Origin of the sequence: Bifidobacterium crudilactis (assembly GCF_000738005.1) — a bacterium.
Classification (GTDB): Bacteria; Actinomycetota; Actinomycetes; order Actinomycetales; family Bifidobacteriaceae; genus Bombiscardovia; species Bombiscardovia crudilactis.
In genome coordinates this window covers 634,388-692,058 of the sequence record NZ_JHAL01000002.1, presented here as the reverse complement: position 1 = coordinate 692,058, position 57,671 = coordinate 634,388, and the positions used below count along the sequence as shown (strand labels likewise).

Below are 57,671 nucleotides of genomic sequence, written 5' to 3'. Positions count from 1 at the left end.
ATTCGCCTGACCGATAACAGCACCAAAACGAAGTGGATACCAGACAGAGTAGGAGCCGGTTTTCAACGCTCCCACAATCTCAATACGTTTTTCATCGGTATCGATTCCTGTCGAGCCTAAAATATCCAACGTCTGTCCGGCATAGACGGCATTCAACAGGTCCGTCCATATTCGTCGTATCGCATCAGAAGAGGTAAAAGCTAACGACAAGGATGAGGCCAAGGTAATATCTCCAGCCAAAATGGCTACATTGTCACCAAAAAGGTTTGCTGCCTCTGACTGCCCTGGAATGTTAGCCATCGAATCCCTGGCCCATGCGTTTATGCTGGGGAAACCGCGTCTGGTGTCCGCTCTATCCATAACATCGTCATGGATCAGGGCGGAGGTGTGAAATAGCTCCAAAGCACTTGTCACCTGCACCAGTTCTCGATAGCAAGAATCAGAAACCGATCCTCGACTTGCAATATACGACCAGATACAAAGCTTGGGACGAAACATTTTCCCTGTTCCAGCCATTTTTCGCGCCTGTTTTACAATATCAGCAGCATCGAATGGCATGCTGCTGATACCCTCAGTGACCGTTCTCCATGAGTTTTCAATATCGAGGAACACCTTTTCAAGAGTTTCTCGGACATCAGTGATTAGCCGCTCAACGACAACACCTGAATCGAACCCTCCGCTCGTCATCGTGCCACCCGCCCCTCAAACAGGAAATATGTATTACTACATACTAAACGATATTCATTTTCTGCCGAGATCGAATACAGGTATGCAATCCCCTACAGGCAAAGGAGGCACCTCGCTGAACCTGCGTACACGATTTCCTACATTCCACGAGCACACGGCTCTCATATATCTCGCGGATTCGTGCGAGCTGCCTCATATTCAGCTTCAAGGGATGACCATCCTTGCGTCCCTTGAGGCTGTTCACTTGCAGTCTCAGGTCGGTGCGATCCCGGACCAGATCACCTTCGAACGATGCCGTCACGCGGAACACATCCCAGACCCGCACCACAGGGCCGGTGATGTCCATGTTCTCCGTCAGACTTTTACAACTTTCGCCATGTTCCGGGGTACTGCCCTGGAACAGCCGATGGACATATACACCTAGATGTTGGCGAGGATCGGACTTGCATCGGTGGATGCACTCGCTGACCGCGCGCCGGACGACCTCGCTCGCCTTGGCCCGCTCATCTCGAGCATACTCATCAAACTCGCAGTTCAACTCGCGCAGCAAACGCACTTAACATCGCGGGTTGCTGCCGTCTCCGGTCGGCCGAGGTGCCCGAACGAGGGACGTCCATCATCCGCAGCGTTTCCTCCGCCGCCCTGTCAGCCTCGTCTGCGCCGAACGTGATACCGGAATCGACAGGTCCAGCTGACTCCACCCATTCGGTCAGCTCTCTCAAATCCTGCTTCGCGAGCTTGTGCGTCGTTCCTCTCCTTCCACGAGCCTTCCGGACTTGTACCTTGACTGGATGCACCGGCACTATGCAGAACCAGGATGCTCGGATATGGTGTGGTATCACAATATTGCGTCCAGACAGATGTCTTGGTTGCCTGGTCACCACAAGATTGAAGATACTGCACGTTGATCAATTCACGGGTTTCCGTATACGTCTGAACGCGAAAACATCCGGAATCATCGCGCATTGGAATTGTATAGAAAACGGTCGTGTTCTAGCGGTTCTGATGATTCGGCAATGATGATCCACAAGCTTCCCCGTAGTGCATGCCGGCTATCGTCTCTTGGTACCATTTCATAACGGAACTGATATCTGCAATCAAGCATTCAGCTGTACCAAGAATCCACGCGACAAGAACACGTGCAGCGCGCCTATAGCGCGCTGCTGCACTATCTCATGGAGCTAAAAACGGTTCTCCAGAGAATAATCCGACCGGAAACATTTCCCCGGATATACGGAACATTCGTATTTCCCTTTCACCTGGACAGATTTCCTCAGAACTCACAAACTCAGCTTCGGTGTTGTCCTCAACCATACGCAAATGAGATTTACATTATGTCTGATGGGGCAGAATCAAGTGACAAAGGACCAGCACTGGGTGCTATTCCATACTAGCCGATGGGCTAGAGGTCGTCAACAGGTTCGTCCATACGCGATGATGACGGCATCTTTGCCGGAAACCATTGACTGCAATCACAGAAGACCCACGGCAACAACGACACCCAGCAATACCAAGACCCCCTCATCTCGCATCGAATGCGAACTGACGACAATCTCAGTTAAAAGCGAGTCATTTGTGGAGACCGACGGCTAACGATTGCGGTTGAGATGCTGGTTGAGATCGTCGACTTTTCTGCGGGCCATGAGCATGTTAATCGCACCGATGATGGCGAACAAGACGGTAAATATGATAGCGAATCCTAGAAAGTTGAGCGGGTTCAGTGGGAACCAGCCCGCCACGCTCGCCAGTGGTGTGAAGAGCAGCAGGGTCACCACGTAGTACACACCCATCTTTTGCCAGATGCCCCATGTCTCATGGTTGTAAACCAGTTCGGCCGTCAGACTGAACATGACGCCGATGGCGCTCCAGATACATGCGGACAACACCACCGCGGGGAACTGTCCGAACCTTGCGACAAAACCCGGGGTGGAAGGTATCCATTGTGCCGCACCGTTGAGTGCAGAGAACACCACGGAGATCCAAAACCCTATAAACTGGCCTATCACCGCTCCAGTGCAGATGCTGGCGACTATTCTATTAAATGAGATTCTCATGATGATATCAACCTTTCTCTGAGGGCGTTCATGTATGTTCCGGTGACTTTGACGCTTGTCTCGTCGCGTAGCGTCGCACTGACGACACCATTGGCATGCAGATCGAACCGTCGGAGAAACCGCAAGTTGACTATGGCGCTATTGGATACTCTCTGAAACAAGTGTTCGGGCAGGTTCCGATCCAACATCTTCAACGTCTCCCTGACGACCAGATCGTGTCCGCCGAATCTGGCGAACACCTGCTTGTCGCTGGAACGGAACAACGCGATATCAGCAACCTTGAGAATAACCGCGCCATCGGGCGAACGGGCCTGAATCATGTCACGAGTATCCAAAAGGGAGATCCTCTGCAGCAATGCATTGATGCCGGCATCACGCTGCCGCGCATAAACCACAACCCGCGGGGCATCTGCAGTAGAATCCTGGCTGTAATCAATCTCCATCAATGTCTCCCTCCATTCGGAACAACCATAACCAGCACGAAACCGAATACGGAAACCCTCAGCGATGAAACACCCAAAATCGTGGATACAATACCCAATACGGCAGAAACACCACCAAGCAAACAAACCAACTACGCCGTCGCCCACCTCAATGATTGAGATTCGCATTCACGTTCCCCGCCCCGCTCAGGCGGGGTTTTTCTTTTTGCCCTGCAATTTATGGTTCATATATGGTTCATGTGCGTCTTTTTTCATTGTTTTCGTGACATGAGAAAAGCCCCGCAACCGTTGTGGCTGTAGGGCTTTCATGTGGCTCCTGCGACTGGGCTTGAACCAGTGACCGTCCGATTAACAGTCGGATGCTCTGCCAACTGAGCTACGCAGGAATGTCGTGTGTAGCATGCGCTGCACACAAGAAGTAGATATTACCGTCACTTTTCCAACAATGCAAATTGGCATGTTGCCCGTGTCACGCACACCTCAACAAGCCAAGTCCTGACTAAGCCTTTGGCTCGTCACCGCGGTACCGGGCCATCATCTGAGACTGCAATTGCTGGGCGCTTGGCGGTGTCCAGCTCAATGCGTCAGCACCGGCTGCCACAGTGGCCGCGATGCTTTCATCGGAGGAACCTCCCGAAGCCAGGATCGGCACTTCCGGATGATGCGTTCTGATGCTGGCGACCACTTCCGCCGTTCTGGCCCCGGCAGCGACATTGATGATTGCCGCCCCTGCCAGAATCTTCTCCTCGGTGATTTCGTCATCCGCCGTGACGGTCGCCACAACGGGGATATCGACGGAATTCATTGCGGCCTCTATGGTCTCTGCGGGCGCAGGGGCGTTGATGACGACACCTGCGGCTCCTTGCATCTCGGCCACCATGGCCAATTCGACCACGCGTGTCCCCGTGGTGGTTCCTCCCCCGACACCTACGAACAGGGGCTGCTGTGCCACCGTCAGCAAGGCCTTGGTGATCACCGGTTCACCGGTGAATGGGTAGACCGCCAGAATCGCGTCCGCATTGGTATTGCGTATCACGGCAGCATCCGTGGTGTATGCGAAGGTGCGTATCGTGTGCCCCTTGACCGTGATGCCTCCTGCCGAGGCCGTGGATTCTGGCACTCGGGCTATCGGCGACGTGAGACGACCTTCTATCCTTGCCGTACCGGGTGCGTTACGACTGACCGATGGCGTCGTGCTGTGCTGTTCGATAGCAACGGCTTCACTCGAGGAAAACATTGAAATCGATGGTCTTGCGCTCATTGGACTTCTTCCTGTCGATTGGCGCGGCGGAATTCCCTCATGGCTTCCCTCATCATTTTGCGCCGCTCAATAAAGTCATCCTTAGGATGCTTTCGTTCGATGTTGTCGATAATCCTGTTGAGGTATCCACTGAACTGTGCAAGCTCCTCATCGCTCAGGCAGTCAAAGATGTCAGCATCGTGCTGCATGCTGTCGTGCAGCTGGCTTGCCGCCTGCTTGCCCTTATCGGTGATCTGCACCATCGTCACACGTTTATCCTCCTGCGACGGCTGCCTGGATACGTATCCTTTCGCTTCAAGCTTGGAGAGCAGCTGCCCGAGCGCCTGTCTGCTCAGACCCAGAATGGTCGCCAAATCCCGCTGGCTCACCGTGGAACTCAGTGTGAGGGTCAGCAGGACCCTGCCCTGACCTCTCATGGCGGAATCACCTGCTCCTATCATCGAAGCCCGCACCGATGCAGAATCGCCTTGCGCTCGTTCCCCGCTCTCAGAGGAACGCCCCCCGCGTCTTACCGAACGCATCGCAGGGCGACCGTGCCCTTCTCCGTATATACCGAGTCCGTCGATACGGGCGACCCTGGTTCGATTCCGTATCATCATCATGCTCAGTTCACGGAGCTGATTCAATACCTGTGGTCTTACGTCGTCAGCCATGATTGTCCTTTCATGCCGATTAATAGTCAAGTACTTTACAAATTCGACAGTAAGGGCCGCTTCACTATTTGTCAAGCACTTTACAATCCGCTCTGCTGCGTTTCTCTGTAACACGTGCCGCGAAGAACGAACGCGTCGCCCCAATCGGTCAATCGCAGCGCCGCATAAGACTCGTCTACGCCGAACGTGTTCGCGCAGCATCCGACCGTCCGAGGTTATCGTTTCAGAGTTCTGCCCCCCGAATCGAAGGCTCCCCGCCTTCACCAGCGACTACCCCACCGGCAACGCCGGCATCGGTGCCTTCAGCGACAGTAGCGCACCTGCGCTCTTTGAAGAGTTCGAAGAGATCCGCGTCTCTGTCCTTGAGCTCATGCTCGTACATTGAAATCTTGTAGCGGACCAGATCAAGATTGCTCTGGTAATGAGCCATCTTCTCTATCAGATGCCGCTCATGCTTCTTCATGATCAGCAGCAGTTCCTGTTGGGAGCCTTCCACTTTCTGCCTGCGGAACTTGACGTATCTGGCCAAATCCGCGATAGGCATATCGGTGCTACGCATGTGGTGGATGAATTTCAGCCAGTTGACATCCTCCTGGTCAAAGTAGCGTCTGCCGTTCTCATGCCGTTTCGCCACGATGAGACCCTCCTGTTCGTAGTATCTCAGCGTCGATGCCGTCATATCCGCGGCCTTTGCAGCCTGCCCGATCGCATATTCCATCGAGTCCTCCACCCATTTGACTTAAAGCTCACTCGAAGATTTAGTATACGAGCAGAACCCGTTCGATAGACCATGTGAAGGATTGCGACGATGACAGAACACCATGAAGATTCACACACGACAACGCTTGACCCACGGTTTTTTGATGGAACAGGAACACTGACTCCGCAAGAATCGGCACCTGGACTCTCGGTGGGTACGGTGCACTTCGATGCAGCCTGTCGCAACCATTGGCATACACACCCTGTTGCACAGATTCTGGTGGTGACCCGAGGGCTAGGCCTCTATCAGGAACAAGGCGAAGCCGCAAGACTGCTACAGCCCGGTGACATCGTCACTACCGGCAAAGATGTGAATCATTGGCATGGCGCCTGCGCGAACCACTCCATGGAGCATGTCGCGGTCACACTGAAGGATGCTGAGGGCAACGCGGTAACCTGGGGCCGGTCCGTGAGCGATGAAGAATACGAAGCGGCAAACGCCACGGCAGCCGAACACTTCACGGCCAGCCCAACGACGAACGCCCATGCAATGGACAACAAGGTAACTGAGGGTCATGACCGGCTGGGCACCTTCGCACCCGAATTCGCTCATCTCAATGACGACATCCTCTTCGGCGAGGTCTGGTCCAGGCAGGAACAGCTCAGTGCCCGGGACAGAAGTCTCGTAACCGTAATCAGCCTGATGTCCAGTGGGATGCTCGACAGTTCTCTGCGCTTTCACCTGCAAACCGCCAGGAACAATGGCATCACGCGTCAGGAAATCACGGAAGCCGTAACGCACGTCGCATTTTATGTCGGCTGGCCGAAGGCCTGGTCAGTATTGACCATGGCGAAGGAAATCTGGGACTGAGCCGCCGCCGAAGCGACAATGCCGACGCCACCTCCCTGTCGGGACAACACAACCAGTGCTTCAACCTTACGATCTCTTTCAGCGGAGGATTGGGCAGCATCTCATTCGCCGAGTATCACCAAACCCGGCGAATGAGTCGTCATCCTGCGCGCCGGGCGCGAAGCGTCGGGCACGACCGACGGCGCTCGATACCACGACTCATGACTGATAGACGGGGAATTGCCTGTTGGCATCCGAGTACTGCTGCTTGGTGATATTGCGCAGCTGCATCATGTCCTCATCGCCGATGACAAAATCCACATCGGCATTCTGCCGCATGTGTTCGGTGCTTGAGGCCTTTGGCAATGGCAACAGACCCAGTTGCAGCAGATATCTGACCGCCAGCTGCGTCACGGACACCTGGTTGCGTTCCGCAATTCGCTGCACTTCACCATTGTGCAGCATATCCCCATGTCCGAAGGGTGAGTATGCCTCGACAAGGATATTGTGCTGTCTTGCGTAATCCATCAGTTCGAACGGGGTGTTCCCGATGTGGGCAAGCACCTGGTCGACGGCGGGAAGAGTTTCCGAGTTGTCGATGATGTTCCGCAAGTCGACCTGCTCGAAATTCGAGACGCCTATCGCACGGATCTTTCCCGCCTTATGAGCCTCTTCCAAGGCCTTCCAGGCTTCAAGGTTTCCTGCGAAGTAGTGCTCATCCTCGCCGAACTTGGCCCAAGGCTTGGGCGAATGAATAATCATCAGGTCGATATACCCGAGATTCAGCGTCCTCAAGGAATCATCGATGGCCTGCTTGGCACCTTCGTAATCCTTGTATTCGGCACGAAGTTTTGTGGTTACAAACACCTCCTTGCGGTCGAGGCCGGACGAGCGTACGCCTTCCCCGACACCTGCCTCGTTGCCGTATGCCTCTGCGGTGTCGATATGGCGATACCCCACCTCAATGGCTTCCCGGACGGCTTGCGCAGCCTTGTCGTCGTCTTCGATCATCCAGGTTCCAAAACCGATTTTCGGAATCTCCACGCCGTTCGCCAAAGTGAAATGCTCTTGCAATATACCTGTCATCATCGTCCCTCCATCACTGGCTTCATGGTTCATCTGCACACCATGCAACCGCCACCATAAGTCAGCGGTTGGTCTGTCAAGCACGAGTGTAGGTCTTAAAGTCCACTTGAGGTCAAGCTCTCAAATGCGCTCAGCGTAAGACCGTCCTTCACTATCGGAGTTCACACCAAGGGAGCACGATGTCAGCTGGCACCCAGAACGACGCCAATGGCCAGAACGATGGCGCCGCCCAAGGTGACCACCATCAGCGAATTCTTCATGGGGACGTGCAGGAATCGATAGCGGACCCAGGCTATTGCGACCAGCTCAATCGCCACCACGATGAACGCGGCGATTAACGACCAGTGCAGACTCGGGATAAGGAACGGCAGCGTATGGAAGGTACCGCCGATGGTCGTGGCCGCACCGGTAATCGCACCACGAACGATGGCGGACCCCCGGCCTGTTTTCTTGCCGTTGTCCGAAAGCGCTTCCGACCAGCCCATGCTGACCCCCGCGCCCAGTGCCGTGGCCATACCGACAATGAAGGCCGCATGAGGGCCGGAAAAGATGGCAGCCGCGAAAACGGGTGCGAGAGTGCTGACCGTTCCATCAATGAGCCCGACCAGCCCCGGCTGCACATATCTGAGCACGAAGGCATCGTGTTCCGAACCTTCATGCATTGATGTCGTCGTATTGCCAGGCAACGCCACGCTTGAATCGCTTTCAATCTCCATATTTCAGCCTCTTTCATACCTTGTCATTTGCTTATTTTAATTGGTTTCAAATTAGATGCAAATTTAAAGTACGAATCCCTTGAAATACTTTACGCAGCTAGTACACTCGGAGATATGAATACCGCAACACCTCAGTCCAAAGCCTTGGACTTGGACGAGCTGTTGCATGAGCACGGCCTGCGCAACACGCCGCAGCGTCAGCTCATCTACCGAATCGTTTCCTCCTCCGCGCAACATCTCAGTGCCGTACATGTCCAGCATCAATTGGAAACGCTGATGCCGGGGATTTCTTTGCCGACCGTGTACGCAACCCTCGAACTGTTCGCCGATCTGGGAATCGTGCGCAAAATGGCGATGATAGACGGCGTGATGCTCTACGACACCGGACAGCAGCGTCCACATGCCCATATGGTGTGTCGAAATTGCGGCCGCATCTTCGACCTGGACATACCTCCGGTCAACAGTGACGACGTCACTGCGGCAATGAACCAGGGCTTTCGTGTCGACTCGGGCGATCTGGTCCTGCACGGGCTCTGCAGCGACTGCCGGGCCAAGGCCAATTCATAGCGGATTCCGAAATTCGGAGTCAGGCTCCATTGGCATGAATACGGCACACTTAACCACGCGCCAGTCAAGCCCCTCGGGTGTCGCCTTCTCCTCGGAGCATCACGGTGTTTCCGATAATCCATATCACCTTGCATGTGTCACGTCTTCGTGTATATGATAACTATTATCGTTATCTATTTGTAGAAAGACTCATTCATAGCAGATATTCAGCACATGACAACGCCACATCACCCATATACAGTGATGCGAACTTTGTACATTATCAAAATTTTTCTTGGTTTCACAGTCTTGTTTTTCTCTTTCAGGGAATTTAGCATCCAATAGGAAGCTGCGGCGACGTCAGAAGCCACATCTCACGGCACAGTAATAGTTGTCCGACAGCTCAAATCGCACATTTAGTCACATATAGAAAGCACTCTTATGACCTCACGGCAATCCACTGTTTCACGCCCGAAACTCGGCACCAGAGACCTGGTGAACATCGGCGTGTACACCACCATCTATTATGTTGTCACCTTCCTCGGTGGAATGGCGGGCATCGTCAGCCCAATCGGCATGTTCGTCGGATTCGCACTGAGCGCCATCGTCGGAGGCACGGTCATCATGCTCTTCCTGGCCAAAACGCCGGTTATGGGAGCCATGACCGTGCTGGTTCTGATCGTCGGCGTGCTGATGCTGGCCACCGGACACTTCTGGGGTTGCATCCCCATCTGCGCGGCTCTCGGATTGGTGGCGGACCTCATCGTGAAAGCGGGCGGCTACCACTCGAGGGGACACAACATCGTTGCGTACGGCGTGTTTCAGCTCTGGCTCATCGGACCGTTCGTCCCGCTGTTCATGAACACCAAGGCGTATTACGAAGACATGCGTGGCAGCATGGGTGCGCAATATGCAAGCCAGATGTCCCAGATATTCACTCCCGCGGTCGTGGCCGTTTTCATCGTCATATTGTGCTTCGTGGGACTCTTCGGAGCATGGATCGGGACCAAACTCATCGACCGTCATTTCGCCAAAGCCGGTCTGGTATCTTGAGCTGCGAAACAGTCGCGTCCGCACCTGCGGCAGCGAGACTTCACGACTCGGCACATAGGGATGTGACGGCAGTGGACCCACGCACCAAAATCGTGGTTCTGGTCCTGATTAACTTCCTGGTACTTGGAAGCGGCCCCTTCGTCATCACCCTGACGGCGGCAGGAATAGTCGCGATGCTCTATCTGAGTGTGGCGAATTGGCGGGGCGCGATGAAATTCACGGTATTCGTGGGCGTCTGTTCCGCAGCTTTCCTGGTATTGCCCGGGATTGTAGGCGGCCCCATCGGTGCGGTGTTCGCGGTCACCGGTTACTGGCTTGCCCGTTTCGGGGTCTCATGCGGCTATGCCGCGTATTTCATCTCCACCACCGGTCCGGCCCAGATTTCCGCAGCTCTGGTCGCCTTGCGTTTTCCCAAGGTCGTGGTGGTGCCGCTGGTCGTGGTCATGAGGTTCATTCCGACCGTGGCACAGGAGTTGCATGCAATCAGCGAAGCGATGGTGTTGCGCGGAATCTACCCGGGTCCCATCGGCGCTCTGATGCATCCCATCCGGAGTGCAGAATTCATCATCGTGCCGCTGCTCGCGGCATCCTCGCGCATCGCCGATGACCTGAGCGCATCCGCGATGCTCCGCGGACTGGGTACTCACCGGCATCCGACATCCATCGAACGACTGAGATTCCACTTCGGCGACGCCTTGATACTCGCGTGCATCGTCGCCCTGACCGCTTTCAGCCTCTTCGGGAAGGGCCTTGCTCTATGACGTCATCCTCAGCACCGACACCGGTCGCCGCAATCGACCATGTGAGTTTCTGGTATGGCGCCGATCCCGCTCAGCGCTCCGTGTATTACTCCTCTGCTACGCGGGAGGCTGCATCACCAGAATCAGCTCACGCCTTGCACGAGGGCTCTTCGTCGCCCAGGAGCGACGCTCCGACCCTGAACGACATCACGCTGGACATCACACCCGGCACCGTGACCCTGCTGTGCGGGGCGAGCGGTTCGGGAAAGACCAGTGCACTTCAGCTGCTCAACGGTCTGGTACCGCATTTCCATCATGGGACCATCACCGGTGCCGTACGCGTGTCCGATCTCGATATCGGCTCGGCAGACATCGGTGCCTGTGGAGAAGTAAGCGCAACCGTCTTTCAGAACCCGAAGACACAGTTCTTCACGAGCGCGGTCCGCAGCGAGCTCGCCTTCCGGATGGAGAACCACGGTGTGCCGCAGGAGGCAATGAACGCATCAGTGAAGAGCACTGCCGAGGAATGCGGCATCGGGTATCTGATGGAACGGCAGCTCAAGCAGATGTCTGGCGGGGAACTTCAGAAAGTCGCTTGCGCCCAGGCCATCAGTGCGCACACGCCACTGCTCCTCTTCGATGAACCGACATCCAACCTTTCCGTCGAAGCGATAGAGGACTTCACCGCGATGCTCACCCGTCTCAAACATCAGGGACGGACCATCGTCATCGCCGAACATCGACTGTACTTCCTGCGAGGACTGATAGACCAGGCTGTTCTGCTCGACGGAGGTCGCATAGTGAAGCGCATGAGCGGCCAATCCTTCTTCTCGCAAAGTGACGACGAAAGGCGCAAAGCGGGGCTTCGCACGCTGCTCAGACCCTCGTTGAAAGCCCGCACCACGCAGCAGGGTGCAGGCTCGTCCATATCCACAACGGCACGCGAGAGCACGGGATTGAGGCTGGAACATGTTCACTTCTCGTACGACAGCAAACCCATCCTCGATATCGACCATGCTGAGTTTCCGAAAGGCAGCATCTCGGCACTCGTGGGCGCCAACGGCGCGGGGAAAAGCACACTTGCTCGTCTTATCTGCGGACTCCTGAAAGAAGACAAACACTCCTCGATCACTTTCGACGGAAAGGCGGTTTCTCCGAAACAGCGGACGTCTATCAGCTACATCGTCATGCAGGACGTTCATCGACAGCTCTTCGCCGATTCCGTCAATGCGGAAGTAACGCTGGGATTGAAGGACGCCGACCGAACCTGCAGCGATACCACCCGGGTGCTCAAGGAACTCGACCTGGATGCGTACGCATCCAGACACCCACTGTCACTTTCCGGCGGGCAGAAGCAACGCCTCGTCATCGCCTCGGCAATCGTGTGTGACAAAAGGGTCTATGTCTTCGACGAACCGACTTCCGGCGTTGACTACCGCCATCTGACGGCCATATCCGAACGGCTGCGAGCCCTGGCATCGCAGGGCGCTGTGGTGATCGTCATTACCCACGACATCGAATTACTGGAGAGCTGCGCCGACCGCATCGTGCGCCTGCATTCCCTGAGGGAAGACGGAATTGCCGGAGGTGACGGCGAACCGCAGCTGAGCACCGAAACCGTTGCTCGGTCGCACTGCGACCAATGACTCCGAGCATGCAAACTCTCAGCTAACGACAACACCGAATGAACAAGATTGAAGGTCATACAGTGACAACATCACACACCAGCGAAGCCACGATGCCAGGTGGTGAGCAGCAGCGGACACCACCGGCATCCGCAATACAAGACACGTCGAAGACGAATGACGGCGTCGAACCGTCCAGCGACAAAGAGAAGAGCAGGGCATCGAAACTCGCCCTTTCGCAGATAACCGAATCCATCAAAGGATGGCTTCTTCTTGGACGCGTTCTCTCGGGAATATCCGCCATTCTGGCCATTGCACCCTATATCGCGCTGGTGAATCTCGGCGATATTTTCCTCGGCGCCTGGACTGCCGGCACGGCCATCGATGAGAGCAGCTCGATGATGTGGCTCGGCATCCTGCTCGGCACATTCACGGGTCGATTGGTGCTGTATTTCATCGCCTTGAGCATCACCCACTTCGCGGACGCACGCATGGGTCTGGAAATACGCTCGAAACTCGTCGCCGCACTGGGACGGGCGCCTTTGTCGCATTTCACTTCGACCACCAGCGGGCAAATCAGAAAAGCCATTCAGGACGATACCCATACCGTGCACGGCCTCGTCGCCCACGCCCCCGTCGAATCGACTTCGGCGCTGGTCATGCCGGCGGCATTGTTCATCTACGCAATGGTGATCGACTGGCGTCTGGGGCTGCTGTCCGTCGCCACGATACCGGTGTATCTGCTGCTGCAAATGATCATGATGCGCGGCATGGGCGAGAAGACTGCGGAGATGGATACCAAACTCTCCAAAGTATCCTCCACGATGGTTGAGTTCGTCAGCGGCATCAGCGTGGTGAAGGCCTTCGGGCAGGTTGGCAGGGCACATAGGAATTTCGCACGCGCATCCGACGACTTCTCCGACTTCTATGTCGGTTGGTGCGCTCCCCTGCTGAAGGGTTCCGCCGTGTCGATGGCATTCATCGCAGCACCCGTGATGCTGCTGATCAACCTTGCCGGCGGATTCCTCATGGTGCAGCAGCAGTGGGTCACTCCGGCCCAGGTGCTGGCCTGTTCGCTCATCGCTCTGGTGCTTCCTGCGGCCATCGAGGTGGCCGGGAATATGTCCTGGTCGTATCAGGTCGCAGGGGCAGCGGCACTGCGCATCAATACCGTGTTGGACACTCCGATCATGGCACAGAGCACAGCCCCGAAAACACCATCGGGTTATGACATCCACATAGACCATGTCCGCTATACCTACGGCAGCATAGTGGCCTTGGATGATGTCATTCTCGATATTCCCGAAGGCACGACGACGGCGCTGATCGGCCCGTCAGGTTCAGGAAAATCCACGCTGGCCACATTGGTCGCGCGATTCGCGGACCCTCAGCAGGGATTCGTCAGCATAGGAGGCGTGGACCTCAGGGAGCTCTCATACGAGCGCTTGTACTCCACCGTGTCCTTCGTGCTGCAGGACGCGCAATTGCTGCGCATGTCGGTACGCGACAACATCGCACTCTCCCGGCCTGATGCAAGCCTGGAGGATATTCGCAAGGCTGCGAAAGCAGCAACCATCGACGATGAAATCATGGCGTTGCCGAAGGGATACGACACGATCGTCAATCAGGATGTAGCGCTTTCGGGAGGTCAGGAGCACCGCATCGCCATAGCCAGGGCGTTGATCGTCGATGCCCCTATTCTGATTCTCGATGAGGCCACGGCCTCCGTCGACCCCGAATCCGAAGCGGAGATCCAAGAGGCGCTGAACAATCTGGTGCGGGACCGCACGGTCATCGTCATCGCCCACAAACCCACGTCAATCGTCGGCGCCGATCAGATCGTGGTGCTGGAACGCGGACGCATCATCGCATGCGGGACGCATGAGGAACTGAAAGACGAAGCGCATTATGCGGCTTTATGGAGCAACGCGCAGATCGACGACGGCGACATCATCGCGGTGAACACGGCCGCGACAGAACAAGGAGCGAAGCGATGAGCAGAACATCATCACGACACGGCGGCAACTCGCTGATATCACGGTACCGTGTGCTGATATCCGAACACGGACAATCGAGTTTCACCTCGGACATCGCTCTGAGCGCGGCCTCAGGCATCGTGACGGGACTGTCACTGTTGGTGCTGCTTCCGGCATCGACCACGCTCTCCGGCGAAACAAGCTCATTCGGACTCGGATTCTGGGGCTGGATGATCGTACTCGCCATACTTGGCATCGCGAGCGCAGTCATCGAATATTCAGGGGCCATCGCCTCGTATGAGTCCGCTCTCGACATCATCCGCAACCTGTTGCGTCGTGTCGGCGACAAACTGGCGCAGCTGCCGATCGGCTGGTTCCACGAGTCCTCTGCGGGTAACCTGTCGAGATTCGCTTCACAGGACGTCATGACCTTGGGCCAGAGCGTCGCGCATCTGCTGGGAAAGCTCATCCAGAACGCCTGCTGTGTGGGCGTGGTCATCATCGGCGTATTGGTCTGGGATTGGAGACTGGGACTGATGCTGACGCTTAGCGTTCCGGTGATGCTTCTTGCATTGCGTGTCTCGCAGTATTGCATCACCCGGGGCAAGCACATCACCGATCCCGTGGAACAGGAAATCAGTGATCGCATCGTCGAATTCGCACACTGCCAGGGTGCGTTGAGGGCTTGCGGACGAAGCACATCCTTCACCGAGCTTGATGAGGCGAGCGCGCAAAGCACCAAAGCGCAGAAAACCTCACTGTGGTGGGGCACGCTGGCGAATATGATCCACGGAACCATCGGTCAGTTGATTGTGGTGCTGATGGTGGTGTTGTCCGCACGTTTCGCCATCGGCGGCTCGCTGAATCCGATTGCCGCGATAGCGTTCATCGGATTATCGCTGAGATTCATGCAGACGCTTGAGGAGCTCGGCGGCAAACTGCTCGGCGTTGAGGACAACCGCGTCATGCTGGACCATCTTGATGACATCTTCGATGCTCCCACGCTGACGGAACCCTCTAATCCGGCGACCTTGAACGACAGCGGTGCCGTATCCTTGCGGGATGTCGGCTTCTCCTATGTTCCCGGGCATCCCGTTCTGCAGAACATCAGCTTCGATGTGCGACCGGGTCAGCTTGTCGCCCTGGTCGGTCCTTCGGGAAGCGGAAAGTCCACGATCGAGAAGCTCATCGCCCGTTTCTATGACGTCAGCACCGGCGACATCTCGGTGGGTGGCGTCGACGTCAAGGACCAGCCGGTCGAACAGCTGATGAGACAGTTGTCCATCGTCTTTCAGGATGTGTATCTCTTCGACGACACCTTGGCTGCGAATATCCGCGTGGGACGGCCTGATGCCAGCGACGCCGAGATTCACGAGGCGGGCGAGCTCGCCGGCGTATCCGAAATCGTGGACCGTCTGCCCGACGGGTGGAACAGTATGGTCGGTGAAGGCGGTCATGCACTCTCCGGTGGCGAACGCCAGCGCGTATCCATCGCCAGAGCCCTGCTCAAGCAGGCACCCATCGTCTTGCTCGATGAGGCCACCAGTGCGCTGGATGCGGAAAACGAGAGACACATCATGGATTGCGTCGACCGGTTGAGGCAATCGTCCTCCCTGTTGGTGATAGCGCATAAGCTCAATACCATCCGCTCGGCCGATCTCATCATCGTGCTGGATGCGAATGGCCGTGTGGTCCAACGCGGCACGCATGAGGAGCTCATCGGCGAACCGGGTCAATATGCTTCCTTCTATGCGGCACGACATCGGGCAAGCCAGTGGCGCATCGCCTGATTCGGCCTGACCACGTTCATCGAGAACGGTAAGGAGTACCGTCTTCCAGCTGGGCCGCCATGCACGGTTGATCGTGCGCGGCGGCCCAGCTGTATTTTCGGGGCGCCTCCTCTATGTCTGGAGCAATTACACTGAAGGCAGGCAGTGGGCAGGGCATTCTGGATTACCGATTGACGACACCATAACGAGGTGAATACCATGGCTGACATCGACCTTGCGCTCGTTGCGGAGCAACAGCAGCTCGAAACCTTCATCAGACTGTACAAGGTACCCGGTCTAGATATTGAGGTCATGGTGAATCACCGGTGGAATATGCAGGATATGCTCGCCCATATCCTCGCCTGGCACGAAAGCTTCGCGCACAATCTGCATGTGCTTGCGGAAGGCAAGCCCGCGGAACCTCCCTGGGGCACCTTGCGCGATGTGAACCGTGAGGGCGTGCTTGCGTTACGTGGGGTAGGAATCCCGCGGATGCTTCGTCGCCTGCGCAAAGCGCAGAGAATCATAGAGCTTCACATCCACCATGATTCGATCACTCTGATTCCCTACCGCAGACTCGGCACGAGCTATACCCGCCAGCAGCATCTCGACGTGGTTCGCGGGCACATCAACCAGCATTTCTGGGAGCTTCTGGATGTATATGTGGCCGCCAAAGGCTGAGACGGCTCACCTCTAACGCAACTGTGCATCGAGGCACGCAAGGCACGTTGAGTTATCGTCTTCTTGTGCTTCTTTGCACACTTTCAAGCGCGAAAAGCACGTATGCGGCGTCAGACATGCCCCGAGAACGATATTCCGGTACGACGGCACATGGTGGGGCGGAACGCATACGAAGGAGATTCTGCCTCACCATAGCATCGCCATGCTGTTGATACCCCCATTCAGCGCACTCGGGCCGCAAACTGAGGGAATGCCTTCATCCCTGCGTATTCGACGCTGTCCCCGAGCTGTTCTTCGATGCGCAGCAGTTGGTTGTATTTGGCAACCCGCTCCCCTCGTGCAGGCGCACCGGACTTGAGCTGCATCGCGTTCGTGGCTACGGCCAGGTCCGAAATCGTCGAATCAGGGGTCTCGCCTGAACGATGAGACACCATGGTGGTCAGGCCGTTGCGGTCGGCGAGTCTGATGGCATCCATCGTTTCCGTCACGGTGCCTATCTGGTTGAGCTTGATCAGTGTCGAATTGGCCGTGTGCTCCGCAATGGCGCGGGTGATGAACTTCGGGTTGGTAACGAAAATATCGTCGCCCATGATCTGCACCTTGTCACCAATCGCGGCTGTCAGCGACTTGAAATCATCCCAGGCGTTCTCGTCTAAGGGGTCCTCGATGGAAGCAATGGGATACTTGCTCAACAAACTCTCATAGAAATTCGTCATATCCTTCGTACTGGCCTGAGCACCGTCGAAGTTATAGACACCTTTCTCCTCATCGAAGAATTCCGAAGCTGCCGCGTCGAAGCAGATGGCGATTTGCTTTCCTGGCTCGTATCCAGCCCTTTCGATGGCTTCAACGAGCAGGTCGAAGGATTCGGCATTGGATTGACGATTCGGAGCGAATCCGCCCTCATCGCCAAGCCCTGTTTCCAGTCCGCGCACAATCAGCACCTGCTTCAAGGCATGGGCGAGCGTCACCATCCTGAGTACCGATGACGGCACGCATTTCCATGACCTCGCCTGGAATGTCACACCCGGCAAAGACCAGACACCAGACTGATGTCACCTCAGGCAGACGGTTGCCGTCACTCCTCGGACGGAACCGTGGATACCGTCTGTGCATGGCGTCGTATGTCCAGAGAAGCTTTGGAAAGATACGGGTTGTCGGCGATGACGAACCTGCGCAAACGCTCCTTTGCCTTGCTGATACCGATACGGGGTGTGCGAAGGATGCGTTCACCGGCATGCAGCGGAGCGTATCTCAGCATCAACGGAGGCTGCGCCAGATCGTGGCCGTATAAGCGCATATCCACGCCGAGAGCCTGACAGAGTTTGGCAGGTCCGTTCGTCAGTTCCACCGTATGTCGGTCACGTCGTGAACGCATCACGTCAATGCCTTCCAGCGGTTCGACCGCTCTCAACAGCACACCGGCGCCGAATCCTGCAGCGCCCGCAGTGATGTTGCAACAGTGATACATGCCATGCGATATATAGACATATGCGCAGCCGGCGGGGCCGAACAAGGCACGGTTGCGCTGACTGATGCCATGGAAGGCGTGACTGGCTGGGTCATTCTGATCGTATGCTTCGGTCTCAACGATTCGCGCACTCGCCTTGCATCCATCGACTTCGCTGAACAGCACACATCCCAGTAGACCCTGAGCGGCCTCGTCCGCAGACCGTTGCAGAAACACACAATCATTGTTGCTCATATCATGGCTCCATATCAATCGATTCGAGTTTCACTCATCCTTGGATATCGTCTCACGGATGTCATCAGGATGACTCACGCACAGGTCCCTCGTGTGGAGGCAATACGCATATGGATGATGAATCTGAACCGTTCGTCCTGAACAACATCCAGCCATTCAATATGAGACGCTACACACGACTGTTCTGTACGACCGATCAGCATCCGGTCATAGCGCACACGGTGCAAACGAACAGCTCGTATTCATACCGGCTATAACAGACCCCTATATCCGCTCGATTTCAGCGATTACCCGGAAAACCGGGGTGTTTGAACCGATTCAAACCCATGTCGATACCTACACCCGCCACAGCCGTCTCGTTCCCTGTTATCTTCGTGTCAAACATCACACAAACACCATGTCGTGTCAGATGCCACAGACACCACAGACGCGTTCAGCTCGGGCGCCACGACGTAAGTGCAAGACCGCGCGTAACAAGCCAGAAGGAGAATCCCATGTCAGATTGGAACAGCCGCCCGCGATTCGAAGCCGTGCTCAACGGCGAGGTGCCGGATCGGCCTCCCGTCGCCGCCTGGGGCCACTTCTTCGACGTGGAAACCAACCCCGCACTGCTTGCCGATGCAACGGTCCGCTTCACACTCGGATACGACTGGGACTGGGTGAAAATCAATCCACGCAACACCTATTATCTTGAGGCTTTCGGGAGCGCCTTCGATTATGACGACTATCACGGCTCCCAGCCTTACCAGACCCGAGGAGTCATCAACACCGTAGGCGACCTGCGGCTGGTCGACCACGAGCGTGCCATCGGAGCCAAGGCCATACTCGACCAAATCGAAGTCCTGCAGCGAGTGAGAACATCACTGCCCGAACTGCCGGTCGCACAGACGGTGTTCTCCCCTCTGACAATTCTGCTCGGTCTGGCCGGTCTGCCACGCAGCGTCGGCAAGACGATACCCGGTTCCACCACACAGGTCAGCCTCAAAGATCTCATCAGCGAGAACCCGGAAGGCACCCATCATGCGTTGAATGAGATAACCCTGGTGCTGGAGGACTACATAGCCCGTATAGCGAAGGCCGGTGCTGATGCAGTGTATTACGCACTGACCGGCACGGCGAATCCGGTCATCAGCGGCGATGCCGTGTTCACCGAATTCTCGACGCCATATGACAAGCGCATCATCGCGGCCATAAGCGACAACGGACTGCCGACCTTGCTGCATACCTGCGGTCCGCACGCATTCCCCGATGTCATCTCCAGCTACCCCGTGAATGCCATCAGCTGGGACCATTTCGACTCCGGCAACCCGGGTATCGGGACGCCGTCCACCATCCCCACCCTTGCCGGAGTGAACAGGGCAGACATCACCAAACGTGATGTGGATGCCGTAACGGACCAGGCTCGCAGGGCCCTCAAGGTCTATCGGGGAAAGCCCTTCCTTCTGGCACCGACATGCAGCACACTCACAGGGCTGCGCAACCCCGCGTTGTCCGCACTGCGATACGCGGTGGAGGAATAGCGCGGCGCTCGTCGCAACTCCACAGACTGTACGCTCAAGCACAGATGAGTAGTCGGAAAGCAGTCATCATCCCGAACGACGACCAGGGTTAATACTGCGGCAGCCACTCGAAGGGGCGGTTCTGTGGTCTTTGTTAGGCAAGACATCGAACGTCCTCGGAAATTGAGTCGATCAACATTGATATCAGGACTACACTCGCTCAAATTGTGAGTGAGATTGCTTCGTGCAGGCTTTCAGATAAATACCACAACGAACTTCATTATTCCACGAAATACCGTGAACGGAACTGCCGGGAACAGGTCAAATCCGCAGAAGAGCGAGGATGACTTGGCAAATTCTATGTTTTCGGACAATATCGGACGCAATCCGACGACCGGTATTCGGTCGTGTTTCCTCATACATCGGACTCCACGGTCCTTTGAGTGATTCGCGCGGTTCCGCGAGTCTCTTGTGGGTGAACCACTATAGGTTGGGAGCACCCACCACCAATGAGTGGCGGAATGATGATGTGTTCTGCGAGAAGTCGAACAGCGGGTTCAGCTCCTGTTCGACCACCGGTCGCAGCAATGCACTGTGGTGTTTCCTCATTCAGCAACTCATGGAGGTCCAGCCATGATGCAACTGTCCGCAGCACTATTCTGAAATCCATGGCAGCCGCTCCGATCATTAACGGGAAGATTCCTTTGTCCTTTCTGTCGAATCCTAGATGGCTGGAAAACCCACGCGCCAAGATCGTTAGACGCATCATCTATGGAGTGCTATCGCGTGCCTTGATGACCTCACACGTAGACCCTGACAATCCCCTCAAACTCCGCCCAGGTAAAGCCAATGGGTTCTTCCTCCTGAATCACTGATAACCGGTCATTACGAATGTGTATATCAACTGCGGCAAGTGCCGGGATTCGCCGCCATATGCTGTCAGCAACGGGTGGTTGGGACATCACGGTCCTTCATCATCGAAGCGGAATCGAGGTCGGAATATGTGCGTCATCGTCACAGCAGAGGCAGGCAGCATACCTACCATCAGCCAACTCGTCGCCATGAGCGCGGTGAACGCCGATGGTGCGGGCATCGCATGGTTCGACGGCACCGAACTGCATCGCTTCCGAAACCGATTCAACGGCAGGACCTTCGATCTGATCGTCGACCACTACGACTACTTCAGATCAGTGCCCTTCCTGCTGCATTTCAGAAGAGCGACGAATGGCGGCAAACGTGAGTGCAACACCCATCCTTTCCGTTACGAGAAGGATGGCGAACGCGGATACATCGCTCACAACGGCGTGGCCCTCGACTACACGCATGGCAGATACGCCAGTGACAGCCGCAACATCATCAGCGCCTGGCAAGACGGCGAAGCGGACCTGAGCGACGGCACACAAGGCAAATTCGCCTCCATCAGCGACTCGGGCGTCATCAGATGGCAGTCGGAGCACGAAGATGTCGCCGGGGCCGCGGGGTCCATCATGGTGAGCAACCACAGGTGGGCCGATGCCAGTGATCTGATCCTCCGCAAGGCGGCATGATCGGACATTCCGACGACAGTTCGTCGTCTGTGCAGGGATGATGCCGAACATTGCATAGCATCTGAGCGGAAAACGTTGGAATGCCGATAGTTCTTTGGATGTAAACATCCGTGGCTTCGATAATCCCCCACACACAGCGTTGGCTTCACCATGCATCCTTATACAAAGACTCATTTGCATAGATATGTTTGCAATGATAGCTTTGCATTTATGGATGAACATGACTTTTCGTCGAAGATAGACTCGATTACTCCCTCCCCAGCCCAGCTCAGGGCTCTGACGCACCCGATACGTCTGCGGCTGCTTGGCCTGCTCCGCATCGATGGGCCTCAGACCGCCAGCGATCTGGCACGCAGAACAGGGTTGAATACCGGTTCCACCAGCTACCATCTGCGGATGCTGGCCAAGAACGGATTCATCGAAAAGGACCAGGACCGCTCTAAGGGAAGAAAACTGTTCTGGAAATCATCGAACACCGCCACCGTGACCAACACCCCGCACCAAGACGACCCTGAAGCCCAGACCAAGATGGACGCGATGTACGGATTCCAGCAGATGGTCGCCGCGGAATATTCTCGTCAGATGCTCGCTGCTACCTCGCAGTGGCAGACGCTCGCCCCTGAATGGCAGGACGCCTCCACTCTGAGCGATTTCCCGATCCGCGTCACCGCTCAGGAAGCGAAGGGAATCGTTCACAGAATCGCGTCGATACTGCTCGAGGAGTTGCATAAGCACCCCTTGCAGAATGCTGGCGAAAGCCCGGAGACCAAGCCGGACGACGACACGCAGGCCTTCACCATACAGCTGCTGGCCTTCCCTCTGCATGCGGCGCTAAGCGGCGATCTGCAGGACGACGAATATGACGAGGGGGAATAATGACGGTAAGCACAAGTGCATCAAGCACTCCGGTGACGCCGACATCACCATCGACATCGACATCACCATCGACATCGCCAATGCATGCGCGCCTCGTGGTAGCGGCGTGGCTGTTCTCCGACATCGCATCGCTCTTCGGCAGTGCGCTGAGCGGACTGGCGGTGCCCTGGATGGTGCTGAATCTGACGCATAACACCGCCGCGACAGGTATCGTCAGTGCCGTGCAGCTGGGTACGCTTGTCGCGGCCAATCTGGTATCCGGTCCATTGATCGATAAACTCGGCCCCACCCGCATATCGATCAGCTGCGACATCGCCAGTGCGTGCTGCATCGCCCTGATACCTCTGCTCTGGTTTCTGCATCTGTTTTCGATTCCGGCGCTGATCGTCATCGTCGCCGTAGTCGGCGCACTGCGCGGCCCTGCCAACAGTTCCAAAAGCGTGCTCTCCCCCAGTGTGGCGCAATTCTCCAAGCAACCGATGGAACGCATCACCGGACTGTCAGGCACTACGGAGCGAATGGCCAGCACCATCGGTTCGGCAGCCGGAGGCGTCATCATCGGTGTCGTCGGAGGCCCATACGCCTTGGTATTCACCTCATTGGGATTGATTATCGGCGCCATCCTCACCGCAACCATCGTACGACCCGCGCTGCTTCCCATCATCAGGGCTTCGCAGACGCAGACCGCTGCAAGCGCCGATACGGGGTCCGGGCAAAGCGCACTCTCCACCGACGGCACACGCCAGCCAGACGGTCAGACCGGCGCGGCATCTGCACATTCCAGGGCGAAAGGCGATGTCAAATCAGCAGTATCCCGGTATGGCAAGGATCTGGCAGCGGGATGGAAGTCCCTGATGGCATTGCCGATGGTATTCGGACTGACGCTGATTCCCGCTATCACGAATATGATCGACATCGCCTGGACCGACGTGCTCACCCCCGCATGGGTGTTGTCGCAGCATCTGGGATCCCAGACTTTGGGGATGCTCTTCGCCTCGCTCACCTTCCCGGCAATGATCAGCAGCATGATAGCCACTGTGCTCGCCTCCAGACTCCCCAGATTCCCCGTATTCATCATCGGATACCTGCTCGTCGGCGCCCCCAGGTACCTGGCGATGGCGTTCAACGCCCCCACATCCATCGTGGTGGCGACACTCATCATCGGCGGCATCGGGTCGGGCTTCCTCAACCCGATACTGAGTGCGACCATCTATGAACGCATTCCCGGCAATTCACGAGGGAAGATCATCTCCCTGACCAGTGCCATCTCCTGGGGATTGATGCCGATAGGCTCGTTGCTGGGCGGATTCATGTCGCATATACTCGGTCTCAACATCACCTTGGGCATATTGGGAATCGCCTACCTCATCATCACGATGCTGCCTCTGTTCGTGCCCGCACTGCGACATTTCGAACGCATCACGCCGGAAGCAAGCCAACAACACGATATTGCTGCTCAGTGAGACAATAAACTGTCGCCGGACTTCCTTTGTGTAGGGATTACCAGGGTGATAGCAAGTATCTAAACAATTACACCGAAACACATCGCTGGAATTGCAAGCTTCGTGGCATATAGGCAAAGTGCTTGTACTTCGCAATCACTACACAGCCGAACGGTATTGCGCTGAGCGCTCTCAGGGCATAACAATCTGGGTCAGGGGCATTGCGGAATCAATCGGAAAGTCCGCTGATGAAGGCCGGATACCAGCGTTCAGCAGATTCGAACCGAGCATCGCCACCATTGCACCGTTATCCGTGCACAAGGCGATTTTCGGAATGCGCACCTGCACCCCGTCGCGCTCACCGAACTCCTGCAATTTGGCCCTCAGCTGCGAGTTGGCGGAGAAGCCCCCTCCGACGATCAGCGTGTTTGAGCCGAATTGGGCGCAACCTGCCATCGCCTTCCCTGCAAGTACCTCGGCGACGGAATCGGCGAGTGAGGCGCAGACATCGTCGACCGGAATCTCGTGCCCGAGCGCTTCCTGCCCTTCAATCCACCGTGCCACTGCGGTTTTCACGCCCGAGAAGCTGAAATCGTAGGGATGCTTCGCCGCGGATTTGCCCTGGGTCAGCCCTTTCGGCACCTTGATCGCGTTCGGATCGCCCGTGCGCGCATGCCTGTCGATATGAGGCCCCCCGGGATAGGGAAAACCCAACAGTCTGGCTATCTTGTCGAAGCACTCCCCGGCAGCGTCGTCCAGCGTCGTGCCGACGACGTCAACGTGGCGTGCCACATCGCGCACATGCAGCAGGGAGGTGTGCCCTCCGGAGACGATCAATGCCAGGGTGTCTTCCGGGAACGCACCGAATTGCAGCTGGGTGACAGCGATATGACCTATGACATGGTTGATGCCATAGATGGGTTTACGGGCCGCCCAAGCCAAGGATTTCGCACCGGACACACCGACCGCCAGGCAGCCTGCCAGACCCGGACCTGCGGAAACCGCGATGGCATCGACCTGGCTGAGATCGAGGTTCGCGTCCGCAAGGGCTTTGGACACGACGGGAACGAATGATTCGGCGTGCGCACGGGAGGCGATTTCGGGAATCACACCACCGTATCGGGCATGTTCGAGCATCGAGGAGGCGACGACATTCGAGACGAGCTCCCCGTCGCGAATCACTGCCGCAGCGGTCTCGTCGCATGTGGATTCGATGCCGAGCACGGTGCCACCATGCGTCAGGACCTCACCTTGTTGAAGCCCCGCTTCGCGTTCACCACTCATCTGTTTCCTTCCAGCCCTGTATCCATACTGTCGTTCTGCCTCTTCGCCTGCATCTCTGATGGCTGCCCTTCCTGTGGCTGCACCGAACCTGCCTGCGAGAGCGCAGACCAACGTTCGATATCCAACGCCATCGTATAGGCATCGATGCCTTCCGGCTGATAGTAGCGCTTTCTCAGTCCGATACGCTCAAATCCGAAAGCCTCGTACAGGGCGAGTGCCGCCATGTTGTCGACACGAACTTCCAGCAGCATCCTGTGCGCACCCTGCAGTGCGGCTTCCTTCAGGAGATAGCGCAGCAAAGAGGTGGCCAAGCCTTGCTGCTGGTGTTGTCGGCCCACTCCGATGGTCATGAGTTCCGCATCGTCGCCGTCATACCAGTAGCCCGCATAGGCTCTGAGCGTGCCGTCGTCATCGACGTCCACGGCATAGGTCCGCGCCGGTGCGTTGATTTCCTGCCGCACCAGTGCCTGGCTCCATGCTCCTGCACCGAACAACTCATGTTCGAGTGTCGCTATTGATGCGATATCTTTCTCGCTCAAGGCACGAATCATTGCGCCTGACCTCCGTGCGAGCTCCGGTCCCCCGAGCTGCCGCTCGCCTTGTCGGGTGTTCCGGTGTTCAATACCGCCTTCAGCGGTTTGGGAACCGACACATCGGGTCTGCGCAGATACAGTGGTTCGGCGCCTGCGGCTTCTCCGTTTTGGGCATGGGCAACGGCCGTCTCGGCGAATATGGCGATGCCTTCGGGATTATGGTCCAGCACGGACTCATCGATGACCGATGACAGGGCATAGCCGCCACCGTTTTCCTGAGCTGGTCGAAGCTTACGGTCCCAGACCTCCCGATAACGGCCCGCACCATGCCCTGCGACGTCCAACAGCAGGCCAGTTGACGTGTCGGCCAGTGCCGACAGGCAACGGTCCACTTTTTCGGCGATGACCTCGGGATAGTCGATATCCATGGGCAGCAGCTGTTCATCGTCCATGTACAACGCGTAGTACAACTGTTTTCTGCGAGCATCGTTGACAGCCAGCGTGACATGCTTCATCGTCGCGTCTTCGGCGTCATGCCGCTGTTCTGAAGTGTTATGGATGCGCTGCATCCAGCGGTGCTGCACTTCCAGGATATCCTGGCCGAGCAACTCGGCTCCGTTGGCGAAGGCCAGCGCTTTGGCAGCCACGATTCCTGCACGAAGTCCCGTGAAGGGTGCAGGACCTATTCCTACGACTATGCGGGATATCTGTTCGGGTGCCAGACGCGCGACCTCGACCGCCTTGGCGATGTTGGGTTGCAGTTTTTCAACGTGCGAGCGCGAGTCGCTTTCGATAATCGCAGGATGCCCCACCACGCCTACGGTGGAACCGAAGGAGGTGTCTATGACCAAGGTCGCTGAGGCGTTGTCGTTTCCGCCGTCGCCCAGGTCTGTGGCGTGCTCTGTTGGCTGATCGCTCATACATCCGTCTTTTCCGCGCCTTCGATGGTCAGACGCCTGACTCGTGTTACCCAACCAGAGCCTACTCCTGTGATGGACACCGTGCGGACTCCATCGCTGCTCAGCTCATCGTCAGTCTGCGCAGAGTTGTCGCCTCGACCAACGCTCAGTGCCTCGGGCCGGTCAATGGCAATCACCAGTCTCGTGGATGCCAGTGCGACGGCCATCTGCTCTCCCCATTCCATGAGCACGACGCTATCCTCGCTCGGGTCCTCCAGCTCCTCGTCCAGACCCAGCGATTCCAATTCGTCGAGGAGTCGCGAGTTCACATCCTCGCCCGGCAGGTATGCGGTGCTGCCCAGCCTGTAGGCGTCCACGTGAATGAGCTTTGCCGCTGTTCCGTCGTGGAATCGCCCGTTCAGCTGACGGGCGATGGTAAAGGTCGGAGAGACGATAGGAGCCGTGATGCCCAGTCCGCTGCCCAAGCCCTGGGCGAAGGTGGTTTTCCCTGCGCCCAACGGCCCTGACAGCAGTATCACGTCGCCTCCATGCACGATATGCGCGACACGTCGTCCGATTCCCCGCATGTCTTCCGCGGTCTCGGCATCGAGATTCACCGTGAAATCGGGTTCGTCGACATCACTGCCGTGTTCATCCGCACTGAAATCAGTCATAATCGCATCCTCCACACTGCAAGCCTATTCGTTTACCGGGGCAAACGGCCTTTCGCTCCGATAAGTTCAATGGCGCATTCCAACGCATACACGGGGTCGCCTCCGTTGCTTTTGCTGCTCTCGTCCGCCTGTGCCAGAGCCTCGATGCAACGGCCCAATCCCGCTGAGGTCCATCCCGACAATTGTCTGCTTGCCGCCTTGATCTGCCATGGGCTGGCTTTGGCCTCGGCCGGTGAGATGGTTCCCGATCTGATGGCTGAGGCTTTCGCCAGCATGCGTAATTTCAAGGCCAGCGCCCCGATGAGCGCGATCGGCACAATCCCTTGTTCCACTGCCGATCTCATGGCGATGATCGCGTCGGCGGTTCTGCCTTCGACCGCCTTGTCCGCCACAAAGAACCCTGTGACCTGGGGGTCTGCGGTCAGATAGGTGTTTGCCGTGTCCACGGAAATGGGGTCCTCGTCGAAATCGAAGCACAGCTGATTGCACATTGCCGCCAGCTGTCCGGTGTCGTCCCCCAGCACATTGACGAGCTGCTGCGCGGCCATGGGCTCTATTCGCCGATGCTGGCGTTCCATCATGCCGTACACGAAATTGATTTTGGCGTCAAACTTCTTCAGGTCGGGAATGTTCTGTCTATCGGCGCCCGCCTTGCTCAGCAGGTCAAGTAGATGTTTGCCTCGTTGCCCGCCTTCATGCTGGGCGATGACGACGCTTGCCGCGTCCTGGACGCCGCCGCCCTGCTTGCAGTAGCGCACGAGGGCCTCTCCCAGTTTGTCGTCGGCTCGCTCGAGATTGCCGAGCATGAGGATCGTGCTGTCGCTGAGAAGCGATGGTCCGACAGCCTCATCGAAGGCGTAGGCGTCGCATTCGCCTGCATCGAGTTCCACCAGTTCCGCATCCGGTCGTTCACGGCATGCGGCCGCACGCAGATCATGCACCCGTTGCGTGTTGAGAAATGCGTCCCCTCCGACCACGATGGTCAAGGATGCGGTGACCGCCCGCCCGCCACTTGTCTGCGTCTTGCTTGCCTGTGCCCTCGCCATAGCTTCCAATCTCGCGTCAATACTGGACAATACCGCTGAGGATGAAGCTGCGGCACCAAGGTCATACATCGAACATTTCGCGGCTTTCACGTACCCAGAAGGCCACAGCGCTTCGGATGCTCCGGTGATAGGCAAAGGAACCGTCGCTCTGCTCTTCGCCGGTACAGGCACATGCCTTGGCATACAGACGATGCACTGAGACGACAAGCGCCAGCAGCAGACACTCGACGACCACCATCAACACGACGCCACGCACCCCCGCCAGCCATGCGACCGTTGAGAATTCAGTACCGCCCAGCCATCTGGCGCAGTCATACATCAGCGATGTACCCACCGAGGAAAGCCAGGCGCACGCGTAGGCCAGCTCGGGCAGCAGCCAGGCAGACCCCAAAGCAATAAGACCGAACATCGTGGCCAGATCGATTACCGGTGCGACGAGCAGATTCGCAGGAACGGAGAAAACCGGAATCTCCGACTCGATCAGCAGCTGTATCGGCAAGGTGAAGGCCTGTGCGCTCAGCGTGGTCGCGATAAGCCCGGCCATCGCCTTGCCCAGCATATCTTCAAGCTGTCCGGCAAGCGGCCTTGCGGCGAGGGCAATACCGAGTACCGCGGCGCAGGAGAATGCGAAACCGTAACTATCAGCAAACCGTGGTTGGGCGAACAGCATCAGTATGACCGTCCACGACAGTTGCGAAATCGCCTGTGCCCTCCGCCCGAGCAGTCCCGAGACCACCCCGAGAACGCTCATGACGGCGGCGCGCCAGACCGCATCGGACGGATATACGGCGGAAACGAGGATGCATACAGCGACGATTGACGCCACGGCCGTAATCAGGGGATGAGGTCTGATGCGATTTGCTATCCAACGCACCAGAGCGGACAGCAAGAGAAAATGTCCACCTGACACCACCATCAGATGCATGATGCCCGACCTGGTGAAGGCCTCCTTGACGCCGCGCGCATAGGCGGCATCCACCCCGACCTGGCCACCTGACGCATCGATGATGGTCTCCTGACCGAGGACTCCCATCGTCAGGCCTGGAACAAGCACACGTCCCTGCTCTCCCAAGCGTGAGGTGACCGACAGGAACCGTTGCTGAACATATGCCATGCTCCGCCACCAGATGGACGCTTCGGCGACCAGAACCGTCTCTGCGTCGGCATCTGCTGAATGCCGCAGTTCCACTCCTCCGTCGAGAGATGAGACACCCAGCTCCGCCTGGATGCTGTATAAGGCATCCCTTTGCAGGGCGCAGACCGGGTCGTCACCGTATACGGTTGCGGGAAAACGCGATGGCAGTATCAGCGTGTGCGCTTTGCCGCTTGCCACGGCAGTGACCAGAACATCAGCGGTGCATTTGCTGGAGCGCAAGGGCGAAACGGTCACAGGAGAACGTACATGAATCGTCACATCGCTAGCGCCGGATTCCTGCGCCGCCAGGATGAAGGTGGCATCGCTGAGCCGCAGAGTCGACCAGCTCAAGGAACATCCAGTCGATGCCGCGAAAGCCGCGCACAGGGTCATCACGGTCGGTATACCGCGAAAGAACAGAAAGGAGAACTTGCCGACCTGCCGACGATATGCAGCGCCGTCACGCGAACGGGCAGGCAGCATACTCCGCCATATCGGCGGACATATCAGCAATGCCGACAAGGTGCCCATCACTGCAGGAAGCACAGCGGCATGCATCCGAGCGAGTGTCGAGTCCGATGCCAGTCTGGAGCCCAGCCATGCGCCGCACCATACGATGATGGCCACGGTGAGCATTCGTGCATCCCTGGCTCCCGACTCCGTGGATGCGCATTCAGCCCGAGGCCGCTTCACGCTTATCCCACCCTGACATATGGTCGTATGCCTTCGAGTTTCTTGATTCCTATGCCTGAGATGTCGAGGAGTTCGTCGACGGCGTTGAAGCGCCCCCGCTCTCTTCTGAAGGCAACGATTCTCTCGGCTGTGACGGGCCCGATACCCGATATGGTCATCAGTTCGGCCGTACCGGCCGTATTGAGATCAATCAGCGCTTCCGAGCTCGAACGGTCCGACGACTCGGAGCCTTGATCATCGCCTTGGGCTTGCGTGTCGGCAGCGTCGGTGCCATCGCTCAGGTTTTCAGCCTCCGCCGATGCTTCTCCCCCCTCCTGGGGTGCGGAGACCGTGTTCGGCTCCGTTTCACCTGAGGACCCGGTTGTCTGCGCGACGTTTTCCAAGGCAAGAGTCTGCCGTTGAAAGGCAGCATAGTTCCCCGACTGCTGCAGAAGCAGGGTAAGACTCGCACACAGGGCCGCGACCAACAGAACCATGACGATAACGGCATGACCCATGGTGAAGGTGCAGCGTGGACGATGCCGAGTATACGATGCTCCGACGCGTCTGTGCTCGGTTCGAGAAAGCAGCGCGGAACCCTCGTCACGAGCTGCCGGAAGGTCGCTTCTCGCACCGCCGACACCACCGAGCAGACCGGCAAGCGTCCTAGAAGACTCAGGACCGGCGCTCGCACCTCCGCCGATTGCATCATCCTTGCTGGATACAGCCTGCACAAGGTCACAGGCAGGCAGGACGAGCTGCTCCTGTGAAGGACTCTGCTGATTGATGCCGTCGCTTTCACACACAGGGTCGGTACTCGACTGACCGGTGTCTCCGTCAGCCGATTCATCCGGATGCTCGGGCTGCTCGCTGATGAATGCACGGCCGGTTGCGCGCCGAGCGTTTTCCAAGGTGCTGAGTCTGGCAACTGCGAGGGTGTTCATGTCGGCATTCTGCCGGATAACGGCGAGTGATGCCATTCACTGAAGGCATGTGGTCGAATGTGCGATATCCACAGCCCTCGCTCGGACTAAGGAAATAGATAACTGCACTACAAGGACAGCATGACGGTAAGAATTTCTCGGAAATGCTGTCCTTGTAGTGCAGTTATTGTATTGGGCCTTTACACGTTGGCCTCATACCACGCAACGGTGCCAAAAGCCACTAATTGGCAGGGACGATCGACACGATTCGTGGTGCCTTGACGATGACCTTCCGTGGAGCCTGCCCTGCCAGACGCTCCTTGACGGCGGGAAGCTCCAAAGCGAGGGCCTGCAACTCATCCGGGTCGATGTCGGGATCGACTTCCAGCTTGCCGCGAATCTTGCCCTTGACCTGCACCACCGCGGTCACCTTGTCCTGTCCCAGATATCGCTCATCGAACTTAGGCCATGATTCGTGCGCGAGCGAATCCTCGTGACCGAGTTTGGACCACAGTTCCTCGCTGATATGCGGCGCAATCGGCGCGAGCATGAGTACCAGCGGCTCGACCACGCTGCGCGGCGTGTTCGGCAGCGAAGTGAGATGGTTGTTCAGCACGATCAGCTTGGAAATAGCCGTATTCGGACGCATCGCCTCCATCTCGTCGGTGACGTCGTGAATGGTGTTGTTGAGCAGCTTCAGAGTGGCTTCATCAGGAGCATCGTCCGTGACGACCACATCGCCCGTGCCTTCGTCGAGCACGTTGCGCCACAAACGTTGCAGGAAGCGCATGCCGCCCACGACGTTCCGCGTGTTCCAGGGCCTGGATTCAGCCAGAGGCCCCATGCTCATCTCGTAGAGGCGGAAGGTGTCGGCACCGTAGGTGCTGTACATGTCGTCCGGTGTGATGATGTTCTTCAGGCTCTTGCCCATTTTGCCGAACTCGCGGTTGACGTGCTGTCCGTCATAGGAGAATTCGCCGTCATGTTCCTCGACCTGAGCGGCAGGAACATACTGACCGCGATCATCCGTATACGCGTACGCCTGAATCATGCCCTGGTTGAACAGCTTGTGGAAGGGCTCCTTGGAGCTGACGAAGCCCAGATCGTACAGCACCTTGTGCCAGAAGCGCGAATACAGCAGATGCAGCACGGCATGCTCCACGCCACCGACGTAGAGGTCCACGCCGCCCGATGTACCGGCGGTGGCATTGTGCTTCGGCCCGAGCCAATAATCGAACTCCCCCGGTTCGACCATATGCTGTTGGTCGTCGGGATCGATGTACCGCATGTAATACCAGCAGGAACCGGCCCAATTTGGCATGGTGTTGGTATCGCGATGGTATTTGCGCGGCCCGTCGCCGAGATCCATCGTCACCTCGACCCAGTCGTCATTGCGGCTCAGCGGCGCCTCGGGTTCGGTTTCCGCGTCATTCGGGTCATAGGTCTTCGGACTGTAGTCGGGCACCTCGGGAAGATTCACCGGTAGCTGATCGTCGGGAATGAGGTGCGGCAGTCCGTCCTCGTCGTACACGATGGGGAAAGGCTCGCCCCAATAGCGCTGCCTTGAGAACAACCAGTCGCGCAGACGATACGAGGTCTTTCCTGTTCCCACCTTGGCCTGCTCGAGCCAATCGGTGATTTTGGCGATGGCGTCATCGACGCGCAGGCCGTCGATGCTGAGCGCATCACCGAGCTTCTCGGTGTGTTCGACCGAGGAGTTGATGACGATGCCGTCGTGGGACACATACGGCGCCTTGCCCTCATATGATTCGAGCGTGTCTCCGGATTCCTCGGTGGGTTTCACCGTGTAGACGACAGGCAGACCATAGGCTTGGGCGAAATCGTAATCACGCTGGTCGCCGCCCGGAACCGCCATGATGGCTCCGGTGCCGTAGTCCATCAGCACGTAATCGGCAGTGAACACCGGGAGTCTCGCGCCCGTGATCGGATTGGTGGCGTACAGGCCGGTGAACAGACCGGTCTTCTCACCGGCATCGTCAACGCGGTCCTTGGCGGTCTTGGATTCCGCCTGACGTCGGTATTCTGCGACGGCCTGGCGTGGATCGTCGTAGCCGCCCTTCCAGGAGGCGGGTGTGCCTTCGGGCCATGCGTCCGGCACGAACTGCAGCAATTGATGTTCCGGGGAGACCACGGCGAAGGTCGTGCCGAACAAGGTGTCGGGACGGGTGGTGTAGACCTCCATGTCCTTGCCGCCTTGCACGGTCTGGACCTGGAAATGCACGGATGCGCCGTGTGATTCCCCGATCCAGTTGCGCTGCATCAGTTTCACTTTCTCAGGCCAGTCGAGCTCATCGAGATCCTCGATCAGGCGATGCCCGTATGCGGTGATACGCATCGACCACTGCTTGAGCTCACGTTGGAATACCGGGAAGTTCCCGCGTTCCGAACGTCCCTCGGCGGTGACTTCCTCGTTGGCCAGTACGGTGCCGAGACCCGGGCACCAGTTCACGGGTGATTTGGAGATGTACGCCAGACGGAAATCATTGAGGACTGAGGAACGCTGGGACGCATCGAGGTCATCCCAGGACTGGCCTGCATGCCCGGGAATGGCAGTCTTCCCTGAAGAGAAGGCTTCCACCAATTCGCCGATGGGCCGCGCTGAGCCCGTGCCGCCGTCTGCGCGCACATATTCCGGGTCATACCAGGAATCGTAGATTTTGGAGAAGATCCATTGGGTCCAACGGACATAGCCCGGGTCGATGGTGGCGAAGGAACGGCGGTCATCGAAGCTCAATCCCATGCGATGCAGCTGCCAACGCATGTTGGAGATGTTCTGCTCGGTGGTGACGCGGGGGTGCTGGCCGGTCTGCACCGCGAACTGTTCGGCGGGAAGGCCGAAGGCGTCATATCCCATCGCGTGCAGGACGTTTTCGCCTTTCATGCGGTGATAACGGCTCACCACGTCGGTGGCGATGTACCCCAGGGGATGTCCAACGTGCAGACCCTTGCCGGATGGGTATGGGAACATGTCGATGACGAAGTAGGGGTCGCGCCCCTGGGCGTGTTTGCCGGTGCCATCGACAAGAGCCCCATCGACATTGGCCGCCCAGAAGGTGCCGTTGTCCTGCCAATGCTGCTGCCATTTTTCTTCGATATGTTGTGCGAAATCGGCGTTATAGCGAAATGCCGGTTCCTCGGGAATCTCGGCGTGAGATTCGGTGCTGTTGTCGTTGGAATTCATATGGGCATTATCGCCATTCGCTTGGACACCGACTGTGCCCGCACCGCCCTCATCTCACGATATGACAATGAGTTGAGGGGGCGCCTCCTTCGAGGCGCCCCCTCAACTCATGGGACTACTGTGGCCGTCTACAACTGTGGCCGTCTACCATTTCTTGGGTTTGTTCAAGGGATGGTTCGGATCGTGCCCATGCTCGAAATGACTGCCCTTCCACTTTCCGGCCACGGCGTTCGAACCATGGTAGTGATCGTGGAAAGGTTGCTCAGCACCGTTGAAGGGGAGTTCGCGTTCTCCTGCACGTTCGATCATGCTGGTGTTGGAAGGGTCCATGATGGCGATGGGCGCCTGCACGGGTTCCACGGTGATGCCTGCTGTTCTGCGGCGCATGCGCTTCGGCAGGGATTCCGCGAGTCTGGACAGCAGGTAGCTGAAGATGAAATACACCACTGCGGCGACGACAAGCGTCTGCAGCATATTGAAATTCGCTGAACCGAGTCTTCGAGATTCCTGCAGCAGGTCGGTGTAGGTGATGATCGAGCCGAGCGCCGTGTCCTTGAGCACCACAACGAGCTGGGTGATCAACGCCGGGAGCATGGCTATCAATGCCTGGGGCACCTCAACGGACAGCAGCGATCGGAGCGGGCTCATGCCGAGGGCCAAAGCCGCCTCTCGCTGACCGTTGGGAAGATTGCCAACACCGGAACGCACCAATTCCGCGACGACCGAGCCGTTGTACAGAATCAGACCGACGACGACGGCAAGAAACGCTGCGTTGTCGCTGATGTTCATTGCTGAGAAGCCACGCCACAGAAAGATCATGAACAGCAGCACCGGCACGGCTCTGCAGAATTCCACGATTAACGATGAAATCCATCGTATGGGAGCGAAATCGAGCAAGCGTCCGATACCGAAAATGATGCCGAATACGACTGAACCGATAATCGCGACGACGGATGCCTCAAGTGTCTGCAGCAGACCCGGAAGATAGAAGTCCTTCCAGGCATCCCAGTTCAGAGCAGGCTTCCACAGACTCCAGCTCAACTGGTTCTGGCCCTGAGGCGGGTTGGCGAGGCGCATCAGCACCAGAACCGCCAGAACGATCAGCACCGCAAGGGCCACTAGATTGATGAATAGAATGCGCTTCTTGGACTTGGGGCCCGGCTCGTCGAAGAGCACCGAAGCTTCGTTGAGCTTGCGTTTTTTGGGTCTTTTCGCCGCTGCTGCGGGAGATGTGGTCGTTGTACTCATAGTCGTTCTCCCTCTTCTACCTGCGAACCGCGAGCTTGTTGGACAGCCACGTGGTGATCAGACCGATGGGAATGATCATGATGACATATCCAAGAGCGAAGATGAGGAATATCGTCACGATTTTGGAAGCATCGTTCTCAATCATCGAGCTCATCAAGCTGGAGGTTTCCGTACTGACGGAAGCTGCAGCGGCCACGGTTGAATTCTTCAGCAAAGCAATCAGAGTGTTGCCCAATGGCGCGACCGATCCTCTGAATGCCTGGGGAAGAATCACGATGCTTGCGGACTGCATGAATCCCAGACCCAGAGAACGTGCCGCCTCAGCCTGGCCGATCGGCACGGTGTTGATGCCGGAGCGCAGGGATTCGCACACGAAGGCCGAAGTGTACAGGGACAGTCCGCACACGGCAAGCCAGAAGAAGTTCGTGTCGAAATTGTCCGAGAACTGGAACTTCAACTGTCCGAAGACTCCGAGCACCATGAAGACCATGATGATGGTCAACGGCATGTTCTTGAAGAATTCGACGAAGGCCGAGGCGAACCCCCTGAGACTCGGCACCGGGCATATACGCATCATTACGAGCACGATACCCAGAACCAGCGAGAACAGGGTGCTCCATAGCGTCAATTCGATGTTGACCTTGAACGCGCCAAGCACATCGTATGTGGAGAACAATGTCGTAAAATCTGACACGCTTCCTCTTTTCCTTAGTTCTTACTACTACCAACACGGTTTCTACAACATGGGATAGTTCGCAGCGTAAGCGTCGAAGCCTGCGCCACGAACTATCCGGCGATGGTGTCTATCAGAAATCCTTGGTGCTGGATGCCGCATCGAAGGCCGTCGGCGGATTGTACTTCGCGTTGGCCTTGTATCCGGTTCCCTTGGTGGCGCTGTCAAGAGCCTTCTGCCAGGAGCCGTCCTCTTCCATTTCCTTGAGCGCCGCGTTGATCTTCTTGACCAGTGTGGTGTCGCCCTTCTTCACGCCGATGCCGTAGCGTTCCTGGGTGAATGGCTTGCCAACGACCTTGAGCTGACCATCGCCCTTCGCGGCCGCGAGGCCTGCGAGGATGATGTCATCGGTGGTGACCGCGTCGACGGTTCCGGAGATGAGCGCCGTGACGCACTCGGCATAGCCGCTCTGTTCCATCAGCTGCACGGTGCTTGCATAGTGTTCCTTGATGGTCTGCGCGGAAGTCGAACCCGTCACCGAGCACAGCTTCTTGCCTTCCAGGGAACTCGGCCCGGTGATGTCCTTGTCGTTGGAACGGACCAGTAGATCCTGACCTGCAACGAAGTACGGCCCTGCGAAGTCCACGACCTTCTTACGGTCGTCGGAAATCGAATAGGTGGCTACGATCATGTTGACGTCGCCGTTTTGAATCAGGGTTTCGCGCTGCTTGGAAGGAGCTTCCTTCCATTCGATCTGGTTCTCCGAATAGCCGAGCTTCTTGGCTACGTATTTGGCCACATCGACGTCGAAACCTGTGTAGGTGCTTCCCTGCTTATAGCCCAGACCCGGCTGATCGAACTTGATGCCGATCTTGATTTTCGGACCGTCAGCGCTGCTGGAGCTGTCGGCGGAACCGCCGCACGCGGCCAGGGATGTCAGGCTGACCACTGCGACCGCTGCCGCCAGAGCCTTCTTGAACATTGCCTTCATGATGTTTCCTCTCTTCCTACATCCTTCACAGAGCAGAGCGTCGATGTTCGGGTCACGGACTTCCTTCGGAAGCGTGTCCCGTTCATGCGTTTTGCGTTACTACATGATGACTCGACAGTGTTACCCGTACATGTCTTGCATCCACGAGCGTTATTTCGTCAACAGCATCCTGAACCGTTGTGCTGCTGAAACCGACCCGGCATACCTATGAAAGGCTGGTTCCGGACGATATTCGTCCGAGGTCCGGTTTTGTCATCGTGCAGATGATCGTGATGTCTTGCGATGGCTCCGCAATGCTTCTCGATGCCATCGACCGGTACTGCATATTGTGCAGACCCTCTGCTGATGGTCTGCCGTGATCGCACTCTGCGCGTCTCAAGACGATACAGCGCAACGTGCGTTCGTATTGTTCTTGCTGCCGTCGTTACCCCTCTGACCACCGCATAATTGACGGTGGCTGTCATCATGGGCATTCCGGCATCTGATGAATACAACTATCGGGACCTCGGCAGCCCATGAACCGTTCGTGGAGCCGCCGGGGCCGTTAAGACGATCAGTGGTCCAGAATCTTCCCCAGGAAGTCCTTGGCGCGTTCGGTTTTGGTGTGTTCGAAGAACTCCACCGGCGTTCCCTCTTCGAGAATCTCACCGTCTGCCATGAATACGACGCGATTCGCGGCCTGACGTGCAAACCCCATCTCGTGCGTCACCACGATCATCGTCATGCCTTCTTTGGCGAGGTCGACCATGACATCGAGAACCTCGTTAATCATCTCGGGGTCCAAGGCGCTTGTAGGCTCGTCGAAGAGCATCACTTTGGGATGCATGGCGAGCGAACGGGCGATGGCCACGCGCTGCTGCTGACCACCTGAAAGCTGGGCCGGCAGTTTCTTGGCCTGGGAATCGACTCCCACACGTGCCAGCAGCTCCATGGCTTCCTTCTCCGCCTGCTCCTTGCCGATGCGACGGACCTTGCGAGGTGCGAGGGTCACATTATCGAGAATCGTCTTGTGTGCAAACAGGTTGAAGGATTGGAACACCATACCCACTTCAGCGCGGAGTCTGGTCAGATCCTTGCCTTCCTGCGGCAACGGTTCCCCGTCTATGCGAATCACACCCGAATCAATGGCTTCCAGGCGGTTTATCGTCCGGCAGAGCGTTGACTTTCCGGAACCGGAAGGTCCGATAATCACCAGAACCTCACCCTTGGTGACTTTCAGATTAATATCCTTCAGCACGTGCAAATCGCCAAAATACTTATCGACATGGCTTATTTCCACAAGAGGATTGGCTGCATGTTGCGCAGTCTCGCTCTCTCCACTCTTCACGGCAGCAGACATAGAACCATCTGTCATAGCTGAGTGATCCTTTCTCTTGGATGATTGCCCTCTCACGCGGAATGTCATCGTTCCCCGTCTTTCGCCTTAAAGTAACACAGCATTGTAAACATGGGAAGATGTTGTTCACGAAGCTACGATTCACCGCGAACCGGACAAAGCCTTCATGAAGCGACCACGGACAGGACACGGCACTTCCCGAACCTTACCCCTGTTGAAAGGCAGGAGGCATGCTCCGAAACGTGCTTGGGTTATTCTAGCGGAAAAATCGAGTAACACTTACTTAAACATCTTGGATCTGGTCAGGAACCACGTGACCAGAATGGACAGCACCATCGAGAACACGATGATCGCCCAGAAGCCCCAGGGCTTGTCCGACAGAGGCATGCCGAGCATCCCCGCCTGAAAATTCATGCCGTACATCGAGAAAATCAGCGTCGGAATCGACAGGGTGATGGAGATAATCGTGAAGATTCTCATCACGTTGCTCACGTCGTTGGACACGATCGATGCAAAGGCGTCCGTCATATTCGCGAGAACGCCCGAATAGATGTTCGCCATCTCGATTGCCTGCTTGTTCTCGGTGATGACGTCACCCAACAGATCCTCATCGTCCGGATACTGCCGTATGCGGTCGAGACTCGTAAGCTTCTCGAGGACGATTTCGTTCGACTTCAAGCTGGTAGCGAAATAGACCAGGGTCTTGCTCAGTTCCAGAAGCATCACTATCTCACGGTTCTGCATCGAATGCCTGAGCTTGAGCTCAAGCTTGTCCGACTCACGGTCGATGATGCGCAGATAACGCAGATATGTGGTCGCATTGCGATACAAAATCTGCAGGATGAAGCGAGACTTCATGAAGGTGTTGAAGCCCCGTATCGTTCCCTCCATAAAGGGATGCAGCACAGGCGTGTCCTGCATGCAGACCGTGATGATCAGCCCCTCGGTGACGACGATCGACAACGGGATCGTCTCGTACCAATCGCGGCCTCCACGTGTCTCGACGGTGGGAATATCCACGATGATCATCGTGTACCCATCCTCGACATCGACGCGCGACCGTTCCTCGTCATCCAACGGAGCACGCAGATCGGCCAGATCAATTCCCGTGATCTGCGAAACGTTGGCGAGTTCGACATCCGAAGGTTCACTCAAACATAACCAGGAACCGGTCTCCGGTTTTTCGATTTGTTCAATCTGTCCATTGATGGTGCTGAATACCCTCATCATCGTTCTCACCTGCCCCTCATGGCTGACACCACACGCCGAGGCCGAGACCTCAACACGCGACGACTGTACGCACTGGCTTTATACCATTGGCTTTAAACGGGTTGCGTCTGATGAAACCGAGGAAATCGGCACCGCAACCTCAATAAGAATAGTCCAAGGGTGGACATGAGCGCTCTCTGGAACGAATCATTTCAGGTGCGCAGCCGCTGCAATGGGAGCCTCATCCACCGGTTTCGGTTCCCGGTACCGCCGAATTTTCGCACAACCGTCGTTTGTGTAGGGATTGTTGCTGAGATCTGGTTCGTGTGACTTCCAGATCGTTGAGATTTCACCATCATCAGAAAGACCGTACTCGCGGTATCCCTGATAATCCCTACACAAACGGCATGTCTGATTGAACTCAGCCGTGCCAAGCGATTTTCAGCGAGTCCGGCAGCTTGCTCGGGTTGAATCTCAGATGTTTGGTGATGGGCCTTCTGCTGGCGAAGGTCAGGTAGTCGTTTTCCCGATGTTCCTGACCCATATTGTGCAGCAACAATGGAATGTCCTGCTTGTCTCGGTTGTCGGAAGCGATGCCTATATGCCAGGTGGAATCGAAGATGACGAGGTCGCCCTGCTGCCACTGATCGTGCTGAGCGGTGTCGGTGGTCAGACTGTCGCCATACCTGGTGAAGAAGACGCCAAGCACGCCGACACGTCGAAAGTCGATGTTGGGGTCCGCTTTTGACACCACAGCCTTGTAAGCGGATGGATTCTCCGCGATATCCTTGTCCACCATGGCTTTGAGGTCGTATCCCGCATTGGCGAAGGCATGCCAGACCATGTCGGTGCATGCACCCTTTCCCTCGGGAGGATAGCCGCCCTGATAGTAGCCGTCGTCGTACTTCGGTCGGGCCTTCGCCTGCAGATGCGCTCCTTGCACGATGTCGGTGTAATCGTCGATGCCGTCATGGTCGAAGTCGCTGGTGCTTTTCAACTGTGGGCGTCTGGAGTCGGACGACGACACCGCGGCGCTTGCCGTCGATCCCTCACCGCTCTCCAGTTGACCGTGTTGACGCAGCGTGTGCATGCCATAGGCTCCTGCACTGAGTCCGAGCAGCGTCGCCACCGAGAAGATCAGCGTTTTGCGCAGTATCCTCCCGCTCTTGGATGATTGCTCGTCGTCATTCTCGTCAGTCACGACGATCACCGCATCCTGTTGCTCAATGCCTGACCTGAGACATAGTTGCGTACGTTATCGAGGGCGATGGCGATGATGCGGTCAGCGGTCGACTTCAGATGCGTGCCTCCGGCGATGTGCGGCGTGATGAGGCATCGAGACTCCCCCCAAAGCGGGTGCTCCGAAGGCAGCGGCTCGGGGTCGGTCACGTCCAAACCCGCGCAAGAGATGTCCCCACCCTTCAAGGCGTCGGCGAGCGCGTCGCAGTCGATGGCGTCTCCCCTGCCGGCGTTGATCACCATGGCGTTGTTCGGCATCAGCCTCATCCGCTCAGTGTTGATGATGTGGCGGGTCTCTGGCGTAGAAGGCAAGGCGAGTGCGACCACATCGGCCACTCGCAACACGGCATCAAGTTCCTCGAAGGAATGCATGTCATCGATACCGTCAACAGCGACGGCGGCATTCCGACGAACGCCGATGGTGCGGGAACCGCACGCCCGGCAGAGGCGTGCGTAATGCGCTCCTATGTCTCCGGTGCCGAGAATCGCCACATTGGCCCCGTCGAGCGTGCCGACATGCCCCGATGGCTTCCACCGTTGGTCATGCTGCTGGTCGCGGTATAGCGGCAGGTCTTTCAACAGCGCCAAGGTCATGGCGAACATGTGCTCGGCAACGGCATGCCCATATGCTCCCGAAGCGCTGGTGACCTGTACGTCCTGTGCCAGAGCCCCAGGTTTGAGATAGCTGTCCACTCCTGCGCTGAAGGTTTGCAGCCATTGCAACTTCGGGCATTCGGCGAGCTGTTCCACCGGAGCGTTACCGATCACCGCAGTGGTCTCTTCCCGAAGATCTTCTGGCACTTCGGCGCTCCAGGAGATATTCCGGCGTGCCGAGAGGTCGCCGACGAATTCCTGCCGCACATCTCCTGCGGCTTCTCGGAAAGCTTCGCGCTCGTCGTCATTTAGTGGCAGACAATTGATGATGCATGTCATGAGTTGACCATCCCCTTAGGCCCTGGAGCTCCGTATTCCGTCTCCATTATGTGCACAGGAGGTATGGAACCCTGGCCTTGTGGCGCAGCGCCAGGTGTTTCTCCCTGACTTCTTCACTTAGCGCATCACCGTTTCACAGCGCTTTGAGTGATACAGCGGCTTGAGTGATACAGCGGCTTGCCAAAGAGGTGAACCAGGTGCCGCTCAGCAAGGCACACCGTGCCATCCTGCACGGTGTGCCTCCGCCACTGACGCAAGCATGGGCACCAGCAATAACATCAACTGCAACACGCGGTTATGCGACCATGAACGCCTTGGCTTCGTATGGTCGGAGGGTCGCCCCTTGATCATCCTGATAATTCGAAATCATCAGTCCGCCGTCCACAGGCACCGGGTAGTCACGTGTCACCGTCTGATCGGTGAAATTGCTGAGCACCAGCATCGTTCTGCCTTCATATTGCCGTTTGTACGCGAATACTTCGTCGTCCTCCGGGTCGAGTTCGATGTAGTTGCCATACACGATGAGGTCGTTGTTGTGCCTAAGCTCGATCAAGCGTTGGTAGAAGCGCAGCACAGAGTCAGGGTCGTTCAATTCCGCGTCGACGTTGATCTCATCATGATTGGTGTTGAGCTCCAACCATGGTGTGCCTTCGGTGAATCCTCCCTTCGCCGTGGCGTCCCATTGCATCGGGGTACGCGCATTGTCGCGCGATTCGGTCGCCAGGTAGCGCATCATCGTATCGTGATCGACCAGATGCTCCACATCGACGAACTGATGATAGGCCTCAAGGGATTCGATGTCCTGGTACTGGTCCAGCCGGGTGAAGTGAGCGTTGGTCATCCCAAGCTCCTCACCTTGGTAGATATACGGTGTGCCCTGCATCATGTGCAGCACGAGTGCCAGCATCTTGGCCGAACGCACCCTGAACTCCGGCCTGTCGTCTCCGAATCTGGAAACGGCACGCGCCCTGTCGTGATTGTTCCAGTACAGACTGTTCCATGCTTTGCCGTCCAGGGCCTGCTGCCACCTGGACAGCGCTCTTTTGAGCGACACCAGATTCACGGGCTCGTCGTTCCACTTGCCCAGTCGCGGGTCCTTGTTGAACGCCAAGGTGACATGATCGAATTGGAACACCATGTTCAGCTCGCCCGTTTCCAGACCGGCGTACTCGACGGCATCCTGTGCCGTCACGCTGGGCATCTCGCCTACGCTCATCGCATCGTACTTCGACAGTACCTTGCTGTTCATCTCCTTGAAATACTCGTTTAGCTTCGGTCCGTCAGCCACCATCGGCTCCACATTGGCATACGCCGCATGCTCAGGGTTCGGTGCGTCCGGCAATCCCTCCGGCTTGGAGATGAAGTTGATGACGTCCATACGGAAGCCGTCCACGCCTTTGTCAAGCCAGAACCTCATGACATCCCAGATGCTCTCCCGTACCTGAGGATTTTCCCAGTTCAGATCGGGCTGCTCCTTCGCGAAGAGATGCAGGTAATACTGTTTGCTGGCATCGTCATATTCCCATGTGGAACCGCCGAAGTACGACCCCCAGTTGTTCGGTGGGATTCCGGGTTCGCCATCACGCCAGAAATAGAAGTCACGGTACGGGCTGTCCTTGCTTTCACGACTCTTCTTGAACCATTCGTGCTGGTCCGAGGTGTGGTTGACCACCAGATCCATCACCAGATGCAGGCCGAGTGCATGAGCCTGCTCCAGGAGTTTGTCAAAGGTCTTCATATCCCCGAAGCGCGGCTGAATGGAACGGTAATCGCTGATGTCGTAGCCGTTGTCACGGTCAGGGGACTTGTAGACGGGGTTCAGCCAGATCACATCGACCCCGAGTTCTTTGATATACGGCAGTCGCTGGATGATTCCTGCCAAATCACCGATGCCGTCACCGTCGCTGTCCTGGAAACTGCGCGGATACACCTGGTATACGACCGCATGCTGCCACCATGATTGCTTCATTGTCTTATCCTCCTGTGGGTTGTGTTGCGCCATGTTCATCGCCTTGCTCGTTCCTGGACCGGAACGTGATTCCGTGGGTTGGTATTACGAAGTGCTGGACTCATCTGTTCGCGGTGCGTTCTGTGTCGATGCCGCCGAGGGCTGCAACGGTGCCCGAATCCTCGGTCGAATGGGCCTCCTTGCCCGTGTTATCCGTGATAACCGATACCGCTACGATACCCATCACCATGGCTATGCCCGCAACCAGAATCATATGCGGCATCGATTTGCCGACCAGAGGGAAAATCGCGAAACTGGCGACCGAGGCGATGATCTGCGGCAGACAGATACCGCAGTTGAACAGGCCCATATACGCCCCTTCATTGCTGCCATCGAGCGACGTGGTGAATATGGAGAATGCCTGGGTCTGCATGGTGAGATATGCGATTCCGATAAGGCAGAAAGGCAGAATCAATAGGAACTGGTTGTGGATGAAGAACACTCCGAAGAATCCCAGAGCACCGGATGCAAGACCGATTCTGAACCAGAACTTCCGTTTGTCGGCGCTGGTTTTCGACAGTACCAGGAATCCCCAGATGACCGCCGCCAGTGATTGGATGCAGGTAAGGATGCCGTACCAATTCCCTGCTGCCTGATATCCCGCCGACGAGGTGTCGGTGGTGTGCCATACGTTCTGCGCAATCGCTCCGGTGGCGTAGGTCCAGAGGTATTGGAATGCGAACCAATTGAACAACTGCACGAAGGAGACTTCCCAGAACGCGCGCGGAGCCTTCTTGAGCAGACTCCATAGCGACGGTGAGGAATCATGCGTTTTGGGCTTGATGTGGTGATATCTGGCGTAATGGTCGGGATCGTATTCCTTGACCGAAAGAACCGTATACAGGGAGGTCAGCAGCAAGATTGCGGCACCGATGTAGAAGGCGAGACGCACAGAAAGCGGCACCTCACCCGCCGCAGCCACATTCGCCACCCCGAAGGCCGTCAGCACGAAGGGCAGCACCGTCGCCAGGACTCCACCGAGATTGCTGAAGGACTGTTGCCATGACCATGCCATATCCTTCTGCTCCTCGTTGACCATGTCGCCGATGATCATTTTGAACGGCTGCATGCAGATGTTGCTCGACAGGTCCATGAAGAGTATGGCCACGGCTCCGAAGGCCAATGCGGCCACGGACGCATATCCGAATCCCAACGACCCCGCGTTGGGAAGCAGCACCATGACGAGGGCTGCGATCGGCGCGGCGGCGATGAGGTAGGGCATGCGTCTACCGAAACGATTCGACCAGGTCATGTCGGAATATTTGCCGATAAGAGGCTGGACCACCATGCCCGCAAGCGGCGGAAGGATGAAGAACAACCCCAGTTTGGTCGGATCGGCGCCGATGGTCTGGAAGATTCTTCCCATCTGCGAGGATTGCAGGGAAAAGGCCATATTGATACCGAAGAAGCCGAAGGTCATTGCGAAAATCGTGCGCTTGCTCAACCTTGGCAAAGAATTTTCGACGTGGCCGCTTGTCCGCCCCGTCGTATCGACTGCTTGGACATCCGCCGCCTTTGAAGACGTCAGACCCGACAAGGTTCGTGGTCCCGTGCCGATGCTCGCCGCATTCGGCGATGCCGTTGCACTGAATGGTGTCGCCTGGCCGAACGAACCGGCATCACCGTGCTGTGCAGCCTCACCCTGCAGTGCGGTATCACCGTGCAGAGATGCACGGCCGCGCCCCGCCATTTCAGCGCTGACGGCATAGGCTTTACGACTCATAATCAACACTCCTTTGTGTGCAAGCACCTGTGTTAAGGAGTGATTGTATACCATTTACACAAACGTTTACAATGGCGTGTTTACAGCAACACAAACGTTTTCTCAATAAGGGTGCTCGATTCCCGCAACATACCCATTGGCACACGTCTGCCCACCCGCACCACGTCCGCACACCAGTCAGGCTGTAGACTGGCAATCGACAATATTCCGCCGAAAACCGCAGGTTCATACAGCATGGATGCAACCATCAAAGACATCGCCCAGGCCACAGGCTTCTCGATAGCCACGGTCTCACGTGTCCTTGCCAACAAGGAAGGGTTCTTCAGCAAAAGCACTGCAGCCAAGGTCAACAAGGCCGCCAAGGAACTCGGATATCAGAAGAACATGGCGGCGCTGGAATTGGTCACCAGGCGCAGCGATGTCGTCGCGGTCATCATCAATTCCACCAAAACCAACTTCGCCGACGCCATCATCGAAGGCATCCAGCAACGTGCCGCCGAACTCGGCAACACCATCATCATCCTGTACACACGCGACCGCGACGAAGCGGTGCAGCGCAAGGCCATCACCACCGCCCTGGAACGTCCGGTAGCCGGAATACTGCTGCTATCCGTAGATATCGCACCCGACAACGTGGCGCTGCTCAAATCCTCGAACACCCCGTTCTATTTCGTGTCGATAGCCTTCCGCGACGCCTCGCTCCCCTGCATATGCTCCGACGACCGGGCAATCGGATACATGGCCGCGCACTATCTGCTCGAACACGGCCATACCCGCATAGGGCTTGCAGGGCTCGACCTGAACAATTCATATACGGGACTGCTCCGCCTTGCTGGATACCGCAAGGCCATGGAGGAAGCCGGCGCCGAAGTGGCCGAGGAATGGATTCACTCCGGAGATTTCAGCTACGAATCCGGAGTGGATGCCATGGACTCGTATCACGGCATGTCCGAAAGGCTCAGCGCCGTCATCGCGGGCAGCGACCTGGTGGCCATCGGCCTGTTGAACCGTGCACGTCACTACGGCGTCGACATCCCCCAAAATCTCTCCATCGTCAGCATAGACGGAACCTCGCTATGCGACTATGTACAGCCAACGCTGAGTAGCGTGACCCAGGATTTCTATCGGATGGGCTATATCAGTCTCGGTCGTCTGCTTGAGCACGACGACGAAATCAGCTTCACCGACAGCCATCTCGTCGAACGGGACAGCGTGGCCACTCTCGACTGAGCCCATCGTGCGAGTGCCTGCGGGGTGCAGCAATGTGACGATGACGCATTGCACATTGTGCAGTTCATTCCTGCAATCCACCACGCATAGACGCGATACCATCCACGTTCTCTACCGTGCAGTCGACGGTGTGTATTCATGGGTCTTGAACACCATGCGTGAGCTCCGGACACTGTGGACCGGATAGCGCAGGGATGATCAACCGCGGCTGATGGCGGCTGCCCATCACCCCCACGTCATCGCACGGGCCTCACAGCAAGGCGATCAGAGACCGAATTTCTCGATGATCTGCTCGGCACTGCCGTACGATGTCTGCGCCCCCAGGCCGGTTGCCGCGTATGCGGCGACGTATGAGGCCAAACGCGCCGATTGCATCAGACTCAGATCCGCCGCCAGACCGGCGAGGATAGAGCCCATGAAGGCGTCACCGCAGCCGGTGGTGTCCACCGCGTCAACGGGGACCGGAGGAATCATCGTGAAGCTTCCCTTCCCCTCCTCGCAGGAGAGGACGCATGAACCTTCAGACCCCAAGGTGACTATCGATTCCCTGAAGCCCTTGTCGTTCATCCGGAGCGCCAGTCGCTCCCAATCCATGCCCGACCAGTCGTCATCAGCAGGCGCCTCAATTCCGAGGAGCTGGGCCATCTCATGTTCGTTCACCAGCAAGATATCAGCATGTGCGACCAACTCCTGCGGGAGATCCTTTTGGAACGGCGAATCGTTGAGCAGCACTTTGACCCCGGCATCATGCGCTATCGTCGCCGCACGCACCACCGCCGCCATCGGCGATTCCAGACACAGTCCGAGTGTTTTGGACGCGGTGATTGTCGAAGCCGCGGCCGAGACGTAATCCTCATCGACCTTGCCGTTCGAGCCGGCCGAATAGACGATGACGTTCTCCGCATGGGAGTCGACGGTGATGACCGTGGTGCCGCTCGGACCCTGAAGATGCGCCACACCTGACACGTCCACCCCGGCATGCCGCAATTGCTCGAGCAGAAAATCGGCGTTGTCATCGTCCCCGACTGCACCGAGCATGGCTACCCGACCGCCGATGCGGGCGGCCGCGCTGGCCTGATTTGCCGATTTTCCTCCGGCGAGTATCTGCAGAGGGCCTCCGTTCACGGTTTCACCAGGTAGAGGAAGGCGTTCGGTTTCGACGGTGTAATCGGCGTTCATCGACCCGATGACCGTTATGGCATGCGTGCTTCCGGCAACCTGCTCGAAGGCTGATCGGATCTCTTCGTTCGTGTTCATGGCCTGCAGTATCCCTTCCAGTGCTTGGCACCGATATGCGACCGGCCGGTCTCCATACACACATGGCGTCCGGCCGATCACTGACTTGCCTCGTCGCTCATAGGACGAGACTCATTTCACCACTGATATTCGTCGGCATTGTCCTTGGTCACCAGGTAGATCGGCGAGTTGATCGTCTTTTCCACCTTCTTCTCTGCAAAATGATCATATGCCGCCTGAAGTGCCATTTCGCCGATTTTGGCCGGTTGCTGAGCAATCGTAGCGGTTACCGTGCCGTTTTTGATGGCGGTATGCGTTTCGGATTCACCGTCGATGCCGAAGATGCCGATCTCCTGACCCGAAGCCTGCACCGCTTTCATCGCGCCTAAGGCCATCTCATCATTCTGGGCGAATATGGCCTTGACATCCTTATTGGCCTGGAGCATGTTCTGGGTGGTGTTCAACGCCGTGGTCCTGTCGAAGTTGGCCGATTGGCTGGACACCACGTCGAGCCCGAGCTTCTTGGCCTCGTCGTTGAATCCGTTGCCACGGTCGATGGTCGAGGACGCACCCGGGGTGCCGGACAGTTCAAGGACCTTCGCGTCATTGCCGAAGGCTTTGGCGACGGCCTGCGCGGCCATCTTTCCTGCTTCCACATTGTCCGAGGCGACCGTCGAGAGCACCGTGCCGCCGTTTGCTCCACGATCCATGGCTATCACCGGAATACCGGCGTTGTTCGCGGATTTAATCGCAGGAACTATGGAATCCGAATCGACGGGGTTGACCAGGATGGCATCGACGTTCTGGCTGACGAAGTTCTGCACGTTGTTCAGCTGGGTGGACGCATCGTTCTGCGCGTCGGCGACAGTGACTTTGGTACCGTTCTTCTTCGCCATCGCTTGAATGGCCTCATCCATCGACACGAAGTACGGGTTGTTGGTGGTCGAAATCGACACGCCGATGGTCAGTTCGCTCGGCGATTTCTTGGTCGCCGCGTTGGTGTTGTTGGCTGTACCCAGTCCTGTCTGTCCGCATGCGCTGAGTCCTATCAGGGCTCCGAAGGCTGCAAGGGCTGCAATGGACTTGACTACCGTGTTCTTGCTTAGCGACTTCATTGTTGCTTCCCACTTTCTTTCTCGGTTACGGTTTCTTTCTCGGTACTGATTTGCCCTGCATCATCGCCACGCAGCGTTGCGAGGTCTACGATGCGGGACGGTAATTCACATTCTCAGGGATTTGCGATTTCTGATCACATCGATGAGTACTGCGATGAGGATGACAACGCCTTGGACGACTTGCTGCCAGAATGCCGAGACGCCGATGATATTGAGCCCGTTGTTCAGCACGCCGATAATCAGCACGCCAATCATCGTGCCTGTCAAACGACCCTTGCCACCCATCAGGCTGGTGCCTCCGAGCACCACCGCAGCGATTGCGAACATCTCGTATCCGCTACCCGCCTGGGGCGTGGCCGAGGACAGTCGTGAGGTGATTACAAGCCCGGACAATGCCGACATCACACCTGAAATGGTGTAGATCGCCACCTTGACCCTATTCGATTGCACACCCGCGATGTATGCTGCCTTCTCATTGCCGCCCAAGGCGTATACCGATTTGCCGAAGGAGGTCTTGTGCAGCAGCACGAACAGCAGTGCGAAGGCGATGATCATGATGATGACCGGGAACGGTATGCCGAAGAGATATCCCTGACCGAGATATGCCAGGAAGAACCCATCCATGTTCTTGGTCAACGGGTTGCCGTTGGTGAACACCAAGGTCAGTCCGCGGTACGCCATCTGCGTGGCCAGGGTGACGATGAAGGGAGCCATCTTGCCGTAGGCGATGAAGAATCCGTTCACTGCACCCAGGAACGCACCGATGAGCAGGCAGAGTAAGACAGCCAGGGGCAAGGGCATGCCCGCGCCGATCATTCCTGCACCGAGAGCGCTCGACAATGCCAGAATCGCTCCCACCGACAGATCGATTCCGCCTGTCAGAATCACGAAGGTCATGCCGAATGCGATGAATCCGTTTGCCGTCACCTGCAACAGCAGATTCAAGAGATTGTTGGTGGTGAAGAAGTTCGGGTTGATGAAGGTGATGATGATCATCAGCAGGATCAGCGCCGCGAGCGTGGTCAGACTGGTGAACCGTTTGCTCAGATTTCCAAGTGCTTTCATCTTATTCTCCCAATGTTGCGAGTTGCATAACTTGTTCTTGTGTGGCGCCTTCGCCGGGAAGTTGACCTGCGATCTTTCCTTCGTGCATGACGATGATGCGATCGCTTACTCCGAGTACCTCCGGAAGATCGGAGGAGACCATGATGATTGCCACTCCGCGTCCGGCCAGCTCGTTCATCAATTCGTAGATTTCCCTTTTGGCTCCGACGTCGACGCCTCTTGTCGGTTCGTCCAGAATCAGGACTTCAGGAGCGATGCCTACCCACTTGGCCATGACGACCTTCTGCTGATTGCCGCCGGAAAGGTCGGAGACGAGCTGCTCATCGCTGGTCGCCCTCACCGACAGACGGTTGATCAGGTCACGGACGTAGATGGCCGCAGCTTTGGCGTTGTACAGTCCTTGGTGCACAAAACTGTCTTTTTTAGGTAGTACCACGTTCTCTCTGATGGAAAAATCCAGAATCAACCCTTCCGACTTGCGATCCTCGGTAAGGAATCCGATGCCATGCCGTATGGCATCGCTGGGCTTGCGGATATTGAGCTTCTTGCCGTTGAGCGTCACCGTGCCAGACTTGAGCTTGTCAAGACCGAAGATCCCTCGCATCACCTCGGTGCGTCCCGCGCCCATAAGCCCCGAGAAGGCGAGTATCTCGCCGGCATGAACCTGGAAGGAGATATCGCTGAACAGCGCATCGCTGCTGTCGAGATGAGACGCGGTTAAAACAACGTCGCCGATGGGAGTGGTTTTTCTCGGATAATAGTCGGTGATTTCCCGTCCGACCATTTTTCGAACCAGTTCGTTGACATTGGTGTCTTTGGTGGCCTTGGTGTCTATGACACGGCCATCACGCATCACGGTCACGAATTGCGAGACTTTGAATATCTCTTCCATGCGGTGGGAGATGTATACGATGCCCACTCCCCTGTTCTTCAAGGTCTCTATGACGCTGAACAACCTCGTGGTCTCACGCTCGGTCAACGCCGCCGTGGGCTCATCCATGATGAGCATACGCAGGTTGGCGAGGAAGCTTTTGGCGATCTCGATCATCTGCTGCTGACCTACGGAAAGCATGCCGATCTGGGTATCCAGCGGTATACGCACACCGAGCTGTTCGAAGGCGTCCTTGGCTTTGGCTTTCATTTCCCGAGTGTTGAGCAGACCACCCGGATAGGTGATTTCCCTGCCGAGAAACAGATTCTCGAGCACGGTCATATCCGGCCAGGAGTTCATTTCCTGATGAATGAAGCTGATGCCGAACAGTTCGGCTTCCTTCGGATTGGAGAAGGTCTTGACTTCGTCGTCTATGGTGATGGTGCCGCCGGAAGCAGGAAACAGCCCCGTCAACACGTTCATCAGCGTGGATTTTCCTGCGCCGTTCTCACCCATCAAGGCGTGGACCTCACCGGATCTCAACGTCAGATTGATGTCTTTAAGCACCTGATTGGAACCGAATGATTTTGAGATATGCGTCATATCGATTTTCATGGCTGCCCTTTCCTGAAATGTTATTCCAAGCCTCGTTGCCTAGATGATGACTCCGGATTGGAGGATGATGTTCGAGTACGGAGTCGCCTCACCGGTACGCACCACTGCCTTGCATCGTGATGTGCGCTCTTTGAGCTGTTCATGGCTCACGTACACGACCTCTGTCTGAGGCTGAAGCTTGTCGAGGATGCTGGTCAGCTGTTGCGGATTGAGAGTTTTGATTTCCTCTGCGAGGAACACCTTTTCAATCAGCACATTTTCCAGGTAGACATCCAGTACGTCCTGGAAGCTCGGCATGCCAGGCGTCAATGCCAAATCGATTTTCTCGACCCCATCAGGGACGGGCAGTCCCAGATCCCCGATGCACACCGTGTCGGTATGTCCGAGGTCATCGGCAATTTTGGCCAGCTTGCTGTTTAATATCCCAGTCTTCTTCATCGTAAGACTCCCGTACATCATTGTCGGAAATTGGTGATATATCGTTATATCATCGTTGATTAAACAATATATCGTCATTCCTTATTTGTCAACCTGTCACCCACTTCGCAGTCGGGTGCACCTGAGTGCTGCAGGCCGAGGAATCAAGAACCGCTACCGATACCGAGGCCGGTCAGTGCGCGGCATTGACCAAGGATTGCCGGTAAATATACTGCGTCGGAATTCGCACACTGTTTTCCATATGAGGGATGGCCTGTTGAGACTGATGTGCCTTCATCAACGCCAGCAGCGCCTTAGCCCCCTTGTGCCCCATGACGGTCACCTGCTGGGAAATCACCGAAATCGCCGGTGTCGCCAACTCGAACAGGGGGATGTCGTCAAAACTCATCAGCGACACATCCTTGCCGATTATCAGGGACCTGTCCCTGAACAAGCGAATCGCCGCCAAAGCATCCGGCGAGTAACCGAAGATGAAGGTTCTGATTCCCAGCGCCATCAGTTCGTCGACCGCCTGTACGGCATCCGTCGCCCCTGCCACAACGGCCCCGCTGGCGCCCAGCTCCTTGGTGGCGGTGGCTCTGAAGGCGTCCTCTCGCTCTTTGAGATTAGGAGATTCTCGAACCGGGCCGCTGACGAAACCTATGCTTCTATGTCCGAGTTCGTGGGCAGTCTGAATGGCGGCCCTCATGCCGGGATAAGGGTCAGAGTCGATTATCGGTACGCTCATCTCCGCACGCTCCATACCGGTCAGGCTCCGGTCGAGGAACACCACAGGAAGGTCTGTTGCCAGAAAGCGTTCCAGACCCGGCGATGCCTGCCCCTGAGGCACGATAATCGAGCCGTCTATGCGCTGCGACAGCAGCGAACGCAGAAACTTATCCTGGCCCTCCAGGCTCTCGGCCGAAGAACCTATCAGACATGCATAACCGTCTTTCGCAAGAACCTCGTTCACAGCGGATATCAGCGATGCGAAATAGGAGTTGCCGATGTCGGGAACCAGCAGACCTATGGTTTTGCTTTCGCTTGAGCGCATCGAGCGGGCTGCGGAATTGGGAATATAGTTGAGCTTCCTGATCGCTTCCGTCACACGCAAACGAGTGGCCTCCGAAAGACGCCCCTTGCCATTGATGACTTGAGATACCGCCGGCACGGAGACACCGGCCTCCATAGCCACGTCTTTGATGGTCACGTAACCCATATCCCCTTCTTTCCTCGACTCTGCAAGGCGATGGTGCATATCTCAAGATATTCGTGACTTCTAGTATGCATGCGGTTCAGGCATTATCTCGACGACGCGCAGGTATCGCCAAGCATCCTTCGCCACAGGCTGCGCGACGCGTCCACATGCCGACCCTTGTGCGATACCTCCGCACCGTGTCTCTCATACGATGCCTTCATGGAGCACCGTCCCGGCGTGCCTTTCCCAAGACACCTTCCCACCAGGACACGTTCAGCTGGCAACCGTCACGACCATACCGGGAACGTGGCCTGCTGCCGCGTGCATACAGCTGTTTCGAGGATATCCTCGAATATGGTGTTCGCATATCCTTCGGCTTTGCGCATCTTTCCGCTGAAAGGCATCTACGCCCTTGCTGCGACCCGATATCCAGCAATCGGACGATCTCTTGAGCATCCGGCAGGCCTGCAAATGGAATGGTTCATGATCATTCAATGAACGGCGGCACTAGAACGTTACTATCGATTGAAGAAGCCTGACAACTCCAGCAAAGGATGCTTTATGAACGCAATCATATTCCACGGCACAGGGCCGCAAGCCTCCTACGACAAGTTCTGGTATCAGCCGACGGCCAAGACGCTCCGAGAATCAGGAATTACCGCCGAGGTTCCCGAGCTCGCCCGTCTTGACCGAGAGCCTTTGTCGGATACGCTCAAGGAATTTGATGAACTCGGCCTGCCTGTCGATGAGAACACCATCCTTATCGGTCATTCTGCAGGCGTCAGTGTGATACTCGCCTTATTGGAGCGGCTGCAGGCACCCGTCAAAGCGTGCTATTTCGTAGCTGGATACTGTTCACCCAACGGCATGGGGCATGCGGCGTTGAAGGAATCCTATTCTTGGAACACGGTCAAGGCCAATGCGGGCGAATGCTTCATGCTCAATTCCTTCAACGATCCTTTCAAATGCAATCAGGATAAGGGCATTGAATTGTTCGACCATCTTGGTGGAACCCTGATACTCCGCAACGACGGACATTTTCTGCGGAAACAGCAACCCTTGTTGCTGAAGCTCATCCTCTGACCGGTCGAGTCTGAGCTGACTTGCCGCTGGGCATTGCACGGCACCGACCAACAGTAACGGCAATCGCGTTTTGTGCCGAGGCTTTACTTTCCGACCCACCAGCGCTTACCCCACGAACATGGAACCGGACCCGACATCATCTCGCGCGAGGGCTCGCGGCGCAGGACTATCTGGGAACTGGGTACAGTCCGTTCTCCGACCCCGGAATGCTCATCAGTGAAAATCGCTCTAATCGCGTTTTGGTCGAAAATTATCATCCTGTCCGCCGGCAACAGATGACCTGATACCGATGACGACGGGCCGCATAAGATGTCATTATGACGACACATTTCTATACCGCGTCAAGCCTCGACGGCTTTATCGCAACGAAACAGGATTCCCTTGAATGGCTTTTCGCACAGCACTTCGATCAACAAGGGCCGATGTCCTACGAATCGTTCATCGACAACATCGGTGCACTCGTGATGGGCAGATCCACATACCAGTGGCTGCTCTCACATCAGGACGCTTGGGAATACTCTCAGCCCACCTGGGTATTCACACACCAGCAACTTCCTGAGATTGAAGGCGCCGACATTCGAGTTATCAGCGGTGATGTCGAGTCGTCATTCGCAGACATTCAAGCATCCGCCGAAGGCAAGGATGTCTGGGTCATGGGAGGAGGTGACCTCGCAGGCCAATTCGCCGATGCCGGCCATCTGGATGAACTCTGGGTTCAGTTCGCACCTGTCACCTTGGGCAGCGGCAAAGCCCTACTTCCTCGGGAGCTGCAACTCGAGCTGCTGGACACATCCCAAAACGAGGATTTCGTCTGTGCGCACTATCGCGTGCTGGGAAAGATCGGATCATAGTCACCTGCAATCATTTCTTGCAGACAGCGAGGGTCGGCGATATCAGCCGGCCAGGGCCGATTCGGCTTGCCGGTGGCAGAATCGCAGCATATAGGATATGCGACGCGAGCTACGGCAGAGAGGATTCAACATCCAGTCGCCATGCACTCTGCACCGCGTAGCTACATGGGCCGTTGTAGGTTTGCGCTTATTCTTGGAGACTGCGTTGTATGGTTGCGGCGATGTCGTCAAGCAGTGCGATGTTCGTGTGCTGCTGTGTGACCAGCGAAATGTTGAATTGGGGTGTTTTCGCCTCACTGATCGTTTTGGTGATGATTCCCATTTCGGGCTGGATTGCGATTCTCGCGAGGAAACTGATACCCAGTCCGGCTCTAAGCATGCCGGTGATGAGCTCGATATTGTTGCTTGTGAACATCACCTCCGGGATGAAGTCGTGGCGTCTTGCGATATTGCGGAAGGCGGCTTCATGGATGAAGTTCTCATCGAGTGTGATGAAGCGCCTGTGCCGTATTTGTGCGATGGAGACTGATTCTTGATCGGCCAGCTCATCATCGACGCTCATGGCGATGGTGAATGGTGATTGCAGGAGCGGCACACTGTCGAGTTTTGGATGTCTGACACGCTGCGTCGTACCAAGCAGCGCCATATCCAAGGAATCATCAAGCAGAAGTTTGATCAGACGGCGAGAACCGACCTCGACCGGATTCACCTTATCGAGGAGTTTGTTATGGTCCAGGCTGACGGCGATTTTCGGGAACAGCGCTGAGGCGATAATCGGCGGCAACCCCAGACGTATCTTCTGCGTGGACATCACTTCGACGTCGCGTTTGGTTCTGCGGTATTGCTCAAGAATGGATGACGCCCGGTCGTTGAACAGCAGTCCGCTCGGGGTGAGCGCCAAGCCATGGTGAGAGGTGTTCCTGGTGACCAAACGGCTTCCGACTTGGGCCTCCAGGCGTTTGAGCGCATAGGAGACGGTGGGCTGGGATACACCGAAAAGACGAGCGGTCTGGGTCAGACTGCAGGTGCGCGCGATTTCACAGAAGTATTCCAGATCCTTCATATTGGGCATCTGATCCATATGCACCAGTGTAAACGTTCATATAAACCATTTTTATGAAATAAGCACTATCTGCTATGCGATTGCTTTCTGACTACTCTTCTTGGATTGACGGAAGGAAACGACATGAGCGGATTCACAGTATTGAACAACCCCTTCATCAACAAGGGAACCGGGTTCTCCAACGAAGAAAGGGAAGAATTCGGTTTGCAAGGCATGCTGCCGGAAGCGGTTCAGACGCTGGACGAGCAGGTGGACCAGGCATATGAACAATACAACGAAAAGACGTCGAATCTTGAGCGACGACTGTTCCTCATGGAGATATTCGACACCAATCGAACCCTGTTCTACAAACTGTTTTCAGGGCATGTGACGGAGTTCATGCCGATTGTGTACGACCCCACTGTCGCCGAGTCGATCGAACGCTATCATGAGCTGTTCATACGACCACAGGATGCTGCCTTCATATCCATCGACGATCCGGACTCTATCGAGAGCAGATTGCGTCATGCCGCGGACGGACGTGACATTCGCCTGGTGGTCGTCACCGACTCCGAGGGCATACTAGGAATCGGCGACTGGGGCGTCAACGGTGTGGACATCGTCATAGGGAAGTTGATGGTGTATACAGCCGCCGCTGGCATCGACCCATCCCAAGTGCTGCCGGTCGTGCTGGATGTAGGGACCAACAACCGAGAACTGGCAGCCAACCCCCTGTATCAAGGCAACAGACACCAGAGGATTCGAGGTGAGCGCTACTACGATTTCGTCGATCGCTTCGTTCACGCTGCGGAACGTCAATTCCCGGGGATGCTGCTGCATTGGGAGGACTTCGGCAGAGAGAACGCACAACGTCTGCTGGATATTTACCAGCCGAAGATCCCGACATTCAACGATGATGTTCAGGGCACGGGAATCGTGGTGTTGGCCGGCGTCCTGGGTGCCATGGAGATTGCCAGGCAAAGCATCACGGAGCAGAAGGTGCTTACCTTCGGTGCCGGTACTGCCGGAGTGGGTATCGCCAACCAACTCATGGACGAGATGATATGTCAGGGGCTCAGCGAGCAGGATGCTCGGAAGCGTTTCTATATGGTCGATAAGCAGGGACTCCTCTTCGAGGACACACCAGGTCTTACGCCCGGGCAGAAACCCTTCGCCCGACCGAGTTCGGAACACACGAACGACGGTGATACGAGCACTCTGCAAGGCGTAATCTCCTTGGTGCATCCGGAAATCATGATCGGCACTTCGACATGCCCTGGGGCGTTCACGAAACACATCGTTCAGGATATGG

General features: G+C 56.7%; 51 protein-coding genes, 1 tRNA gene and 1 pseudogene (2 of these 53 running past the window's edge). 17 read left to right on the top strand and 36 right to left on the bottom strand.

Annotated features, from left to right (window positions below; all coding sequences use genetic code 11):
- Positions 1–687, bottom strand: partial view of a polyprenyl synthetase family protein gene (locus DB51_RS09800; RefSeq protein WP_051867307.1) — the 5' portion only. The gene continues 417 nt to the left of window position 1, outside the view; only the first 687 of its 1,104 coding nucleotides appear in the window; it begins with the start codon at positions 685–687; the stop codon falls past the left edge of the window.
- A gap of 1,233 nt (positions 688–1,920) precedes the next feature.
- On the opposite strand from DB51_RS09800, the pseudogene DB51_RS10610 reads away from it, so the two are divergent.
- Positions 1,921–2,280 (top strand): annotated as a pseudogene (locus tag DB51_RS10610) (DUF7000 family protein); the annotation flags it as partial.
- Here DB51_RS10610 and DB51_RS05185 read toward each other — a convergent pair.
- The 6 genes from DB51_RS05185 to DB51_RS09790 form a co-directional block, all read right to left on the bottom strand.
- Complete coding sequence (locus tag DB51_RS05185; protein WP_051867306.1) at positions 2,277–2,741, bottom strand: DUF3021 domain-containing protein; 465 nt, start codon at positions 2,739–2,741, stop codon at positions 2,277–2,279. The pseudogene DB51_RS10610 and the gene DB51_RS05185 overlap by 4 nt on opposite strands.
- A complete protein-coding gene (locus tag DB51_RS05180; protein ID WP_084674573.1) occupies positions 2,738–3,352 on the bottom strand; it encodes a LytTR family DNA-binding domain-containing protein in 615 nt (204 codons plus the stop codon). The genes DB51_RS05185 and DB51_RS05180 overlap by 4 nt, the downstream gene beginning before the upstream one ends.
- A gap of 142 nt (positions 3,353–3,494) precedes the next feature.
- Positions 3,495–3,570 (bottom strand) — tRNA-Asn (locus DB51_RS05175).
- A 113-nt stretch (positions 3,571–3,683) separates the two neighbouring features.
- Positions 3,684–4,421, bottom strand: coding sequence for a dioxygenase (locus tag DB51_RS05170; protein WP_238548313.1), 738 nt, complete (start codon positions 4,419–4,421; stop codon positions 3,684–3,686).
- 20 nt (positions 4,422–4,441) lie between these two features.
- Positions 4,442–5,098 carry a MarR family winged helix-turn-helix transcriptional regulator gene (locus tag DB51_RS09795; protein WP_051867304.1) on the bottom strand — a complete coding sequence of 219 codons (657 nt, stop codon included), beginning with the start codon at positions 5,096–5,098 and terminating at the stop codon, positions 4,442–4,444.
- Positions 5,099–5,321: 223 nt separating this feature from the next.
- Entirely contained in the window at positions 5,322–5,816 is a 495-nt protein-coding gene (locus DB51_RS09790) for a MerR family transcriptional regulator (protein ID WP_051867303.1), read from the bottom strand.
- A 90-nt stretch (positions 5,817–5,906) separates the two neighbouring features.
- Here DB51_RS09790 and DB51_RS10430 point away from each other — a divergent pair, with 90 nt between their 5' ends.
- On the top strand, positions 5,907–6,668 hold the full coding sequence (locus DB51_RS10430; protein WP_238548312.1) for a cupin domain-containing carboxymuconolactone decarboxylase family protein: 762 nt from the start codon (positions 5,907–5,909) through the stop codon (positions 6,666–6,668).
- Positions 6,669–6,866: 198 nt separating this feature from the next.
- On the opposite strand, the gene DB51_RS05150 is transcribed toward DB51_RS10430, so the two are convergent.
- Together DB51_RS05150 and DB51_RS05145 are read right to left on the bottom strand one after the other, a co-directional pair.
- Positions 6,867–7,736 carry an aldo/keto reductase gene (locus DB51_RS05150; protein ID WP_202961994.1) on the bottom strand — a complete coding sequence of 290 codons (870 nt, stop codon included), beginning with the start codon at positions 7,734–7,736 and terminating at the stop codon, positions 6,867–6,869.
- Between the two features lie 179 nt (positions 7,737–7,915).
- The gene (locus tag DB51_RS05145; protein ID WP_202961993.1) at positions 7,916–8,449 is read right to left on the bottom strand and encodes a VIT1/CCC1 transporter family protein; all 534 of its coding nucleotides are present in this window, start codon (positions 8,447–8,449) and stop codon (positions 7,916–7,918) included.
- Positions 8,450–8,563: 114 nt separating this feature from the next.
- Between DB51_RS05145 and DB51_RS05140 the strand changes: the two genes are divergently transcribed.
- The 7 genes from DB51_RS05140 to DB51_RS05110 all read left to right on the top strand — a co-directional run bounded on the left by DB51_RS05140 (position 8,564) and on the right by DB51_RS05110 (position 16,839).
- Entirely contained in the window at positions 8,564–9,016 is a 453-nt protein-coding gene (locus tag DB51_RS05140; protein ID WP_051867302.1) for a Fur family transcriptional regulator, read from the top strand.
- Between the two features lie 420 nt (positions 9,017–9,436).
- A complete protein-coding gene (locus tag DB51_RS05135) occupies positions 9,437–10,048 on the top strand; it encodes an MptD family putative ECF transporter S component (RefSeq protein WP_034252306.1) in 612 nt (203 codons plus the stop codon).
- The gene (locus DB51_RS05130) at positions 10,045–10,809 is read left to right on the top strand and encodes an energy-coupling factor transporter transmembrane component T (protein ID WP_162174623.1); all 765 of its coding nucleotides are present in this window, start codon (positions 10,045–10,047) and stop codon (positions 10,807–10,809) included. Before DB51_RS05135 ends, DB51_RS05130 begins: the two co-directional genes overlap by 4 nt.
- Positions 10,806–12,434: an ABC transporter ATP-binding protein gene (locus tag DB51_RS05125; protein WP_051867300.1), complete on the top strand. Its 1,629-nt coding sequence runs from the start codon at positions 10,806–10,808 to the stop codon at positions 12,432–12,434. Before DB51_RS05130 ends, DB51_RS05125 begins: the two co-directional genes overlap by 4 nt.
- A gap of 62 nt (positions 12,435–12,496) precedes the next feature.
- Positions 12,497–14,410, top strand: coding sequence for an ABC transporter ATP-binding protein (locus DB51_RS05120; RefSeq protein ID WP_238548311.1), 1,914 nt, complete (start codon positions 12,497–12,499; stop codon positions 14,408–14,410).
- Complete coding sequence (locus DB51_RS05115; protein ID WP_034252304.1) at positions 14,407–16,179, top strand: ABC transporter ATP-binding protein; 1,773 nt, start codon at positions 14,407–14,409, stop codon at positions 16,177–16,179. Before DB51_RS05120 ends, DB51_RS05115 begins: the two co-directional genes overlap by 4 nt.
- A gap of 198 nt (positions 16,180–16,377) precedes the next feature.
- Positions 16,378–16,839: a hypothetical protein gene (locus DB51_RS05110; RefSeq protein ID WP_051867299.1), complete on the top strand. Its 462-nt coding sequence runs from the start codon at positions 16,378–16,380 to the stop codon at positions 16,837–16,839.
- Positions 16,840–17,060: 221 nt separating this feature from the next.
- Here the strand turns inward: DB51_RS05110 and eno are convergent, their stop codons facing one another.
- Together eno and DB51_RS05100 are read right to left on the bottom strand one after the other, a co-directional pair.
- Complete coding sequence (gene eno / locus DB51_RS05105) at positions 17,061–17,834, bottom strand: phosphopyruvate hydratase (protein ID WP_238548310.1); 774 nt, start codon at positions 17,832–17,834, stop codon at positions 17,061–17,063.
- Between the two features lie 83 nt (positions 17,835–17,917).
- Positions 17,918–18,544, bottom strand: coding sequence for a DNA-3-methyladenine glycosylase (locus DB51_RS05100; RefSeq protein ID WP_051867297.1), 627 nt, complete (start codon positions 18,542–18,544; stop codon positions 17,918–17,920).
- 494 nt (positions 18,545–19,038) lie between these two features.
- Between DB51_RS05100 and DB51_RS05095 the strand changes: the two genes are divergently transcribed.
- Positions 19,039–20,064: a uroporphyrinogen decarboxylase family protein gene (locus tag DB51_RS05095; RefSeq protein WP_034252300.1), complete on the top strand. Its 1,026-nt coding sequence runs from the start codon at positions 19,039–19,041 to the stop codon at positions 20,062–20,064.
- Between the two features lie 462 nt (positions 20,065–20,526).
- On the opposite strand, the gene DB51_RS10525 is transcribed toward DB51_RS05095, so the two are convergent.
- Entirely contained in the window at positions 20,527–20,652 is a 126-nt protein-coding gene (locus tag DB51_RS10525; RefSeq protein ID WP_272866984.1) for a hypothetical protein, read from the bottom strand.
- 392 nt (positions 20,653–21,044) lie between these two features.
- On the opposite strand from DB51_RS10525, the gene DB51_RS05090 reads away from it, so the two are divergent.
- From DB51_RS05090 to DB51_RS05080, 3 genes are all read left to right on the top strand, one after another.
- On the top strand, positions 21,045–21,590 hold the full coding sequence (locus tag DB51_RS05090; protein ID WP_051867296.1) for a class II glutamine amidotransferase: 546 nt from the start codon (positions 21,045–21,047) through the stop codon (positions 21,588–21,590).
- Between the two features lie 210 nt (positions 21,591–21,800).
- The gene (locus tag DB51_RS05085) at positions 21,801–22,466 is read left to right on the top strand and encodes a winged helix-turn-helix domain-containing protein (protein ID WP_051867295.1); all 666 of its coding nucleotides are present in this window, start codon (positions 21,801–21,803) and stop codon (positions 22,464–22,466) included.
- Positions 22,466–23,929: an MFS transporter gene (locus DB51_RS05080; RefSeq protein ID WP_084674568.1), complete on the top strand. Its 1,464-nt coding sequence runs from the start codon at positions 22,466–22,468 to the stop codon at positions 23,927–23,929. Before DB51_RS05085 ends, DB51_RS05080 begins: the two co-directional genes overlap by 1 nt.
- A gap of 171 nt (positions 23,930–24,100) precedes the next feature.
- Here the strand turns inward: DB51_RS05080 and tsaD are convergent, their stop codons facing one another.
- From tsaD to DB51_RS04990, 17 genes are all read right to left on the bottom strand, one after another.
- Positions 24,101–25,192 carry a tRNA (adenosine(37)-N6)-threonylcarbamoyltransferase complex transferase subunit TsaD gene (tsaD, locus tag DB51_RS05075; RefSeq protein WP_051867294.1) on the bottom strand — a complete coding sequence of 364 codons (1,092 nt, stop codon included), beginning with the start codon at positions 25,190–25,192 and terminating at the stop codon, positions 24,101–24,103.
- On the bottom strand, positions 25,189–25,743 hold the full coding sequence (rimI, locus tag DB51_RS05070) for a ribosomal protein S18-alanine N-acetyltransferase (protein ID WP_084674567.1): 555 nt from the start codon (positions 25,741–25,743) through the stop codon (positions 25,189–25,191). The genes tsaD and rimI overlap by 4 nt, the downstream gene beginning before the upstream one ends.
- On the bottom strand, positions 25,740–26,645 hold the full coding sequence (gene tsaB / locus DB51_RS05065) for a tRNA (adenosine(37)-N6)-threonylcarbamoyltransferase complex dimerization subunit type 1 TsaB (protein ID WP_084674566.1): 906 nt from the start codon (positions 26,643–26,645) through the stop codon (positions 25,740–25,742). The genes rimI and tsaB overlap by 4 nt, the downstream gene beginning before the upstream one ends.
- Positions 26,642–27,211, bottom strand: coding sequence for a tRNA (adenosine(37)-N6)-threonylcarbamoyltransferase complex ATPase subunit type 1 TsaE (gene tsaE, locus DB51_RS05060; RefSeq protein ID WP_238548353.1), 570 nt, complete (start codon positions 27,209–27,211; stop codon positions 26,642–26,644). The genes tsaB and tsaE overlap by 4 nt, the downstream gene beginning before the upstream one ends.
- A 119-nt stretch (positions 27,212–27,330) precedes the next feature.
- Positions 27,331–28,344: a DNA polymerase III subunit delta gene (gene holA / locus DB51_RS05055; protein WP_051867292.1), complete on the bottom strand. Its 1,014-nt coding sequence runs from the start codon at positions 28,342–28,344 to the stop codon at positions 27,331–27,333.
- A 61-nt stretch (positions 28,345–28,405) separates the two neighbouring features.
- A complete protein-coding gene (locus DB51_RS09785) occupies positions 28,406–30,172 on the bottom strand; it encodes a ComEC/Rec2 family competence protein (protein ID WP_156958245.1) in 1,767 nt (588 codons plus the stop codon).
- A 2-nt stretch (positions 30,173–30,174) separates the two neighbouring features.
- Positions 30,175–31,095 (bottom strand): ComEA family DNA-binding protein, encoded by a 921-nt coding sequence (locus DB51_RS09780; RefSeq protein ID WP_051867290.1) that lies wholly within the window; start codon positions 31,093–31,095, stop codon positions 30,175–30,177.
- Between the two features lie 220 nt (positions 31,096–31,315).
- Positions 31,316–34,276: a leucine--tRNA ligase gene (gene leuS, locus DB51_RS05040; protein ID WP_034252297.1), complete on the bottom strand. Its 2,961-nt coding sequence runs from the start codon at positions 34,274–34,276 to the stop codon at positions 31,316–31,318.
- A gap of 144 nt (positions 34,277–34,420) precedes the next feature.
- The gene (locus DB51_RS05035; RefSeq protein ID WP_084674564.1) at positions 34,421–35,524 is read right to left on the bottom strand and encodes an amino acid ABC transporter permease; all 1,104 of its coding nucleotides are present in this window, start codon (positions 35,522–35,524) and stop codon (positions 34,421–34,423) included.
- Positions 35,525–35,540: 16 nt separating this feature from the next.
- On the bottom strand, positions 35,541–36,218 hold the full coding sequence (locus tag DB51_RS05030; RefSeq protein ID WP_034252295.1) for an amino acid ABC transporter permease: 678 nt from the start codon (positions 36,216–36,218) through the stop codon (positions 35,541–35,543).
- Positions 36,219–36,330: 112 nt separating this feature from the next.
- The gene (locus DB51_RS05025; RefSeq protein ID WP_490393090.1) at positions 36,331–37,179 is read right to left on the bottom strand and encodes a glutamate ABC transporter substrate-binding protein; all 849 of its coding nucleotides are present in this window, start codon (positions 37,177–37,179) and stop codon (positions 36,331–36,333) included.
- Positions 37,180–37,741: 562 nt separating this feature from the next.
- The gene (locus DB51_RS05015) at positions 37,742–38,527 is read right to left on the bottom strand and encodes an amino acid ABC transporter ATP-binding protein (protein WP_156958318.1); all 786 of its coding nucleotides are present in this window, start codon (positions 38,525–38,527) and stop codon (positions 37,742–37,744) included.
- Positions 38,528–38,803: 276 nt separating this feature from the next.
- On the bottom strand, positions 38,804–39,754 hold the full coding sequence (locus DB51_RS05010) for a magnesium transporter CorA family protein (RefSeq protein ID WP_034252291.1): 951 nt from the start codon (positions 39,752–39,754) through the stop codon (positions 38,804–38,806).
- A gap of 400 nt (positions 39,755–40,154) precedes the next feature.
- A complete protein-coding gene (locus DB51_RS05005) occupies positions 40,155–40,934 on the bottom strand; it encodes a DUF1287 domain-containing protein (RefSeq protein ID WP_238548309.1) in 780 nt (259 codons plus the stop codon).
- Between the two features lie 5 nt (positions 40,935–40,939).
- Positions 40,940–41,905, bottom strand: coding sequence for a D-2-hydroxyacid dehydrogenase (locus DB51_RS05000; RefSeq protein WP_034252290.1), 966 nt, complete (start codon positions 41,903–41,905; stop codon positions 40,940–40,942).
- 295 nt (positions 41,906–42,200) lie between these two features.
- Positions 42,201–43,874: a glycoside hydrolase family 13 protein gene (locus tag DB51_RS04995; protein ID WP_034253815.1), complete on the bottom strand. Its 1,674-nt coding sequence runs from the start codon at positions 43,872–43,874 to the stop codon at positions 42,201–42,203.
- A 100-nt stretch (positions 43,875–43,974) separates the two neighbouring features.
- Complete coding sequence (locus DB51_RS04990) at positions 43,975–45,636, bottom strand: SLC45 family MFS transporter (RefSeq protein WP_238548308.1); 1,662 nt, start codon at positions 45,634–45,636, stop codon at positions 43,975–43,977.
- A gap of 234 nt (positions 45,637–45,870) precedes the next feature.
- Here DB51_RS04990 and DB51_RS04985 point away from each other — a divergent pair, with 234 nt between their 5' ends.
- On the top strand, positions 45,871–46,866 hold the full coding sequence (locus DB51_RS04985) for a LacI family DNA-binding transcriptional regulator (protein ID WP_034253813.1): 996 nt from the start codon (positions 45,871–45,873) through the stop codon (positions 46,864–46,866).
- Between the two features lie 264 nt (positions 46,867–47,130).
- On the opposite strand, the gene DB51_RS04980 is transcribed toward DB51_RS04985, so the two are convergent.
- From DB51_RS04980 to DB51_RS04955, 6 genes are all read right to left on the bottom strand, one after another.
- On the bottom strand, positions 47,131–48,123 hold the full coding sequence (locus DB51_RS04980; RefSeq protein WP_034252288.1) for a ribokinase: 993 nt from the start codon (positions 48,121–48,123) through the stop codon (positions 47,131–47,133).
- A 116-nt stretch (positions 48,124–48,239) separates the two neighbouring features.
- Positions 48,240–49,217, bottom strand: a complete 978-nt coding sequence (locus DB51_RS04975) for a substrate-binding domain-containing protein (protein WP_034252287.1) — start codon at positions 49,215–49,217, stop codon at positions 48,240–48,242.
- Between the two features lie 105 nt (positions 49,218–49,322).
- Positions 49,323–50,282, bottom strand: coding sequence for an ABC transporter permease subunit (locus DB51_RS04970; protein WP_034252285.1), 960 nt, complete (start codon positions 50,280–50,282; stop codon positions 49,323–49,325).
- A gap of 1 nt (position 50,283) precedes the next feature.
- Positions 50,284–51,756 (bottom strand): sugar ABC transporter ATP-binding protein, encoded by a 1,473-nt coding sequence (locus DB51_RS04965; RefSeq protein ID WP_338023776.1) that lies wholly within the window; start codon positions 51,754–51,756, stop codon positions 50,284–50,286.
- A 51-nt stretch (positions 51,757–51,807) separates the two neighbouring features.
- Positions 51,808–52,206: a D-ribose pyranase gene (gene rbsD, locus DB51_RS04960; RefSeq protein ID WP_034252283.1), complete on the bottom strand. Its 399-nt coding sequence runs from the start codon at positions 52,204–52,206 to the stop codon at positions 51,808–51,810.
- A gap of 172 nt (positions 52,207–52,378) precedes the next feature.
- Positions 52,379–53,404: a LacI family DNA-binding transcriptional regulator gene (locus DB51_RS04955; protein WP_034252282.1), complete on the bottom strand. Its 1,026-nt coding sequence runs from the start codon at positions 53,402–53,404 to the stop codon at positions 52,379–52,381.
- 540 nt (positions 53,405–53,944) lie between these two features.
- On the opposite strand from DB51_RS04955, the gene DB51_RS04950 reads away from it, so the two are divergent.
- Both DB51_RS04950 and DB51_RS04945 read left to right on the top strand, forming a co-directional pair.
- Positions 53,945–54,466 (top strand): alpha/beta hydrolase, encoded by a 522-nt coding sequence (locus tag DB51_RS04950; RefSeq protein WP_034252280.1) that lies wholly within the window; start codon positions 53,945–53,947, stop codon positions 54,464–54,466.
- Between the two features lie 317 nt (positions 54,467–54,783).
- Complete coding sequence (locus tag DB51_RS04945) at positions 54,784–55,317, top strand: dihydrofolate reductase family protein (protein ID WP_034252279.1); 534 nt, start codon at positions 54,784–54,786, stop codon at positions 55,315–55,317.
- A gap of 187 nt (positions 55,318–55,504) precedes the next feature.
- On the opposite strand, the gene DB51_RS04940 is transcribed toward DB51_RS04945, so the two are convergent.
- On the bottom strand, positions 55,505–56,398 hold the full coding sequence (locus DB51_RS04940; RefSeq protein WP_034252278.1) for a LysR family transcriptional regulator: 894 nt from the start codon (positions 56,396–56,398) through the stop codon (positions 55,505–55,507).
- 105 nt (positions 56,399–56,503) lie between these two features.
- Here DB51_RS04940 and DB51_RS04935 point away from each other — a divergent pair, with 105 nt between their 5' ends.
- Positions 56,504–57,671: the 5' portion of a malolactic enzyme gene (locus DB51_RS04935; protein WP_034252277.1), read on the top strand. 485 nt of this gene lie beyond the right edge of the window; only the first 1,168 of its 1,653 coding nucleotides appear in the window; it begins with the start codon at positions 56,504–56,506; its stop codon lies off the right edge, out of view.

Excerpts from the sequence above, each read along its gene's own strand:
- DB51_RS05180 (WP_084674573.1), bottom strand. The coding sequence starts at position 3,352 with ATGCGAATCTCAATCATTGAGGTGGGCGACGGCGTAGTTGGTTTGTTT.
- DB51_RS10525 (WP_272866984.1), bottom strand. The coding sequence starts at position 20,652 with ATGAGGAAACACCACAGTGCATTGCTGCGACCGGTGGTCGAACAGGAG.
- DB51_RS04985 (WP_034253813.1), top strand. The coding sequence starts at position 45,871 with ATGGATGCAACCATCAAAGACATCGCCCAGGCCACAGGCTTCTCGATA.
- DB51_RS04955 (WP_034252282.1), bottom strand. The coding sequence starts at position 53,404 with ATGGGTTACGTGACCATCAAAGACGTGGCTATGGAGGCCGGTGTCTCC.
- holA (WP_051867292.1), bottom strand. The coding sequence starts at position 28,344 with ATGGCGAGGGCACAGGCAAGCAAGACGCAGACAAGTGGCGGGCGGGCG.
- DB51_RS05170 (WP_238548313.1), bottom strand. The coding sequence starts at position 4,421 with ATGTTTTCCTCGAGTGAAGCCGTTGCTATCGAACAGCACAGCACGACG.
- DB51_RS05010 (WP_034252291.1), bottom strand. The coding sequence starts at position 39,754 with ATGATGAGGGTATTCAGCACCATCAATGGACAGATTGAACAAATCGAA.
- DB51_RS05000 (WP_034252290.1), bottom strand. The coding sequence starts at position 41,905 with ATGACATGCATCATCAATTGTCTGCCACTAAATGACGACGAGCGCGAA.
- DB51_RS05135 (WP_034252306.1), top strand. The coding sequence starts at position 9,437 with ATGACCTCACGGCAATCCACTGTTTCACGCCCGAAACTCGGCACCAGA.
- DB51_RS05080 (WP_084674568.1), top strand. The coding sequence starts at position 22,466 with ATGACGGTAAGCACAAGTGCATCAAGCACTCCGGTGACGCCGACATCA.
- DB51_RS05110 (WP_051867299.1), top strand. The coding sequence starts at position 16,378 with ATGGCTGACATCGACCTTGCGCTCGTTGCGGAGCAACAGCAGCTCGAA.
- tsaB (WP_084674566.1), bottom strand. The coding sequence starts at position 26,645 with ATGAGCGATCAGCCAACAGAGCACGCCACAGACCTGGGCGACGGCGGA.
- DB51_RS04970 (WP_034252285.1), bottom strand. The coding sequence starts at position 50,282 with ATGAAAGCACTTGGAAATCTGAGCAAACGGTTCACCAGTCTGACCACG.
- DB51_RS05085 (WP_051867295.1), top strand. The coding sequence starts at position 21,801 with ATGGATGAACATGACTTTTCGTCGAAGATAGACTCGATTACTCCCTCC.
- tsaE (WP_238548353.1), bottom strand. The coding sequence starts at position 27,211 with ATGCGGGGAATCGGACGACGTGTCGCGCATATCGTGCATGGAGGCGAC.
- DB51_RS05115 (WP_034252304.1), top strand. The coding sequence starts at position 14,407 with ATGAGCAGAACATCATCACGACACGGCGGCAACTCGCTGATATCACGG.
- DB51_RS04995 (WP_034253815.1), bottom strand. The coding sequence starts at position 43,874 with ATGAAGCAATCATGGTGGCAGCATGCGGTCGTATACCAGGTGTATCCG.
- DB51_RS04975 (WP_034252287.1), bottom strand. The coding sequence starts at position 49,217 with ATGAAGTCGCTAAGCAAGAACACGGTAGTCAAGTCCATTGCAGCCCTT.
- DB51_RS05015 (WP_156958318.1), bottom strand. The coding sequence starts at position 38,527 with ATGTCTGCTGCCGTGAAGAGTGGAGAGAGCGAGACTGCGCAACATGCA.
- DB51_RS04940 (WP_034252278.1), bottom strand. The coding sequence starts at position 56,398 with ATGGATCAGATGCCCAATATGAAGGATCTGGAATACTTCTGTGAAATC.
- DB51_RS04965 (WP_338023776.1), bottom strand. The coding sequence starts at position 51,756 with ATGACGCATATCTCAAAATCATTCGGTTCCAATCAGGTGCTTAAAGAC.
- DB51_RS05095 (WP_034252300.1), top strand. The coding sequence starts at position 19,039 with ATGTCAGATTGGAACAGCCGCCCGCGATTCGAAGCCGTGCTCAACGGC.
- DB51_RS04945 (WP_034252279.1), top strand. The coding sequence starts at position 54,784 with ATGACGACACATTTCTATACCGCGTCAAGCCTCGACGGCTTTATCGCA.
- tsaD (WP_051867294.1), bottom strand. The coding sequence starts at position 25,192 with ATGAGTGGTGAACGCGAAGCGGGGCTTCAACAAGGTGAGGTCCTGACG.
- DB51_RS10430 (WP_238548312.1), top strand. The coding sequence starts at position 5,907 with ATGACAGAACACCATGAAGATTCACACACGACAACGCTTGACCCACGG.
- DB51_RS05125 (WP_051867300.1), top strand. The coding sequence starts at position 10,806 with ATGACGTCATCCTCAGCACCGACACCGGTCGCCGCAATCGACCATGTG.
- DB51_RS04980 (WP_034252288.1), bottom strand. The coding sequence starts at position 48,123 with ATGAACACGAACGAAGAGATCCGATCAGCCTTCGAGCAGGTTGCCGGA.
- leuS (WP_034252297.1), bottom strand. The coding sequence starts at position 34,276 with ATGAATTCCAACGACAACAGCACCGAATCTCACGCCGAGATTCCCGAG.
- DB51_RS09790 (WP_051867303.1), bottom strand. The coding sequence starts at position 5,816 with ATGGAATATGCGATCGGGCAGGCTGCAAAGGCCGCGGATATGACGGCA.
- DB51_RS05140 (WP_051867302.1), top strand. The coding sequence starts at position 8,564 with ATGAATACCGCAACACCTCAGTCCAAAGCCTTGGACTTGGACGAGCTG.
- DB51_RS05090 (WP_051867296.1), top strand. The coding sequence starts at position 21,045 with ATGTGCGTCATCGTCACAGCAGAGGCAGGCAGCATACCTACCATCAGC.
- DB51_RS04950 (WP_034252280.1), top strand. The coding sequence starts at position 53,945 with ATGAACGCAATCATATTCCACGGCACAGGGCCGCAAGCCTCCTACGAC.
- DB51_RS09780 (WP_051867290.1), bottom strand. The coding sequence starts at position 31,095 with ATGAACACCCTCGCAGTTGCCAGACTCAGCACCTTGGAAAACGCTCGG.
- DB51_RS04990 (WP_238548308.1), bottom strand. The coding sequence starts at position 45,636 with ATGAGTCGTAAAGCCTATGCCGTCAGCGCTGAAATGGCGGGGCGCGGC.
- DB51_RS05100 (WP_051867297.1), bottom strand. The coding sequence starts at position 18,544 with ATGAGCAACAATGATTGTGTGTTTCTGCAACGGTCTGCGGACGAGGCC.
- DB51_RS05150 (WP_202961994.1), bottom strand. The coding sequence starts at position 7,736 with ATGATGACAGGTATATTGCAAGAGCATTTCACTTTGGCGAACGGCGTG.
- DB51_RS05185 (WP_051867306.1), bottom strand. The coding sequence starts at position 2,741 with ATGAGAATCTCATTTAATAGAATAGTCGCCAGCATCTGCACTGGAGCG.
- DB51_RS05145 (WP_202961993.1), bottom strand. The coding sequence starts at position 8,449 with ATGGAGATTGAAAGCGATTCAAGCGTGGCGTTGCCTGGCAATACGACG.
- DB51_RS05025 (WP_490393090.1), bottom strand. The coding sequence starts at position 37,179 with ATGTTCAAGAAGGCTCTGGCGGCAGCGGTCGCAGTGGTCAGCCTGACA.
- rimI (WP_084674567.1), bottom strand. The coding sequence starts at position 25,743 with ATGATTCGTGCCTTGAGCGAGAAAGATATCGCATCAATAGCGACACTC.
- DB51_RS09795 (WP_051867304.1), bottom strand. The coding sequence starts at position 5,098 with ATGGCTGACGACGTAAGACCACAGGTATTGAATCAGCTCCGTGAACTG.
- DB51_RS05035 (WP_084674564.1), bottom strand. The coding sequence starts at position 35,524 with ATGAGTACAACGACCACATCTCCCGCAGCAGCGGCGAAAAGACCCAAA.
- rbsD (WP_034252283.1), bottom strand. The coding sequence starts at position 52,206 with ATGAAGAAGACTGGGATATTAAACAGCAAGCTGGCCAAAATTGCCGAT.